At 75.1% G+C, this 57,671-nt stretch carries 55 protein-coding genes (2 of these 55 cut by a window edge); 26 read left to right on the top strand and 29 right to left on the bottom strand.

From position 1 onward, the window contains the following. Together FMM08_RS18725 and FMM08_RS18720 are read right to left on the bottom strand one after the other, a co-directional pair. Positions 1-1,043, bottom strand: partial view of an ABC-F family ATP-binding cassette domain-containing protein gene (locus tag FMM08_RS18725; protein WP_147927900.1) — the 5' portion only. Its footprint begins 622 nt before the window's first position; the window shows 1,043 of its 1,665 coding nt (coding positions 1-1,043); its start codon is at positions 1,041-1,043; its stop codon lies beyond the left edge, outside the window. A gap of 7 nt (positions 1,044-1,050) precedes the next feature. Next, on the bottom strand, positions 1,051-1,680 hold the full coding sequence (locus tag FMM08_RS18720; RefSeq protein WP_147927899.1) for a hypothetical protein: 630 nt from the start codon (positions 1,678-1,680) through the stop codon (positions 1,051-1,053). A gap of 36 nt (positions 1,681-1,716) precedes the next feature. Here FMM08_RS18720 and FMM08_RS18715 point away from each other — a divergent pair, with 36 nt between their 5' ends. Continuing rightward, on the top strand, positions 1,717-1,959 hold the full coding sequence (locus tag FMM08_RS18715; RefSeq protein ID WP_147927898.1) for a hypothetical protein: 243 nt from the start codon (positions 1,717-1,719) through the stop codon (positions 1,957-1,959). Positions 1,960-1,975: 16 nt separating this feature from the next. Here the strand turns inward: FMM08_RS18715 and FMM08_RS18710 are convergent, their stop codons facing one another. Both FMM08_RS18710 and FMM08_RS18705 read right to left on the bottom strand, forming a co-directional pair. Next, a complete protein-coding gene (locus FMM08_RS18710; protein WP_147927897.1) occupies positions 1,976-2,575 on the bottom strand; it encodes a DUF3043 domain-containing protein in 600 nt (199 codons plus the stop codon). Positions 2,576-2,589: 14 nt separating this feature from the next. Next, complete coding sequence (locus FMM08_RS18705; protein ID WP_255472595.1) at positions 2,590-3,618, bottom strand: cation diffusion facilitator family transporter; 1,029 nt, start codon at positions 3,616-3,618, stop codon at positions 2,590-2,592. A 67-nt stretch (positions 3,619-3,685) separates the two neighbouring features. Between FMM08_RS18705 and FMM08_RS18700 the strand changes: the two genes are divergently transcribed. The 7 genes from FMM08_RS18700 (at position 3,686) to FMM08_RS18670 (ending at position 10,752) form a co-directional block, all read left to right on the top strand. Then, positions 3,686-5,107, top strand: a complete 1,422-nt coding sequence (locus FMM08_RS18700) for a M20/M25/M40 family metallo-hydrolase (protein WP_147927895.1) — start codon at positions 3,686-3,688, stop codon at positions 5,105-5,107. Then, positions 5,104-6,273, top strand: coding sequence for a glycerate kinase (locus FMM08_RS18695; RefSeq protein ID WP_147927894.1), 1,170 nt, complete (start codon positions 5,104-5,106; stop codon positions 6,271-6,273). The genes FMM08_RS18700 and FMM08_RS18695 overlap by 4 nt, the downstream gene beginning before the upstream one ends. 102 nt (positions 6,274-6,375) lie before the next feature. Continuing rightward, a complete protein-coding gene (locus FMM08_RS18690; RefSeq protein ID WP_147927937.1) occupies positions 6,376-6,726 on the top strand; it encodes a HesB/IscA family protein in 351 nt (116 codons plus the stop codon). Next, positions 6,705-7,448 carry a leucyl/phenylalanyl-tRNA--protein transferase gene (gene aat, locus FMM08_RS18685; RefSeq protein ID WP_255472591.1) on the top strand — a complete coding sequence of 248 codons (744 nt, stop codon included), beginning with the start codon at positions 6,705-6,707 and terminating at the stop codon, positions 7,446-7,448. Before FMM08_RS18690 ends, aat begins: the two co-directional genes overlap by 22 nt. A 265-nt stretch (positions 7,449-7,713) precedes the next feature. Next, entirely contained in the window at positions 7,714-8,619 is a 906-nt protein-coding gene (gene ctaC, locus FMM08_RS18680) for an aa3-type cytochrome oxidase subunit II (RefSeq protein ID WP_147927893.1), read from the top strand. After that, the gene (gene ctaD, locus FMM08_RS18675) at positions 8,616-10,346 is read left to right on the top strand and encodes an aa3-type cytochrome oxidase subunit I (RefSeq protein ID WP_147927892.1); all 1,731 of its coding nucleotides are present in this window, start codon (positions 8,616-8,618) and stop codon (positions 10,344-10,346) included. The genes ctaC and ctaD overlap by 4 nt, the downstream gene beginning before the upstream one ends. A gap of 7 nt (positions 10,347-10,353) precedes the next feature. Beyond that, positions 10,354-10,752 (top strand): cytochrome c oxidase subunit 4, encoded by a 399-nt coding sequence (locus FMM08_RS18670; protein WP_147927891.1) that lies wholly within the window; start codon positions 10,354-10,356, stop codon positions 10,750-10,752. Between the two features lie 554 nt (positions 10,753-11,306). On the opposite strand, the gene qcrB is transcribed toward FMM08_RS18670, so the two are convergent. The 4 genes from qcrB to ctaE form a co-directional block, all read right to left on the bottom strand. Continuing rightward, the gene (gene qcrB, locus FMM08_RS18665) at positions 11,307-12,989 is read right to left on the bottom strand and encodes a cytochrome bc1 complex cytochrome b subunit (protein WP_147927890.1); all 1,683 of its coding nucleotides are present in this window, start codon (positions 12,987-12,989) and stop codon (positions 11,307-11,309) included. After that, entirely contained in the window at positions 12,986-14,068 is a 1,083-nt protein-coding gene (gene qcrA, locus FMM08_RS18660) for a cytochrome bc1 complex Rieske iron-sulfur subunit (RefSeq protein WP_147927889.1), read from the bottom strand. Before qcrA ends, qcrB begins: the two co-directional genes overlap by 4 nt. A 52-nt stretch (positions 14,069-14,120) precedes the next feature. Then, a complete protein-coding gene (gene qcrC / locus FMM08_RS18655) occupies positions 14,121-14,909 on the bottom strand; it encodes a cytochrome bc1 complex diheme cytochrome c subunit (RefSeq protein ID WP_147927888.1) in 789 nt (262 codons plus the stop codon). Between the two features lie 82 nt (positions 14,910-14,991). After that, the gene (ctaE, locus tag FMM08_RS18650; protein WP_147927887.1) at positions 14,992-15,624 is read right to left on the bottom strand and encodes an aa3-type cytochrome oxidase subunit III; all 633 of its coding nucleotides are present in this window, start codon (positions 15,622-15,624) and stop codon (positions 14,992-14,994) included. Between the two features lie 146 nt (positions 15,625-15,770). On the opposite strand from ctaE, the gene trpD reads away from it, so the two are divergent. Continuing rightward, positions 15,771-16,850: an anthranilate phosphoribosyltransferase gene (gene trpD / locus FMM08_RS18645; RefSeq protein ID WP_147927886.1), complete on the top strand. Its 1,080-nt coding sequence runs from the start codon at positions 15,771-15,773 to the stop codon at positions 16,848-16,850. Positions 16,851-16,876: 26 nt separating this feature from the next. Here the strand turns inward: trpD and FMM08_RS18640 are convergent, their stop codons facing one another. Both FMM08_RS18640 and FMM08_RS18635 read right to left on the bottom strand, forming a co-directional pair. Next, a complete protein-coding gene (locus FMM08_RS18640; RefSeq protein WP_147927885.1) occupies positions 16,877-17,158 on the bottom strand; it encodes an Lrp/AsnC family transcriptional regulator in 282 nt (93 codons plus the stop codon). 19 nt (positions 17,159-17,177) lie between these two features. Beyond that, on the bottom strand, positions 17,178-18,920 hold the full coding sequence (locus FMM08_RS18635) for a DEDD exonuclease domain-containing protein (protein ID WP_222710940.1): 1,743 nt from the start codon (positions 18,918-18,920) through the stop codon (positions 17,178-17,180). Positions 18,921-18,987: 67 nt separating this feature from the next. Between FMM08_RS18635 and FMM08_RS18630 the strand changes: the two genes are divergently transcribed. Together FMM08_RS18630 and FMM08_RS18625 are read left to right on the top strand one after the other, a co-directional pair. Further along, positions 18,988-20,463 carry a hypothetical protein gene (locus tag FMM08_RS18630; protein ID WP_147927883.1) on the top strand — a complete coding sequence of 492 codons (1,476 nt, stop codon included), beginning with the start codon at positions 18,988-18,990 and terminating at the stop codon, positions 20,461-20,463. Beyond that, a complete protein-coding gene (locus FMM08_RS18625) occupies positions 20,460-21,656 on the top strand; it encodes a glycosyltransferase family 4 protein (RefSeq protein ID WP_147927882.1) in 1,197 nt (398 codons plus the stop codon). The genes FMM08_RS18630 and FMM08_RS18625 overlap by 4 nt, the downstream gene beginning before the upstream one ends. On the opposite strand, the gene FMM08_RS18620 is transcribed toward FMM08_RS18625, so the two are convergent. Further along, entirely contained in the window at positions 21,638-23,467 is a 1,830-nt protein-coding gene (locus tag FMM08_RS18620) for an AMP-dependent synthetase/ligase (RefSeq protein ID WP_255472589.1), read from the bottom strand. The genes FMM08_RS18625 and FMM08_RS18620 overlap by 19 nt on opposite strands. A 64-nt stretch (positions 23,468-23,531) precedes the next feature. Between FMM08_RS18620 and FMM08_RS18615 the strand changes: the two genes are divergently transcribed. Continuing rightward, positions 23,532-24,512: an ROK family glucokinase gene (locus FMM08_RS18615; RefSeq protein ID WP_147927880.1), complete on the top strand. Its 981-nt coding sequence runs from the start codon at positions 23,532-23,534 to the stop codon at positions 24,510-24,512. Between the two features lie 8 nt (positions 24,513-24,520). On the opposite strand, the gene FMM08_RS18610 is transcribed toward FMM08_RS18615, so the two are convergent. Beyond that, on the bottom strand, positions 24,521-25,054 hold the full coding sequence (locus tag FMM08_RS18610; RefSeq protein WP_147927879.1) for a hypothetical protein: 534 nt from the start codon (positions 25,052-25,054) through the stop codon (positions 24,521-24,523). Next, on the bottom strand, positions 25,051-25,836 hold the full coding sequence (locus FMM08_RS18605) for an alpha/beta hydrolase (RefSeq protein ID WP_222710939.1): 786 nt from the start codon (positions 25,834-25,836) through the stop codon (positions 25,051-25,053). Before FMM08_RS18605 ends, FMM08_RS18610 begins: the two co-directional genes overlap by 4 nt. Positions 25,837-25,913: 77 nt before the next feature. On the opposite strand from FMM08_RS18605, the gene FMM08_RS18600 reads away from it, so the two are divergent. The 8 genes from FMM08_RS18600 to FMM08_RS18565 all read left to right on the top strand — a co-directional run bounded on the left by FMM08_RS18600 (position 25,914) and on the right by FMM08_RS18565 (position 35,350). Continuing rightward, positions 25,914-26,798: a lysophospholipid acyltransferase family protein gene (locus tag FMM08_RS18600; RefSeq protein WP_147927878.1), complete on the top strand. Its 885-nt coding sequence runs from the start codon at positions 25,914-25,916 to the stop codon at positions 26,796-26,798. A 9-nt stretch (positions 26,799-26,807) separates the two neighbouring features. Then, positions 26,808-27,728 (top strand): 4-hydroxy-tetrahydrodipicolinate synthase, encoded by a 921-nt coding sequence (dapA, locus tag FMM08_RS18595; protein WP_147927877.1) that lies wholly within the window; start codon positions 26,808-26,810, stop codon positions 27,726-27,728. Beyond that, positions 27,725-29,452 (top strand): ribonuclease J, encoded by a 1,728-nt coding sequence (locus FMM08_RS18590; RefSeq protein WP_255472588.1) that lies wholly within the window; start codon positions 27,725-27,727, stop codon positions 29,450-29,452. Before dapA ends, FMM08_RS18590 begins: the two co-directional genes overlap by 4 nt. Positions 29,453-29,507: 55 nt before the next feature. Further along, on the top strand, positions 29,508-32,267 hold the full coding sequence (locus FMM08_RS18585; RefSeq protein WP_147927876.1) for a DNA translocase FtsK: 2,760 nt from the start codon (positions 29,508-29,510) through the stop codon (positions 32,265-32,267). A 33-nt stretch (positions 32,268-32,300) separates the two neighbouring features. Next, on the top strand, positions 32,301-33,770 hold the full coding sequence (gene rimO / locus FMM08_RS18580) for a 30S ribosomal protein S12 methylthiotransferase RimO (RefSeq protein ID WP_147927875.1): 1,470 nt from the start codon (positions 32,301-32,303) through the stop codon (positions 33,768-33,770). Continuing rightward, positions 33,767-34,372 (top strand): CDP-diacylglycerol--glycerol-3-phosphate 3-phosphatidyltransferase, encoded by a 606-nt coding sequence (pgsA, locus tag FMM08_RS18575; RefSeq protein ID WP_147927874.1) that lies wholly within the window; start codon positions 33,767-33,769, stop codon positions 34,370-34,372. Before rimO ends, pgsA begins: the two co-directional genes overlap by 4 nt. Beyond that, a complete protein-coding gene (locus FMM08_RS18570; protein WP_147927873.1) occupies positions 34,365-34,877 on the top strand; it encodes a CinA family protein in 513 nt (170 codons plus the stop codon). The genes pgsA and FMM08_RS18570 overlap by 8 nt, the downstream gene beginning before the upstream one ends. A 122-nt stretch (positions 34,878-34,999) precedes the next feature. Then, complete coding sequence (locus FMM08_RS18565; RefSeq protein ID WP_255472585.1) at positions 35,000-35,350, top strand: helix-turn-helix domain-containing protein; 351 nt, start codon at positions 35,000-35,002, stop codon at positions 35,348-35,350. Here the strand turns inward: FMM08_RS18565 and FMM08_RS18560 are convergent. The 3 genes from FMM08_RS18560 to FMM08_RS18550 are packed head-to-tail and all read right to left on the bottom strand — an operon-like array spanning position 35,337 to position 38,147. Further along, on the bottom strand, positions 35,337-36,200 hold the full coding sequence (locus FMM08_RS18560; protein ID WP_147927871.1) for a DNA-formamidopyrimidine glycosylase family protein: 864 nt from the start codon (positions 36,198-36,200) through the stop codon (positions 35,337-35,339). The genes FMM08_RS18565 and FMM08_RS18560 overlap by 14 nt on opposite strands. Then, on the bottom strand, positions 36,193-37,242 hold the full coding sequence (locus tag FMM08_RS18555) for an alpha-hydroxy acid oxidase (protein WP_147927870.1): 1,050 nt from the start codon (positions 37,240-37,242) through the stop codon (positions 36,193-36,195). The genes FMM08_RS18560 and FMM08_RS18555 overlap by 8 nt, the downstream gene beginning before the upstream one ends. Next, on the bottom strand, positions 37,239-38,147 hold the full coding sequence (locus FMM08_RS18550) for a 3-methyladenine DNA glycosylase (RefSeq protein ID WP_147927869.1): 909 nt from the start codon (positions 38,145-38,147) through the stop codon (positions 37,239-37,241). Before FMM08_RS18550 ends, FMM08_RS18555 begins: the two co-directional genes overlap by 4 nt. Positions 38,148-38,188: 41 nt before the next feature. On the opposite strand from FMM08_RS18550, the gene FMM08_RS18545 reads away from it, so the two are divergent. After that, positions 38,189-38,824, top strand: a complete 636-nt coding sequence (locus FMM08_RS18545; RefSeq protein WP_222710938.1) for a cyclase family protein — start codon at positions 38,189-38,191, stop codon at positions 38,822-38,824. On the opposite strand, the gene FMM08_RS18540 is transcribed toward FMM08_RS18545, so the two are convergent. The 6 genes from FMM08_RS18540 to FMM08_RS18515 form a co-directional block, all read right to left on the bottom strand. Continuing rightward, positions 38,825-39,460: a GntR family transcriptional regulator gene (locus tag FMM08_RS18540; RefSeq protein ID WP_147927867.1), complete on the bottom strand. Its 636-nt coding sequence runs from the start codon at positions 39,458-39,460 to the stop codon at positions 38,825-38,827. Then, positions 39,457-40,353, bottom strand: a complete 897-nt coding sequence (locus FMM08_RS18535) for a DMT family transporter (RefSeq protein ID WP_187279855.1) — start codon at positions 40,351-40,353, stop codon at positions 39,457-39,459. Before FMM08_RS18535 ends, FMM08_RS18540 begins: the two co-directional genes overlap by 4 nt. Before the next feature lie 10 nt (positions 40,354-40,363). Next, positions 40,364-40,939, bottom strand: coding sequence for a DUF4126 domain-containing protein (locus FMM08_RS18530; RefSeq protein ID WP_147927866.1), 576 nt, complete (start codon positions 40,937-40,939; stop codon positions 40,364-40,366). A 78-nt stretch (positions 40,940-41,017) separates the two neighbouring features. Continuing rightward, positions 41,018-45,943: an ATP-dependent helicase gene (locus tag FMM08_RS18525; protein ID WP_147927865.1), complete on the bottom strand. Its 4,926-nt coding sequence runs from the start codon at positions 45,941-45,943 to the stop codon at positions 41,018-41,020. Positions 45,944-45,980: 37 nt separating this feature from the next. Next, the gene (locus FMM08_RS18520; protein WP_147927864.1) at positions 45,981-46,721 is read right to left on the bottom strand and encodes an IclR family transcriptional regulator; all 741 of its coding nucleotides are present in this window, start codon (positions 46,719-46,721) and stop codon (positions 45,981-45,983) included. A gap of 7 nt (positions 46,722-46,728) precedes the next feature. After that, a complete protein-coding gene (locus FMM08_RS18515) occupies positions 46,729-48,165 on the bottom strand; it encodes an APC family permease (protein ID WP_187279854.1) in 1,437 nt (478 codons plus the stop codon). A 137-nt stretch (positions 48,166-48,302) separates the two neighbouring features. Between FMM08_RS18515 and FMM08_RS18510 the strand changes: the two genes are divergently transcribed. From FMM08_RS18510 to FMM08_RS18495, 4 genes are read left to right on the top strand one after another with little or no spacing between them, the layout of a single operon-like run. Continuing rightward, the gene (locus tag FMM08_RS18510; protein ID WP_147927862.1) at positions 48,303-49,781 is read left to right on the top strand and encodes an APC family permease; all 1,479 of its coding nucleotides are present in this window, start codon (positions 48,303-48,305) and stop codon (positions 49,779-49,781) included. A 34-nt stretch (positions 49,782-49,815) separates the two neighbouring features. Then, positions 49,816-51,786: a primary-amine oxidase gene (locus FMM08_RS18505; RefSeq protein WP_147927861.1), complete on the top strand. Its 1,971-nt coding sequence runs from the start codon at positions 49,816-49,818 to the stop codon at positions 51,784-51,786. Positions 51,787-51,791: 5 nt separating this feature from the next. Next, positions 51,792-52,292: a hypothetical protein gene (locus FMM08_RS18500; protein ID WP_147927860.1), complete on the top strand. Its 501-nt coding sequence runs from the start codon at positions 51,792-51,794 to the stop codon at positions 52,290-52,292. A gap of 54 nt (positions 52,293-52,346) precedes the next feature. Continuing rightward, positions 52,347-52,886, top strand: coding sequence for a glyoxalase superfamily protein (locus FMM08_RS18495; RefSeq protein WP_147927859.1), 540 nt, complete (start codon positions 52,347-52,349; stop codon positions 52,884-52,886). Here the strand turns inward: FMM08_RS18495 and FMM08_RS18490 are convergent. The 6 genes from FMM08_RS18490 to FMM08_RS18465 form a co-directional block, all read right to left on the bottom strand. Continuing rightward, entirely contained in the window at positions 52,883-53,536 is a 654-nt protein-coding gene (locus FMM08_RS18490) for a response regulator transcription factor (protein ID WP_147927858.1), read from the bottom strand. The genes FMM08_RS18495 and FMM08_RS18490 overlap by 4 nt on opposite strands. After that, a complete protein-coding gene (locus FMM08_RS18485) occupies positions 53,533-54,714 on the bottom strand; it encodes a sensor histidine kinase (protein WP_147927857.1) in 1,182 nt (393 codons plus the stop codon). The genes FMM08_RS18490 and FMM08_RS18485 overlap by 4 nt, the downstream gene beginning before the upstream one ends. Continuing rightward, entirely contained in the window at positions 54,715-55,581 is an 867-nt protein-coding gene (locus FMM08_RS18480; RefSeq protein WP_147927856.1) for an ABC transporter permease, read from the bottom strand. Then, positions 55,578-56,447 carry an ABC transporter ATP-binding protein gene (locus FMM08_RS18475; RefSeq protein WP_147927855.1) on the bottom strand — a complete coding sequence of 290 codons (870 nt, stop codon included), beginning with the start codon at positions 56,445-56,447 and terminating at the stop codon, positions 55,578-55,580. The genes FMM08_RS18480 and FMM08_RS18475 overlap by 4 nt, the downstream gene beginning before the upstream one ends. A gap of 83 nt (positions 56,448-56,530) precedes the next feature. Next, a complete protein-coding gene (locus tag FMM08_RS18470; RefSeq protein ID WP_147927854.1) occupies positions 56,531-56,755 on the bottom strand; it encodes a DUF167 domain-containing protein in 225 nt (74 codons plus the stop codon). 10 nt (positions 56,756-56,765) lie between these two features. Next, positions 56,766-57,125: a DUF3817 domain-containing protein gene (locus FMM08_RS18465; protein ID WP_147927853.1), complete on the bottom strand. Its 360-nt coding sequence runs from the start codon at positions 57,123-57,125 to the stop codon at positions 56,766-56,768. Positions 57,126-57,216: 91 nt separating this feature from the next. Between FMM08_RS18465 and FMM08_RS18460 the strand changes: the two genes are divergently transcribed. Next, positions 57,217-57,447: a DUF3046 domain-containing protein gene (locus tag FMM08_RS18460; protein WP_147927852.1), complete on the top strand. Its 231-nt coding sequence runs from the start codon at positions 57,217-57,219 to the stop codon at positions 57,445-57,447. Here FMM08_RS18460 and FMM08_RS18455 read toward each other — a convergent pair. After that, a protein-coding gene (locus FMM08_RS18455; protein WP_187279860.1) for a class I SAM-dependent methyltransferase crosses the window boundary here: on the bottom strand, positions 57,444-57,671 show its 3' end. The gene runs 612 nt beyond the window's last position; only the last 228 of its 840 coding nucleotides appear in the window; its start codon lies beyond the right edge, outside the window — the gene reads right to left on this strand; its stop codon occupies positions 57,444-57,446. The genes FMM08_RS18460 and FMM08_RS18455 overlap by 4 nt on opposite strands.

The following is a 57,671-nucleotide window of genomic DNA, read 5'->3' as shown; positions in this document are numbered from 1 at the left end:
GACGACCCGCGGGGCGCGGCGGCGATGGAGTAGCGCAGCTCCCACTCCTTGCGGGGCTCCTCCACCACCTCCAGGCGCTCGATGCGGCGCTCGGTCTGGCGGGCCTTGGCGGCCTGCTTCTCGGTGGACTCGCGCTTGAACGCCTTGGAGACCTTGTCCGGGTCCTTCGCCTTGCGGACGGCGTTCTTGACCCCCTTGTCCATCCAGGCGCGCTGCGTGCGGGCGCGCTCCTCCAGACCGGCCCTGGTGTCGGCGAACTGGTCGTACGCCTCGCGCGCGTGACGTCGCGCCACGGCCCGCTCCTCGAGGTAGGCCTCGTAGCCGCCGCCGTAGACGCCGACCTGCTGCTGGGCGAGGTCGAGCTCCACCACGGTCGTCACGGTGCGGGTGAGGAACTCGCGGTCGTGGCTGACGACGACGACGCCGGCGCGCTGCTCGGCCACGAACCGCTCCAGGCGCGCGAGGCCGGCGAGGTCGAGGTCGTTGGTGGGCTCGTCGAGCAGGAGCAGGTCGAAGCGCGACAGCAGCAGTGCCGCCAGCCCCGCCCGCGCCGCCTGCCCGCCCGACAGGGACGTCATCAGGGCATCGGTGGGCACGTCCAGGCCCAGGTCGGCCAGCACCGCCGGGACGCGGTCCTCCAGGTCGGCGGAGCCGAGGGCCATCCACCGCTCGAACGCCGCGGCGTAGGCGTCGTCGGAGCCGGCGTCGCCGCGCTCCAGCGCCGCCAGGCTCGCGTCGAGCTGCTCCTGCGCACGGGCCACTCCGGTGCGGCGCGCCAGGTGCTCGGCCACGGTCTCCCCGGGGCGCCGGTCGACCTCCTGGGGCAGGTGGCCCACGGCGGCGCCCGGCGGGGACAGTGCGACGGAGCCGGACGCGGGGTCGTCCTCGCCGGCGAGCAGCCGCAGCAGCGTCGACTTGCCGGCGCCGTTCGCGCCGACGAGCCCGACGACGTCGCCGGGGGCCACCACGAGGTCCAGCCCGGTGAAGAGGGTGCGGTCGGCGTGCCCGGCCGACAGGCCCCGGGCGACGAGGGTCGCGCTCACCGGCGCATCACGCCGGCAGCTCCGCGGCGACGTCGGACATCACGTCGGCCTCGAGGCCGGACAGGTCCAGCACGTCGGTGGCGGCGTCGTCGAGGCGGTCGGACAGGGCGTCGACCCCGGGGGAGAGCACGAGCAGCGGACCGGTCTCGGCGAGCGCGGCGAAGATGCCGTCGTTGCTCACGACGAGCACCTGCGGCCCGTCCTCCCCGGCGTCCAGGGCGGTGCGGGCGTCGGCGGCGGCGGCCTCGAGCAGGACGTGGTCGGCCACGTCGGATCCGTCCGCCACGGGCACGGCGCGGCTGGCGAACTCGGCCAGGTGGGGGCGGGCCCGCTCCACGGCCCCCGCCTGCCCGGCCAGGTGCGCGCTGTCGGCCTGGCGGGCCAGGGTCACGACGGCGGCCATGCGCGCCCGCCACCGCGCCGGGCCGGCGCGCAGGTTGTCGAGGTCCACCAGGAGGACCCGCCGCACGGGCAGCGACAGCCACAGCGGCCGGTCGGTGAGGAGGGCGCACAGCGCGTCAGCCAGGGGGTCAGCGGGCTCCGCCGCCACGGGCCGCCGGGGCCTGCGGGCGCGCAGCGCCGCGAGGTCGACCCACTCGTAGTCGTCGGCCTCGCTCGGCCCGCCTCCCAGCCCCACGGACGACATCCTCGCAGGGCGATCTAGCGTGACCGCATGAGCGCCGCACCGACGCCGGTCCTGAGCCGGTGGACCTGGGCCTTCGAGGACGCCGACGGCTCTGCCGTGAGCCCCTCCGAGCCCGCCCAGCCCGATGCCGGCTTCACCGCGCAGGCGGACGCCGAGCAGTGGGTGGGCCTGCAGTGGCGGGACCTGCTCGCCGCGGGCGCGGAGGGTGCGGTGCTGCTGCGCGACGGCGTGCGGGTCTACGGCCCGATGCCCCTGCGCCCGGCCGAGTAGCCCGGGCGCCAGCGGCTCAGGCGACCTTCTGGCCCCGGGTCACCTGCGGCTTGGGGATGCGGCTGCGGCGCAGCTGCAGCGCGCGCATCACGGCGTAGCCGACGACGCCGGTGCGGAAGAGCGCCTCGTCACCGAACTTCGCGGCCACCAGGCGGCGCACCTTCCGGCGCAGGAGCAGGGAGTCGACGACGACGGCGATGAGGCCGACGTAGAGCAGCGCGTACGACGCGAGGAACAGCACGTTGTTGCCCGAGCTGCTCACGGCCAGCTGCACGAGCAGCAGGACGAGCACGAACGGCAGGAAGTACTCACCGAGGTTGCGGCGCGAGTCCACGACGTCGCGGACGAACCGCTTCACGGGGCCGCGGTCGCGCAGGGCGAGGTACTTCTCCTCGCCGTTGATGCGCCCCTGCTGCACGCGGCGGCGCTCTGCGCGCAGCGCCTCCTTGGAGCTGGCGCTGGCCGCCCTGCGGTCGGTCGGGACGAGGGGACGGCGGTTGGCCGCCTCGCGCTCGGCGCGCGTCGGGGTGGGCCGGCCCTTGCCCTGGCCCGGCTGAGCAGCGCTGGGCTCCGCGGGCTGGGCAGCGGCGGGGGGTTCCTTCGTCCGTCCGAACACGGGTCAAGAGTAGGTCAAGAGCGGCTGGCCTCGTGGACCATGAACTCGGCCAGCCGATCGCCGTAGCGAGACCTCACCCGGTCGCGCACGCCCTGGTCGTGGCGGGGGACCGGCTCGAGGAAGACCTCGGCGACGTCGGGGAAGGCCTCCTGGACGCCGTCGCCGATGCGCACCATCGCCCGCTCGACCTCTGCGGCGGACAGCGAGTTCTCGAGGTCGAGGCGGGCGCACACGAGCACGGAGTCCGTCCCGAGGGTCAACGTCAGCAGGTCCACCACGGCCTCGACCTCCGGCTCGTCGCCGAGGTGCACGAGCACGGCCCGCACGAGGCGCGGGTCGGCCTGGACGTCGGTGAGCAGCCGCTTGTTGGACAGGCCGAGGCGCAGCGCCACCCCGGCGAGCACCGCGGCGATGGCCAGCGAGGCGATGCCGTCCCAGAACGCGTGCCCCGTCACCTGGTGCAGCGCGTTGCCGGCCGCGGCGAGCACCAGGCCGATGAGGGCGGCGGAGTCCTCGAAGACCACGGTGGTGGCGGTGGGGTCGTCGCTGGTGCGCAGGAAGTCCCGGAACCCCAGCCGGTGCTGGCGGGCCTCGTCGCGGGTCTGCTGCAGGCCGCGCAGCAGCGAGGCCCCCTCCAGCACGAAGGCGACGCCGAGCACCACGTAGTTGATGAGCGGCGACTCGATGTCGTGCTCGCCCGACGTCAGCGCGTGGACGCCCTCGAAGGCGGAGTACAGCGCGCCGGTCACGAAGATCGACCCGGCGGCCAGCAGGGCCCAGAAGTAGCGGACCCGGCCGTAGCCGAACGGGTGGGCGCGGTCGGCCGGCTTGGCGCTGCCCTTCAGCGCGATGAGCAGGAAGACCTGGTTCAGCGTGTCCGCGAAGGAGTGCGCGGTCTCCGCGGCCATCGAGGCCGAGCCCGTCAGCACCGCCGCCACGCCCTTGGCCACCGCCACCGCGAGGTTGGCCCCCAGGGCCACGAGGACGGTGACCTTGCTCTCGCCGCCGGGGCGGGCTCCGGTCTTCTCGGTGTCCTCAGGCACGCGCTGAGGATGGCCCGCCTCGGCCCGGTCCGCGCGCCGAGCCGCAGCGGTCGTACGGTCGGGACCCATGACGAGCCCCCTGTCGAGCTCCGCGTCGAGCCGTGTGGAAGACGCCGTCCGCGAGGTGCTGCCGGGGGTCCGCGCCGACCTCGAGGCACTGGTGAGGATCCCCAGCGTCTCGGCGACCTCCCCGGACGAGGTGCGCCGCAGCGCCGACGCGGTCGTGGAGCTGCTGCGCTCCGCGGGCCTGCCCGACGTCGTCGTCCTGTCCTCCGCCCGCCCCGACGGCAGCCCGGGGATGCCCGCCGTGGTCGGCCGCCGGCCCGCCCCCGCCGGCGCGCCCACCGTGCTGCTCTACGCCCACCACGACGTCCAGCCGCCCGGCACCCCCGAGGGGTGGGCCAGCCCCGCCTTCGAGCCGACCGAGCGCGACGGCCGCCTCTTCGCCCGCGGCGCCGCCGACGACAAGGCCGGCGTGCTCGTGCACGTCGGCGCGCTCCGCGCGCTGCTGCCGGCGTGGGGGCCCCAGGACGGCGTCGGCGTCGTCGTCTTCGTCGAGGGGGAGGAGGAGGTCGGCTCGCCGTCCTTCTCCGCCTTCCTCGCCGAGCACCGCGAGGCGCTCGCGGGCGGGGCGGGCTCGGCGGGGCCCGACGTCGTCGTCGTCGCCGACTCCGACAACTGGTCGGTCGACACCCCCTCGCTCACCACGAGCCTGCGGGGCCTGGTGGACGCCACGGTCACCGTCCGCACGCTCGACCACGCCGTGCACTCCGGCATGTACGGCGGTCCCGCTCTCGACGCCACCACCGCGCTCGTCCGGCTGCTGGACCGCCTGCGCGACGCCGACGGCGCGATCGCCGTGCCCGGTCTGCGCCCCACCGACGGCCCCGAGCCGACCGGGCTGCCCGAGGTCACCGAGGAGCGGTTCCGCGCCGACGCGGGGGTGCTCGACGGCGTGCAGCTGCTGGGCTCCGGTCCGCTGGCGCAGCGCCTGTGGCACCGGGCGGCGCTGACCGTCATCGGCGTGGACGTCACGCCCATCGAGCGGGCCTCGAACACGCTCGCCGCCTCCGCCCGCGCCCGCCTGTCCCTGCGGGTGCCGCCGGGCCTGGCGCCCGAGGCGGCCTTCGGGCTGCTGCGGGACCACCTGCTCGCCACCGCGCCGCACGGCGCGCACGTGGAGGTGGAGCTCGACGAGTCCGGCCAGCCCTTCGCCGGGGACGTCGACGGGCCCGTCTACGACGCCGCCCGCGCCGCCCTGGCCCGCGCCTGGGGCCTGGCCTCCGCCGACGACGTCGTCCACGCCGGCGTGGGCGGGTCCATCCCCTTCATCGCCGAGCTGGTCGAGGCCTTCCCCGCCGCCACGGTCCTCGTCACCGGTGTGGAGGACCCCGACACCCGCGCCCACGGCCACGACGAGTCGCTCTCGCTGGCCGTCTTCGAGCGGGCCCTGCTGGCCGAGGCCCTGCTGCTCGACTCGCTCGCATGAGGGTCCTGGTCGCCCCGGACGGCTTCACCGGCACCCTCACCGCCCCCGAGGCGGCGCGGGCGCTGGCGGACGGGTGGCTGTCCGCCCGCCCGGGCGACGAGGTGGACCTGTGCCCGCTGTCCGACGGCGGCCCCGGCTTCCTCGACGTCCTCGAGGCAGCTGCGCCCGCGTCGCGCCGGGTGCTCGTCGAGACGACGGGCCCGCTGGGGGAGCCCGTCAGCGCGCCCGTCCTGCTTTTGGAGGGCGCGACGACGACGGCCGCCGTCGAGTCCGCGCTGGCCTGCGGCACCGCGCTGCTCCCGCCGGGGCCGCCGGCCGAGCGCGACGCGCTGGCCGCCACCACCGCGGGCGTCGGTGCGCTCCTCGCCGCCGCGCGCGCCGCGCTGCCGGCCTCGGGGTCGGGGCGCGTGCTGGTGGGGCTCGGCGGCAGCGCCACCACCGACGGGGGAGCGGGGGCGCTCGCAGCGCTCGCCGGCGGCGCCGGGGCGTCGCGCCACCTGCTGGCCCGCGGCGGCGGCGCCCTGCGCGGCGTCCGGGCCGGGCACCTGCCGTGGCTGCCCGCCCTGCGCGCCTCCTGGTCCGGCGTGGACCTGGTCGCTGCCACCGACGTCGACGTGCCCCTCCTCGGCCCGCACGGGGCCGCGCACGGCTTCGGGCCGCAGAAGGGCGCCTCGCCCGCCGACGAGCACGTGCTCGAGGAGGCGCTGGCCGCCTGGCGCGAGGCCGTCGAGGGGGCGGACCCCACCTCCCGCGGACTGGCCGAGGAGCCGGGGGCCGGGGCGGCCGGCGGCCTGGGGTACGGGCTGCTCGTGCTGGGCGGCCGCCGCCAGGCGGGGGCGCGGGCCGTGGCGGAGGCCGTCGACCTGGCGCAGCGGGCGGCCGCCGCCGACGTCCTCCTCACGGGGGAGGGGTGCCTGGACTGGCAGTCGCTGCGGGGCAAGGTCGTCGCGCAGGTCGCCGAGGTCGGCACGGCGGCCGGCACGCCCGTCGTCGTCGTGGCCGGGCAGGTGCGCCTGGACGCCGCGCTGGTGGCCGCCGGGGGCCTCGCCCTGGCCCAGGCGGTGGTGGAGCACCCCCGCGAGCTCGAGGCGTCCCTGGCGGCGCCGGCGTCGGCGCTGGCCGCCCGGACGGCCCAGGTGGCCCTGACCTGGCCCCGGCGGGCGTAGCCTCGTCCCCGGACCCGCTGGGAAGAGCACCGCCCCACCCGGCGTTGCACCCGCAGACACGCTCGTGACGAGCACCCGTGCCGAGGAGGACCCGTGACCGAACTGGCTGACACGCCCACCACCAAGGAGCACGGCGTCGAGCTGACCGACGTCGCCGCGGAGAAGGTGCGCAGCCTGCTCGAGCAGGAGGGCCGTGACGACCTGCGCCTGCGCGTGGCCGTCCAGCCCGGTGGCTGCTCGGGCCTGATCTACCAGCTCTACTTCGACGAGCGCTTCCTCGACGGGGACGCGGCCCGCGACTTCGGCGGCGTCGAGGTCATCGTCGACAAGATGAGCCGCCCCTACCTCGAGGGCGCGGTCATCGACTTCGCCGACTCGATCGAGAAGCAGGGCTTCACCATCGACAACCCCAACGCGCAGAGCAGCTGCGCGTGCGGCGACTCGTTCCACTGAGCCCCTCGCCGCTCCCGCTGGAGCCGCCGCCGTCCCCGTTCGCCGCGGGGCTGGTGGCGGCTCTCGCGCGTCTGGAGGCCGCCGCGGAGGCCGGTGACGACGTCGGCGAGGTGGCCGGCACCGGTGGCGACCTCGAGCCGGCCACGCTGCTGGCGGGCTACCGCACGGGGCTCTTCCCGATGGGTCTGGGCGGGGGAGGGGCCGGCCCCCTCGGCTGGTGGACGCCCGACCCCCGCGGGGTGCTGCCGCTGGACGGGCTGCGGGTCTCCCGGTCGCTGCGGCGGTCGGCGGCGCGCCTGCCCACGACCGTGGACCTCGCCTTCGGCGACGTCGTCGACGGCTGCGCCGACCCGGACCGTCCCCACCGCTGGATCACCCCGGAGGTGGCGAGCGCCTACGGGCGGCTCCACCGCCTCGGCTGGGCGCACTCGGTGGAGGTCTGGGACGGGGAACCGGGGGAGCGGCTGGTCGGCGGGTTGTACGGCGTGGCCGTCGGAGGGCTCTTCGCCGGTGAGTCGATGTTCTCCCGGGTCAGCGACGCCTCCAAGGTCGCGCTGGTCCGGCTGGTCCGGGTGCTCTCGCGCGACGGCGACCCGCGCCGCCTCCTCGACGTGCAGTGGCGCACCGACCACCTGGCGTCGCTGGGAGTGGTGGAGGTCAGCCGACGGGAGTACGGAGCGCGCCTGCGCGCTGCGCTGGAGGCCCCACCTCCGGTGTGGTGAGCCCCTCGTGACCGGTTGGTGACCCTGCGTCTGATCGTCTGCCGAGTGGGGCAGGTCACAGGTGCGTCGCGGCGCCGCCCCAGTCGGGGCTGCCAGGGTGCCCGCGCGGTACTGTGCCGTCGATCCGGGTCCTCGCCGCGGCGCCCTCGCGGCGGGTGGCACCAGGGCCTCCAGACGAGCAGGAGCGCACGTGTCGCAGCAGCACCGCACGCGGACATCGAGGAGCAGGTCGGGAACGGCCAGGGCGGCCGTCGCCTGGGCCGTCGTGGCCGCATCGGCCACCTTCGTGACCACCGGCTGCACCGCCGCCGTCAACGAGGACGTCAAGCGCGGATGGCTCCCGCCGGACTCGGCCGGCGCCACCACCACCACAGACCTCTCCCAGAACCTCTGGGTCGGCTCCTGGATCGCCGCCCTCGTGGTGGGCGTGATCACGTGGGGCCTGATCCTCTACGCCATCGTGAAGTTCCGGCGGCGCAAGGGCGAGGCGGGCCTCCCGCCCCAGCTGCGCTACAACGTGCCGGTCGAGATGCTCTTCACGATCATGCCGCTGTTCATGGTCGGCGTGCTCTTCTACTTCACCGCCCGTGACCAGCACATCCTCGAGAACCGCTACCAGGAGCCCGCGGTCAACATCGAGGTGGTCGGCAAGCGCTGGGCGTGGGACTTCAACTACACGGACGCCGGGGTCTTCGACTCGGGCATCCAGGCGCAGGAGACCCCTGACGGGCTCGACTTCGACGCCCCGGGGACCATCCCCACGCTCTACCTGCCGGTGGACCAGAAGGTCGAGCTCACCCTCACCGCGCGGGACGTCATCCACGACTTCTACGTGCCGGCCTTCTCCTACAAGAAGGACGTCATCCCCGGCCGCACCAACTACATGAGCATCACCCCCACCAAGGAGGGGACGTTCATCGGCCGCTGCGCCGAGCTCTGCGGCGAGGGCCACAGCCGGATGATCTTCAAGGTGAGGGTCGTCTCGCAGGCCGACTACGAGGCGCACCTGGCGCAGCTGCGGAGTGCCGGCAACGTGGGCCGGCTCGGCCCGGACATCGGCCCGGCGCACAGCCTGGGCGAGGACAGCAACGTCCCCGGCGGGGGCCAGCAGGTCGAGGACCAGCAGGGCGAGAACGCCGGCGGTCAGAACGCTGAGGGGAGCAACGGATGACCACCTACTACGAAGCCGGCGGTGTCGCCGCCGGCTCGCGCTCACGCGCCGTCAGCGACCGCGAGTCCATGGGCCGCATCGTCGTCAAGTGGGTCACGAGCACCGACCACAAGGTCATCGGTGCGATGTACATGATCTCCAGCTTCATCTTCTTCCTCATGGGCGGCGTCATGGCGCTGCTCATCCGGGCGGAGCTGTTCGAGCCCGGCCTCCAGGTCGTCCAGACCGCGGAGCAGTACAACCAGCTGTTCACCATGCACGGCACGGTGATGCTGCTGCTCTTCGCGACGCCGCTGTTCGCCGGCTTCGCGAACGCGATCATGCCGCTGCAGATCGGTTCGCCAGACGTGGCGTTCCCGCGCCTGAACATGCTGTCGTTCTGGCTGTTCCTCTTCGGCTCGCTCATCGTCATGGCCGGCTTCCTCGCGCCGTCAGGTGCGGCGAGCTTCGGCTGGTTCGCGTACAGCCCGCTCTCGGACGACTCCTTCACCCCGGGCATCGGCGGTGACCTGTGGGTGCTCGGCCTGGCGATGAGCGGCTTCGGCACCATCCTCGGCGCCGTCAACTTCATCACCACGATCATCTGCATGCGCGCCCCCGGCATGACCATGTGGCGCATGTCGCTGTTCACCTGGACGGTGCTCATCACGAGCGTCCTGGTGATCATGGCCTTCCCGGCCCTCGCCGCCGCGCTGTTCGCGCTGGCCGCGGACCGCATCTTCCAGGCGCAGGTGTTCAACCCCGAGAACGGCGGCGCCATCCTGTGGCAGCACCTGTTCTGGTTCTTCGGCCACCCCGAGGTCTACATCATCGCGCTGCCGTTCTTCGGCATCATCAGCGAGGTCCTGCCGGTCTTCAGCCGCAAGCCGCTCTTCGGCTACAAGTCACTGGTCTACGCGACGATCGCCATCGCCGGTCTGTCGGTCGCGGTGTGGGCGCACCACATGTACGTGACGGGCGCCGTGCTGCTGCCGTTCTTCGCCTTCACCACGATGCTCATCGCGGTGCCCACGGGCGTGAAGTTCGTGAACTGGATCGGCACCATGTGGGGCGGCTCGATCACCTTCGAGACGCCGATGCTGTGGTCGATCGGCTTCCTCATCACGTTCCTCTTCGGTGGTCTGACCGGCATCATCCTGTCCAGCCCGCCGCTGGACTTCATCGTCTCGGACAGCTACTTCGTGGTGGCCCACTTCCACTACGTGGTGTTCGGCACCGTGGTCTTCGCGATGTTCGCGGGCTTCTACTTCTGGTGGCCGAAGTGGACCGGCCGCATGCTCGACGAGAAGCTCGGCAAGTGGCACTTCTGGCTGCTGTTCGTGGGCTTCCACGGCACGTTCCTGATCCAGCACTGGCTGGGCGTGCGCGGCTTCCCGCGCCGCTACGCGGACTACTCGCCGACCGACCAGTTCACGTGGATGAACCAGTTCTCGACGATCGCCTCGTTCATCCTGGCGGCCTCGTTCATCCCGTTCATGTGGGCGGTCTACAAGGCGGTCCGCTCGCCCAAGGTCGAGGTCGACGACCCGTGGGGCTTCGGCCGCTCGCTGGAGTGGGCGACCGCCTGCCCCGTGCCGCGCCACAACTTCACGTCGCTGCCGCGCATCCGCAGCGAGTCGCCGGCGTTCGACCTGCACCACCCCGAGGTGGCTGCGGCGGACCGCGCGACGCCGGACCAGAACCTGCTCGACAAGCTGGTCGGGGAGCCCGACCTCCGCGGGAAGTGAGACGAGCGTGAAGACCGAGTTCTGGACCTTCGGGGGCGGGGCGTTCTTCTTCCTCCCGCTGGCCGTCGTGTACGGCGTGCTCTCCAGCTGGGAGCCGGTCGGCACGGTGTGCCTCTTCCTCACGGGCGGCCTCGCGAGCCTCATGGGCGCCTACCTGTGGCTGACGGCCCGGCGCATCGACCCGCGCCCCGAGGACGACGCTTTCGGCGAGATCGCCGACGGCGCTGGCGAGCAGGGCGTGTTCCCCCCGCACTCGTGGTGGCCCCTGGCGATCGGCCTCTGCATCGCGCTGGTCGTCTGCGGCCTCGCGGTCGGCTGGTGGATGTCGTTGCTCGGAGGCATCCTCGCGCTGGTCAGCCTGGTCGGCTGGCTGTTCGAGTTCTACCGCGGGGCGCACGCCCACTGACGGCGGTCACGGCCTGACGACGAGGGGCCCCGGAGCACACGCTCCGGGGCCCCTCGTCGTTCCTCGCCCCGCGGGCTTCGCCGCGGAAGACCGGTGAGCGGCTGAGGCCGTCACGCGCCATGGCGCACTTTCCGCGGCACGTGCGCTCGGTGGGTTCCGAGAGGCGCACCCTCCGTGGCGAGTGCGGCAAGGCGGAGGTGAGCAGGCCGTGGGACGGCAGCCGAGCGACCTCCTCAGACCGAGAGCGGGCTCGCGGGCGCATCTGACGCCCCCGTCAGCTGCGGCTGCCGCGCACTCACGCACTCTCCGCCGCACGTGCGCTTCCGGGATGCCTGCGGCGCGCTTTCCGCGGCACGTGCGGTAGATCCTGGGGGCGGGGGAGACCAGGGACGAGAGCGGTGAGGGAAGGAGCAGGCAAGGGCGGTTGCGCACCGGCAGGACTCTGGAGCCGACCGTCTGAGAACGCTGGAGGGGACCCTCAACGCAGTGAGGGGCGGGTCCCGGAATTCCGGGACCCGCCCCTCACGGGAGGGCGTCAGTGACGCTCGTGGACCTCAGTGGCCGTGGCTCGTCTCCGAGCCTCGTCCGACGGCGCCGACGGCGTGAGCGTCGGTGTCGCCCTCGATCGCCTGGCCGTGACCCTCGTCGTGGCCGTGGGCGGCCTCGAGCTCGGCGGGGGTGACGGCGGCGATGTGGTCCTCGAAGAAGAACGCCGACATCCGGGCGCGGAGCTTCTCGAGGCCGGACGCCTTGCCCTGGGGGAGCGGCACCAGGAGGTCGTCCTCGTGCTGGACCAGGTTCCACCGCTCGTAGACGTCGAGGGGCTCGTGCACCTCGAAGTACTCGCCGTCGGCGGTGCGGACGATGCGACCGGTCTCGCGGCCGTGGAGCGCGAGCTCACGGTCGCGGCGCTGCAGGCCCAGGCAGATGCGCTTGGTCACCCAGAAGGCGATCGGCGGCCCCACGAAGAACAGCGCACGGAGCACGTACGTCATGTCGTTGATGGAGATGTGGAAGTGCGTGGCGACGAGGTCGTTGGTGGCCGCCAGGGCCATCACGACGTAGAAGACCAGCGCCGCCACACCGAGGCCCGTGCGCGTGGGCTTGTTGCGGGGGCGGTCGAGCAGGTGGTGCTCGCGGGTGTCACCGCTCAGCCACTGCTCGACCCACGGGTAGGCGATCAGAGCGAGGATCATCAGACCCGGCACCACGGCGCCCGGGAGGAGGATGTTCAGCGACCAGACGTACCCGAACGTGGAGAACTCCGTCGGGATGGGTCCCAGCCACCCCGGCATGAGACGCAGAGCGCCGTCCACGAAGAGGATGTACCAGTCGGGCTGCGTGCCGGCGCTGATGGGTGACGGGTCGTAGGGCCCGTAGTTCCAGATCGGGTTGATCGTCACCGTCGCCGCCATGAGGACCACGACGCCGAACACGATGAAGAAGAACCCGCCGGCCTTCGCCGCGTACACCGGCAGCACGGGGTAGCCGACGACGTTGGTGTTGGTGCGCCCCGGGCCGGGGAACTGCATGTGCTTGTGCAGCACCAGCAGCCCGAGGTGGATGCCGATCAGCGCCAGGAGTGCCGCCGGGATGAGCATCACGTGCATGATGAACAGCCTCGGGATGATCATCTCACCGGGGAACTCCCCGCCGAAGATGAAGAACGCCATGTACGTGCCCACCACCGGGATGGCCTGGATGACGCCCGAGATGATCCGCAGGCCGTTGCCGGAGAGCAGGTCGTCGGGGAGCGAGTACCCGGTGAAGCCGGCGGCCAGCGCGAGGATGGCGAGCGCGACACCGACGAGCCAGTTCAGCTCGCGCGGCTTCCTGAAGGCGCCGGTCACGAAGATGCGGGCCATGTGGGCGAGGATCGCCGCCACGAACAGCAGCGCCGCCCAGTGGTGGATCTGCCGCATGAGCAGCCCGCCGCGGACGTCGAAGCTCAGGTTCAAGGTCGACTCGTAGGCCTTGGACACGGTCTGGCCGACGATGGGGGCGTAACTGCCCTCGTACCGGGTCAGTGCCATGCTCGGGTCGTACCAGAACGTCAGGAACGTCCCGGAGATGAGCAGGACGACGAACGTGTAGAGGCAGACCTCGCCCAGCATGAACGACCAGTGGTCGGGGAAGATCTTGCGGGCGAACGTCTTGACGATCTTCGACGCGCCGACGCGGTCGTCGACGTAGCCGGCGAGGGTCGCCGTCCTCTTGTCGGTGAGGATCGAGCTCATTCAGACACACCTCGCTCCCAGTAGCTCGGACCCGGCGGGACCGGGAAGCCAGCACTGGCCACCAGGTACCCCTCGCTGTCCACCGTGATCGGAAGTTGCGGCAGCGGCCGCTTGGCCGGGCCGAAGATCACCTTGCAGTGCTGCGTCAGGTCGAACGTCGACTGGTGGCACGGACAGAGAAGGTGGTGCGTCTGCTGCTCGTACAGGGCGACGGGGCAGCCGACGTGGGTGCAGATCTTGGAGTAGGCGTAGATGCCGCCGTAGCTCCAGTCAGCCTGGTTGATCATGCCGCTCTCGATCGGCTTGACGTCCTCGGGCTGGATCCTGATGAGGAGGACGGCCGCCTTGGCCTTCTCCTCGATGGGGTGGGAGGACTCGGCGAGCCCCTCCGGGATGACGTGGAAGACCGACCCGAAGGTCACGTCGGCCGCGCGGATCGGCGTGCCGTCGGGGTCGCGGGTGAGGCGGACGCCCTCCTCCCACAGCGACTCGCGCAGCACCGTGCCGGGCAGCGGGCCGAGGTCGCGGAAGAGCACGACGGCCGGGATCGGCAGGATGCCCAGCGCGGCGATGAGGGAGTTGCGGATCACGGTGCGGCGCATCACGCCGCTCTCCTCGACGCCGTCGAGGATGATGTTCGTCGCGTCGCGGCGGTCCTCGTCGGTGCCGCGGATGTCGTGGCGGAGCTCGACCTGCTCGTGGTCGGGCATGAGCGTCTTGGCCCAGTGGACCAGGCCGATGCCGATGCAGAAGATCGCGAAACCCAGGCCCAGCCCCAGGACGAGGGTGGACAGCTGCAACCGGCCGAGGCTCTTGTCGTCCTCGATGGGCAGGGCGAAGTAGCCCACCAGGAACACGACCGTGCCGATGAAGGACAGCAGGAAGATCGTGGAGACCTGGCGCTCAGCGTTGCGAGCCGCCTTCGGGTCGGTGTCGGTGGTGCGGAACCGGTGGGCCGGCAGGCCCGGGTTCGCGAACCGGTTCTCGAGCGCGGTGCCCTCGGGCGCCGCGAGGTCGGTGCCGGTCCCGCCGTGGCTGGGACCGGCGTCGTTGTGCCCCGTGGTGGGGGAGTCCTTCACGGCCGGTCCTCCCGGTTGTCGGTACTGGTGGTGGGGAACCGCGTCACGTGGCTCACGAGGACCGCGCCCCGAGCCAGACGGCGCAGCCGACGAGGGCGAGGATGCCGCCGGCCCACGCGAACAGCCCCTCGGAGACCGGCCCGAGCGAGCCCAGCGACAGGCCGCCCGGCGAGGGCTCGGTACCGACGAAGTGCAGGTAGCTGGCGATGTCCTGCTTCTCCTCGGGCGTGATGTTGGCGTCGTTGAAGACGGGCATGGACTGCGGACCGGTCAGCATCGCCTCGTACACGTGCTTGGCCGACACGTCCTGCAGGTTGGGGGCCCACTTGCCGCGCGTCAGCGCGCCGCCGACGCCGACCGCGTTGTGGCACATGGCGCAGTTGGTGCGGAAGAGCTCGTTGCCCTTGGAGATGCGCTCCGGGTCGTCCGAGAAGCTCTGGAACTCCTCGGCGGGGATGGCCGGGCCGGGAGCCAGCGAGGCGACGTAGGCGGCCATCTGCGCGATCTGCTGGTCGTTGAACTGGACCGGCTTCTCCATGGCCTGGGGCAGGTTCGCCGACAGCGGCATGCGGCCGGTGCCCACCTGGAAGTCGACGGAGGCCGCGCCGACGCCGATGAGCGTGGGGCCCTCGCCCGTGCCCTGGGCCTGCAGGCCGTGGCAGTTGGAGCAGTTGGCCAGGAAGAGCTCGCGCCCCTTCTGGACGTCCTCGGTGCTGGCCCCGGCCGCGGACGCCGTCGACGGCGTCAGCACCGAGTAGGCGCCGCCGACGACGAGCAGCGCCAGCAGCATCACGACCACACCACCCAGCGGGTGGCGGCGGCGGGCGGCGAGAGCCTTCACGAGGACATCCTCAACGTTGCGGGGGGAAGCGCGACAGGGCGCGCCGGGGACGTGACGAGGTTCACGCGGGGAGCCACGGCGCTCACCGGAGGATGTAGATGATGAAGAAGAGACCGATCCACACCACGTCGACGAAGTGCCAGTAGTAGCTGGTCACGACGGCGCTGGTGGCCTCCTGGTGCCCGAACCGGCGGGCGGCGAAGCTGCGCCCGATGACCAGCAGGAACGCCAGCAGGCCGGCGGTCACGTGGAGGCCGTGGAAGCCGGTGGCCATGTAGAAGACCGACCCGTACGGCGTGGAGGAGATGGTCAGGCCCTCGTGGACCAGCTCGGCGTACTCGAAGACCTGGCCGGAGACGAAGAAGGCGCCCATGAGGTACGTCAGCACGTACCACTCGCGCATGCCCCAGCGGTTGACCTGCAGCAGCGACCCGGTGCGGGCCTTCTGGTAGCGCTCGGCGGCGAAGACGCCGAACTGGCAGGTCAGCGAGCTCAGCACGAGGATCGTCGTGTTGGTGATCGCGAAGGGCATGTTGAAGAGCTGGGGCTCCGTCTGCCAGAGCTCCGGGACGACCGCCCGCACAGTGAAGTACATGGCGAACAGCCCGGCGAAGAACATGAGCTCGCTGGAGAGCCAGACGATGGTCCCGACCGACACGGGGTCGGGCCTGTTGACGGCCGCCGGAGCGTGCGGCAGGGCTGCTGTGCTCGACACGGCGCCATTATGGCGTCAGCCACCCGGCGTAGTGGCGCCGGGACCCGCCGTGCGGACACGATGCGGTCACGATCACACCACCCGCGGCTGGGCGCAGGCTGGGCCCGGGCTCTCGGATCGCCGTCCCCACCTGGCAGGGTGTCGCCGTGGCAGCCCTCGGAGCACCCGGTGCGCGCACCTGGCCGTCCTTGATCTCAGCACTGGTCGCCGGCCGTGACCTCTCCTCGGAGGACTGCGCGTGGGCCATGGCGCGGGTGATGTCGGGGGAGGCGGCGGCCGTGCCGCTGGCCGGCTTCCTCGTGGCGCTGCGCGCCAAGGGCGAGACGGTGGCGGAGCTGGGCGGCCTGGCCGACGAGATGCTCGCCCGGGCGGTCCCGCTGCGCCTGCCCGCCTCCGCCGGCCCGCTCGACGCCGCTGTCGACGTCGTCGGCACCGGTGGTGACCGGTCGGTCACCGGGACGAGCACCGTCAACATCTCCACCATGGCCGCGCTGGTGGTGGCGGGAGCGGGCCGCACCGTGGTCAAGCACGGCAACCGCGCCGCCTCGTCGCAGTGCGGCTCGGCCGACCTGCTCGAGGAGCTCGGCGTCCGCCTCGACCTGCCCGCCGACCGGGTCGGCGAGGTGGCGGGCGAGGTGGGCATCACGTTCGCCTTCGCGCGCGTGTTCCACCCGGCCTTCCGGCACGCAGCCGAGGCGCGCACCGGCCTGGGCGTGCCGACGGCCTTCAACATCCTCGGCCCCATGACGAACCCGGGCCGGCCCGGCGCCGCGGCGATCGGGGTGGCGGACGCGCGCCTGGCGCCGCTGGTGGCGGGGGTGCTGGCGCGGCGCGGCACGCGGGCGCTGGTCTTCCGCGGCGACGACGGGCTCGACGAGCTGACGACCTCCGGCCCCTCGGCGGCCTGGCGCGTGGGCGCCGGCGCGGTGGAGCCGCTGTCGGTGGACCCCCGCGCCCTCGACCTGGCGCCGTCGACCCTCGCGGACCTCGCCGGTGGTGACGCGCGCCACAACGCCGCCGTGGCCCGCGACGTCCTCGCCGGGAGGACCGGACCGGTGCGAGACGCGGTGCTGCTCAACGCCGCCGCTGCTCTCGTCGCGGCGGACGGCCTGGCCGGTGACCTCCACGAGGACCTGCGCCGCCAGCTGGCCGTGGCCGCCGCCTCGGTGGACAGCGGAGCTGCCGCGGCCGTGCTCGAGCGCTGGGTGGCGGCGACCGCCAGCTGACGGCCGGCTGACGGCCGGCCGGAGGGCTACTCGTCCGCGCCGATGGCGAACGCCGCCTCCAGGTCGTGCCGGGAGTAGGCGCGGAACGCGAGGTAGGTGCGGGTGGCGCGCACGCCGTGCACCTTGCCGATCCGGTCGGCGATGACGTCGGCCAGCGCCTCCTGCTGGGCGACGCGGACCATGACGACGAGGTCGGTGTCTCCGGTGACGGAGTAGACCTCGCTGACGCCGTCGACGTCGGCGATGGCCGCCGCCGCCTCAGGGACCAGGGAGACCTCGACGTCGACGTGGACGATGGCGGTGATCACGGTCACATCCCAGCACGCCTCACCCAGCGGCGCCCAGGGACGTCCCGATCGCCGACCTCACCGGGCACGCCCAGGTGCCCTCGACGCTGACCAGCCGGACGCCGTCGCCCTCGAGCCAGCCCAGGACCTTCTCGGCCTCCTCGGCGCTGCACGCCGGCTCCGGGGGCACCGGGGCGCTGACGACCTCCGCCGTGGCCCGCAGGGCGTCCACCGCGGGGCGCGGGTCGGCTCCCGGGGGCGTGGTGGTGGTGCCGGCGAGGCGGCCGTGCCGGACCACCACCAGCTCCCAGCCGCCGCCGGGCCTGCGCCGCGCGGCCACCACCTCGGCGGCCGCGGCCAGCGGGGCCAGGCGCTGCGCGCGGGCGGCGCCGCGCAGGAAGGCGAGCGACCTGTCCCGCACCAGCCCCGCCTCCTCGTAGCGCTCCGCCGCGGCCAGCTCGGCCAGGCGGGCGCGCGCGGAGGCCAGCACCGGCGCCGGGTCTGCTACGAGCGCGGTGCGGGCGCGGTCGGCGACGAGGCCGTACTCGTCGGGCGACTGCGCACCGGTGCAGGGGGCACCGCACCTGCCGATCTCGTGCAGCGCGCACGCGGAGGCGCCGGCCGCGGGCCGCAGCGGCAGGCGACCCGAGCACCGGCGCAGGGGCAGGGCGTCCTGCACGGCCTCGACGGCGGCCAGCGCCGAGCGCGAGGAGGAGAACGGGCCCAGGTAGGCGGCTCCCGCCGCAGCGTCGTCGCGGACCTCGCGCACCACGGAGAGCCGCGGGTAGGGCTCGGCGGTGAGCTTGACCCACGGCAGCCGCTCCGGGCGCCGGGACCTGCGGTTGTAGTGGGGGTCGTGCTCGGCGATGAGGCGCAGCTCGCGGACCTGGGCCTCGAGCGGCGTCGAGCACACCACGGGCACGACGGAGGCCGCCAGCTGCACCATCTCCGCCATGCGGGTGCGCCGCTCGGCGGCGGTGAAGTAGCTGCGCACCCGGGCCCGCAGGTTCCCGCTCGTGCCCACGTAGAGCACGCGGCCCTGGGCGTCCTTGAAGAGGTACACGCCGGGTGCGGAGGGCAGCCCGTCCGCCAGGGTGCGCTTGCGCCGCACCTGCTCGGGCACCGCCGGCGCCACCTGCGCCAGGTCCCCCAGGGTGGTCACGCCGAGGGAGCCGACCCGGGCGAGCAGGGCGTGGAGCACGTCCACGGTGGCGCGCGCGTCGTCCAGGGCGCGGTGGGTGGGGGTGGTGCGCGCGGAGAGGTGCCGGGCGAGCGTGCCGAGCTTGTGGTCGCGCACCTCGCCGCGCGCCAGGACGGCCCGGGCCAGCCGCAGCGTGTCGATGACGGCGGGCGCCGGCCAGTCGCGGTCCGTGGCGGCGCAGGCCGCTCGCAGGAAGGAGACGTCGAACGGCGCGTTGTGGGCCACGAGCACGGCGCCCCGCAGCAGCTCGAGCAGCGGCGCGAGCACCTGCCCGATGCTGGGCGCCCCCGCGACCATGGCGTCGGAGATGCCGGTGAGGGCGGTGATCTCCTGCGGGATCGGTCCCGGCGGGCGCACCAGCGAGCCGAGCTCGGCCACCACCTCCCCGCCCCGCACCCGCACGGCGCCCACCTCCGTGATGGCGCAGGTGGCGGCGGACGCCCCGGTGGTCTCGAAGTCGAGCACGAGGAAGTCCACCTCGTGCAGCGGCGTGGCCGGGTCGAGGCCGCCCAGCCCTGCGGAGGACGACGGCGCTGCGTCGTCCTCCCACAGCGGGAGCGTGGAGGGGGAGGGGAGCACCACCCGCCGGACGCTAGGTGCCGCCACCGACACCCCGCCACGGTCAGCGCCGGCACGTAGCATCGCTGCCGTGGCGGGACGGCACAGCGCGGCCGGGGGCCGCCCCGAGCCGTCCGAGGACCTGCCCCGCCGGCGCGACCTCCACCGCCCGGCCCGGCGGGCCCGTCGCCGCAGCAGCGCGCGCTCCGGGGCGACCCGCCTGCTCAGCGGCCTGCTCGTGCTCGCGGCGGCCGCCGTGCTGGGCACCGCGGCCGTGCGCCTGCTCGTCGAGCCCTCCCCGGCCTCCACGACGACCTCCGCGGCCAGCGCGCCGCCCTCGGCCTCGGCCACCACCGGTGACTCCACCTCGGGAGCGCCGTCGGCGCAGCGCGCCGTGCAGGCGCTGCTGGACGCCCGCGCCGCCGCGCTGGTGGCCCGCGACGAGCAGGCGTGGAACGCCGCCGTGGCCGGCGACGCCTCCGTGTCCCCGGCGGCCCGGCCGGCCCTGGACGCCTACCGGACCCGCACGCGGGCGGTCTTCGACAGGCTCGCGCCGGTGCCGCTGGGCAGCTGGTCGTGGCAGGTGACCGGCAGCGGGCCCGCCCTGCCCGCCCAGCGCGCCGAGCAGCTCCCGGCGCGCAGCTGGGTGGCGCGGACCACCCTGGTGTGGTCGGTGTCGGGCGCCGGGGACGACCCGGTCCGCCGCCAGCAGGACCTCACCGTCGTGCCCAGCGGCGACGGCTGGGCGGTGGCCGACGACGCCGACGGCGAGACCGTGCCGGACCTGTGGGACCTCGCGCCGGTGTCGGTGGTGACCTCGCCGCGGGCGGTGGTGATCGGCACGGCGGAGCGCTCCGAGCTGGACCGCGTCGCGCAGCTCACCACCACGGGCGCGCGCGCCGTGGACGCCGTCTGGGGCCAGGGGTGGCCCCGCAGCACCGTGGTGGAGGTGCCCGCCGACCAGGCGCAGATGGCCCGGCTGCTGGGCCGCGACGACGACGCCGGCCTCGACCAGATCGCGGCCGTGACCACCGGGGAGCTGGTGGGCGGTGCGGGGGCGACCCGCGGCGACCACGTGGTGGTGAACCCGAACGGGTTCGGGAAGCTCGCCCCGCTGGGCCAGCAGGTGGTCCTCACCCACGAGCTCACGCACGTGGCGACCCGCTCCGGGGCCACCCGGGCGGTGCCGCTGTGGCTCTCGGAGGGGTTCGCGGACTGGGTGGGCTACCGCGGGACGGGCCTGTCCGAGCAGTCCGTGGCCGCGGACCTCGCGACCCAGGTGCGGGCCGGCCGGGCGCCGCAGGCCCTGCCGACCCCCGACGACTTCGACCCGACCAGGACCTCGGACGTGGGCCCGGCCTACTCCAGCGCGTGGCTGGCGGTCACCGCCCTCGCGCGGCGCTACGGCGACGACCGCGTCGTCCAGCTGTACCGCGCCGCGTCCACCGAGCCGGGCGACGGCGACGCCGACGCCGCCCTCGACGCGGCCCTGGCCTCGACGCTCGGCACCGACCGCGCCGAGGTGGTCCGGCTCTGGCGCGCAGAGCTGCAGGAGCTGGCCGCGTGAGCGGAGCCGGAGGGAGCGGGGCGACGCTCGTCGTCACCAACGACTTCCCGCCGCGCGCGGGGGGCATCGAGGCCTTCGTCGAGAACGTCGTGCGGCGGCTGCACCACCACGGGGCGAGCCGCGTGGTCGTGCACACGCGCCGCCACCCCGCCCTGGCCGACGCGCAGCGCGCCCTCGACGCCGAGCTGGGCGCAGCCGGCGTCGTCGTCGTCCGTGATCCCCGGACCCTGCTGCTGCCGACCCCGGCCCTCGCGCGCCGCGTCGCCGCGACCGCCCGAGCCCACGGGTGCGACCGGGCCTGGTTCGGCGCGGCGGCGCCCCTGGGCCTGCTCGCCCCGGCCCTGAGGCGCGCCGGGGTCCGCCGCACGGTCGCCACCACCCACGGCCACGAGGTGTGGTGGGCCAGGCTGCCGGGCTCCCGGGCGGCGCTGCGGGCCGTCGCCGCGCGCAACGACGTGCTCACGGTGCTCGGTCCCGCCACGGGCGCCCCCATCGCGCACGCCCTGCCGACCGCCCTGCGCGAGCGCGTCACCACGCTGTCTCCGGGGGTGGACCCGGCGGCCTTCGGCCGCCCCGAGGACGACGACGCCGCGCGGGAGCTGCGCGAGCAGTGGGGCGTGACCGGGCGACCCGTGCTCCTGTGCGTCTCGCGGCTGGTGGCCCGCAAGGGCCAGGACGTGCTGCTGCGCGCCCTGCCCGCGGTCCAGCGCGCCGTGCCCGGGGCGGTGCTCGTGCTGGTGGGGGAGGGGCCGCGCCGCGCCCACCTCGAGCGCCTGGCGGACTCCCTGGGACTGCGCCGCGGCCCGGGGGGCGACGTGCTCCTCACCGGTCGCCTGCCCGGGGGACAGCTCGCGGCCGCGCACGCCGCCGCCGACGTCTTCGCCATGCCGTGCCGCGACAGGCTCGGCGGGCTGGAGACCGAGGGGCTCGGCATCTGCTTCCTTGAGGCCGCCGCGAGCGGCCGTCCCGTGGTGGTGGGCCGCTCCGGCGGAGCTCCCGACGCCGTGCGCGACGGTGAGACCGGGCTGCTCGTGGACGGCACCGACCCCGGCGCCGTCGCCGTCGCCGTCGCGTCCCTGCTCGCCGACCCGGCCCGCGCCCGCGCCATGGGCGCGGCGGGCCGGGCCTGGGTGCGCGAGGCGTGGGGCTGGGACGAGCGCGCCGCGGCGCTGGCTCAGCTCCTGGAGCTGTAGAGCTCCTCCACGGCGTCGGCGTGGGCCGCCACGACCTGCCGGCGCCGCAGCTTCAGCGACGGGGTCAGCAGGCCGTTGGCCTCGGTGAAGTCGTCCTCGAGCACCGCGAAGCGCTTGATGCCCTCGGCGCGCGACACCGCCGCGTTGGCCTGGTCGACGGCCTCCTGGAGCACGGCGCGCACGCCGGCGTCCTTCGCGGCCGCGGCCACGTCGAGCACCGGCATGCCACGGGCGCGCAGCCAGCCGGGCAGCACGTCGGCGTCGAGGGTGATCAGGCAGGCCACGTAGGGGCGGGCGTCGCCGACCACCAGGGCCTGGCTGACCAGGGGGTGGGCGCGCAGCCGGTCCTCGAGCACCGCGGGGGCGACGTTCTTGCCACCGGCCGTGACGATGATCTCCTTCTTGCGGCCGGTGATGGACAGGAACCCGTCCTCGTCCAGGGAGCCGAGGTCTCCGGTGCGGAACCACCCGTCGGCGTCGAACGCCTCGGCGTCGGCGGCGGGGTTGTGCCAGTACCCCGTGCAGACGTGCGGTCCCTTGACGAGCACCTCGCCGTCGGTGTCGATGCGGATGGAGCAGCCCGGCAGCGGGCGCCCCACCGAGGCCACCTTGACCCGGCCGGGCCGGTTCACCGTGGTGGGGGCGGTGGTCTCGGTGAGGCCGTAGCCCTGCAGCACCGTCAGCCCGACGCCCTTGAAGAAGTGGCCGAGCCGCTCGCCCAGCGGGCCGCCGCCGGAGACGGCGTAGGTGGCGCGCCCGCCGAGGGCGGCGCGCAGCTTGGCGTAGACGAGCCTGTCGAAGAGCGCGTGCTGGACCCGCAGCGCCAGGCCGGGCCCCCTGCCGCCCACCACCGCGTCGTCCTGGGCGCGGCTGTAGGCCTCGGCGACGGCGGCCGCTTTCGCGAAGACCTTCCCCTTGCCGCCCTCGATGGCCTTCTGCTCGGCGCTGGCGTAGACCTTCTCGAAGACGCGCGGCACCGCGAGCACGTACGTGGGCCGGAAGCTCGCGAGGTCGCGCGTGAGGTCCTTGGAGTCCGGCGTGTGGGCCAGCGTGGTGCGGCCCGCCAGGCACAGCACCTGGATGAACCGGGCGAACACGTGGGCGAGCGGCAGGAAGAGCAGCGTCGAGCCACCGGCGGCGAAGACCTCGGGGATGGCGGAGACGGCGTTGCGGGACAGCACCACGAAGTTGGCGTGCGTGAGCTGGCAGCCCTTGGGGCGCCCCGTCGTGCCCGAGGTGTAGATGATCGTGGCGAGGTCGGCCCCCGTCACGGCCGAGCGCCGACGCTCCAGCTCCGCCTCGCCCACGGCGAGCGACGCGTCGGCGCCGAGCGCCTCCAGCGCGCCGAAGCCGCCGTCGTCGATGACCCACACCCGCTGCGGGTCGAGCTCCGGGGTCTCGGAGGCCACCGACGCGAGCAGGTCGCGGTGGCGGGGCTGCTCGACGATCGCGGCCGTGCAGCCGGAGTCGGAGACGATCCACGCGGCCTGCTCCGCCGAGGACGTCTCGTACACCGGCACGGTGACGGCACCGGCCCACCAGATGGCGTAGTCGGCGAGGGTCCACTCCAGGCGGGTCCGGCTCAGCAGCGCCACCCGGTCCCCGGGTGCCACCCCGCTGGCGGCGAGCCCGGCGGCCAGCGCCCTGACGCGCCGCACGACCTCCGCGGCGCCCAGCTCCTCCCACCCGTCGCCGACCGGGCGGGCCAGCAGCGGCAGCCCGGGGGACTCGGTGGCCACCTGCACCAGCAGGTCGGTCACCGACTGGGCGGGGTCGACCTGGACGTCCAGGGGTTCGGCTCGCTCGATCACTGCACTCCTTCGGGCGGGTCGGCGGGTCCTGCCGACTCTAGCGAGGCGGGTAGCGTCCAGCGCCGTGAGCACCCCTTCCGGCGCACTGACCGTCGGCGTGGACATCGGCGGCACCAAGATCGCAGCTGGCGCGGTGGACGCCGCCGGGCGCATCGTGGCCCGGACCCGGCGCGAGACGCCGGCCCGCGACGTGGGCGCGATCGCCGCCGCCGTGGTGGACGCCGTGGGCGAGCTGCGCCGCGAGCACGACGTCGCGGCCGTGGGCGTCGCCGCCGCCGGCTTCGTGGACGCCAGCCGCTCCGTCGTCACCTTCGCGCCCAACCTCGCCTGGCGCGACGAGCCGGTCCGCGCCGACCTGGAGCGCGCCCTCGGGCTGCCCGTGGTGGTGGAGAACGACGCCAACGCCGCCGCGTGGGGCGAGTTCGCGCACGGCACCGGTCGCAGCGCCAGCAGCGCCGGTCACGAGGTGCACGACATGGTGCTGCTGACCATCGGCACGGGGCTGGGCGGCGGCATCGTCATCGGCGACCGCCTCCTGCGCGGCGCCAGCGGCTTCGCCGGGGAGCTCGGCCACGTGCGGGTGGTCCCCGACGGCCACCCCTGCGGCTGCGGCAACCGCGGCTGCTGGGAGCAGTACGCCTCGGGCCGGGCGCTCGTGCGCGAGGCCCGTGCGATGGCGCGCACCGGCTCACCGCTCGCGGCGCACCTCCTGGAGCTGGCCGGCGACGACCCCGAGGCCATCCAGGGCCCCACCGTCACCAAGGCCGCTCTGGAGGGCGACACCGCCGCCGTCGAGCTGCTGGCCGACCTCGGCCGCTGGATCGGTGAGGGCGCCGCCAGCGTCGTCGCCGCGCTCGACCCGGCGCTCGTCGTCGTCGGCGGCGGCGTCTCCGAGGCCGGTGACCTCCTGCTCGCCCCGGCGCGCACCGCCTTCGCCCGCCAGCTCACCGCGCGCGGGCACCGCCCCGCGATCCCCGTGGAGCTGGCCTCCCTCGGGAACGACGCCGGGATGATCGGCGTGGCCGACCTCGCCCGGACCGTCTGACCGGACCCCTAGAGCCGGGCGCCGTCGTCGCCGTCGTCCTCGCGGTGGCTGGGCAGCCGCAGGACGAGGGTGACGAACCCCGCCACGAAGCCCAGCACCGCCACGAGGACGACGAGCGGCGGCAGCGGCGGCTTCACGATCACGACGACGACGAAGAAGAACGGCACGCCGAGCACGCCCAGCCACGGCAGCCAGGTCCGCCAGCTGCCGCGCGGCAGCGGCGGTGGCTCGGGCGGGGTCCAGTGCTCCTCGGCCAGCGGGTCGGCCTCGGTGCCGCCGCGCCCGTCGGGCAGCCGCGGCCCCTGCGGTGGGGCGGGCGTCTCGGCCGGCGGGTCGGTGCGGCGCCGCCGCAGCTCCGTCGGGGCGGCCGGGGGAGCCGGCGGCGAGGCCGGTGGGACCGCCGGTGGCGCGGTCGGCGGGGCCGCCGGGCGGTCGGGCTCGGCCGCGGGGTCGTCCCAGTGGGCGAGGATCTGCGCCCACGCGGCGTCGACGTCGACGCCCTCGGGGTCGCCGCCGCCGGGGGGCGGGGGTGCGGCGGTCACAGCCGGCCCACCAGGTCGAGGGTGGCCGCGCTGACGCGCGCGGCGTCGTGGTCGAGCGTGGCCACGTGGTAGCTGCGCTCGAGCACCTCCTCGCGCACGTCGGCCGAGCCGACGCGCTCCAGCACGAGCGCGCTGGAGGAGGCGGGCACCACGTGGTCGGCCGCGGACCGGAGGAGCACCAGCGGCTGGTGCACGAGGGGCAGGTCGCGGGCCACCCCGCGCAGCCCCTCGACCATCGACGCCGCGGCGCGCAGCGGCACCCTGTCGTAGGCGAGCTCCACCGCCCCGGGCTTCGCGACGTCACCGCCGACGGCGGGCGCGGTGCGCTCGCGGCCGGGACGGCCGAGCAGCCCCAGGCGGCGCAGCAGCGGCAGGGCTGCCAGGCGCGGGTCCTCCAGGCGCACCGCCGGGTTGACGAGCACCAGGCCGGCCACGTCCGCGGGGTGGTCGGCCGCGAGCCGCAGGGCCAGGCCACCGCCCATCGACAGGCCGCCGACGACGACGCGGTGCCCGCGCGAGCGCAGCTGCTCCAGCTCCGCCTCGAGCGCGCCCAGCCAGTCGGCCCAGCCCGTGCGGGCCATCTCCTGCCAGCTCGTCCCGTGCCCGGGCAGCCGGGGCAGGCAGACGGACAGGCCGGCGGCGGCGAGGTCCTGCGCCCAGCCGCGCAGCCCCTGGGGGCTCCCGGTGAAGCCGTGGCAGAGCAGGACGGCGGGCGCGCCAGCGGTCCCCGCGCCGGCCGCAGCGCCGGACGAGAAGGCCTCCGCGCCGGCCAGCACACCCACGCCACCATCGTCGCACGCTGCAGGCAGGACGAGGGCGCCCCTATGGTTGAGCCAGGACCGCTTGAGGAGGAGGACGGGTGCTCTACTGGCTGTTCAAGGCGGTGCTCTACCCCGTCCTGACGTCGCTGTTCCGGCCGGAGGTCAAGGGGCTGGAGCACGTGCCGCTGACGGGGCCCGCGGTGCTCGCGAGCAACCACCTGTCCGTGTCGGACTCCTTCTTCCTCCCGCTCATGGTCCCGCGGCGGGTGAGCTTCATGGCGAAGGCCGAGTACTTCACCGGCCGCGGCGTGAAGGGGCGGCTCACGGCGGGCTTCTTCAAGGGCATCGGCCAGCTGCCCGTGGACCGGTCGGGCGGCAAGGCGAGCCAGGCGGCGATCGACCTGGCCCTGGCGGTGCTCGACCGCGGTGAGCTCTTCGGCATCTACCCCGAGGGCACCCGCAGCCCTGACGGACGCCTGTACCGCGGGAAGACCGGCGTGGCGCGCGTGGCGCTGACCAGCGGCGTCCCCGTCCTGCCGGTGGCGATGCACGGCACCGCCGAGGTGCAGCCCATCGGGCGTCGGATCCCCCGCATCCGCCGGGTGGGCATCACCATCGGGGCCCCGCTGGACTTCTCCCGGTACCAGGGCATGGAGAACGACAGGTTCGTCCTGCGCTCGGTGACCGACGAGATCACCTACGAGATCATGCGGCTGTCCGGGCAGGAGTACGTCGACGTCTACGCGGCCTCCATGAAGGACAAGCTGGCCTCGGCGGCCAAGGAGCGCCGCGGGGCGACCAAGGCGCCCCGGCCGGAGGCCGCCGGCCCCGAGGTGCTCGCCGCCGGTCCCTCCGCCGACTCGACCACGCGCCGCGCCCACGAGCCCGAGCTGGGCCCCGAGGAGCTGGGGGACGTCGGGACCGCGCTGCCGCCGGTCGACCCCCCGGAAGCCCCGGAGCCCGGGCCGCACCCGTCCCGGTAGCCTTCCCCGGTGCCCGACGCGACCGCCCCCGCTGTCCACCGGCCGTTCGGGGCGGTGCTCACCGCGATGGCGACCCCGTTCACCGCTGACGGCGCTCTGGACGTCGCCGCCGCCCAGGCGCTGGCGCAGCGCCTGGTGGACGAGGGGAACGACGGCCTCGTCGTCGCCGGCACCACGGGGGAGTCCCCGACGCTGGCCGAGCACGAGCACGACGCGCTGCTCGCCGCCGTCGTCGAGGCGGTGGGCTCGCGGGCCCACGTCATCGCGGGCTGCGGCAACAACGACACCGACCACACCCTGCGGCGCGCCCGCGCCGCCGAGAGGACCGGCGTCGACGGCCTGCTCGTGGTCACCCCGTACTACAACAAGCCCCCGCAGGAGGGCCTGTTCCGCCACTTCTCGGCCGTGGCCGACTCCACGGGCCTGCCGGTGATGCTCTACGACATCCCCGGCCGCACCGGCACCGCGATCTCCAACGAGGTCCTCCTGCGCCTCGCGGAGCACCCCCGCGTGGTGGCCGTCAAGGACGCCAAGGACGACCTGTTCGCGTCGTCACAGGTCATGGCCGCCGCCGGAGGCGAGGGCGGCCTGGCCTACTACTCCGGCAGCGACCAGCTGAACCTCGCGCACCTCGCGCAGGGCGCCGCCGGCGTCGTCTCCGTGGTCGGGCACGTGGCGGCTGGTCCCTACGCGGCCATGGTCGCCGCCGTCGACGCGGGCGACCTGCCCGCAGCCCGAGCGATCCACACCCGGCTGCTCCCCGCCGTCACCGCGATCATGACCCGCACCCAGGGCGCGATCATGGTGAAGGCGGCGCTGGAGCTCACCGGGGCCATCCCCAACCGCCACGTGCGCCTGCCCCTCGTGGAGGCCACCGACGAGCAGGTCGAGCAGCTCAGCTCCGACCTGCGAGGAGCAGACCTTCTGTGACAGCCCCCACCGCCGCAGCGACCACCCAGACCCTCGGCCAGACCCTGGGCCTGCCCCCGAAGCTCGCCCGCGGCACGCTGCGCGTGGTGCCGCTGGGCGGCCTCGGCGAGGTCGGCCGCAACATGGCCGTGCTCGAGATCGACGGCAAGCTGCTGATCATCGACTGCGGCGTCCTGTTCCCCGAGGACCACCAGCCCGGCGTCGACCTCATCCTCCCGGACTTCAGCTACATCGCCGACCGCCTGGACGACGTCGTCGCCGTGGTCCTCACGCACGGCCACGAGGACCACATCGGCGCCGTGCCGTTCCTCCTGCGCCTGCGCCCCGACATCCCGCTGGTGGGCTCCACGCTGACGCTGGCCTTCGTCGAGGCGAAGCTCAAGGAGCACCGCATCCAGCCGTACACGCTCGCGGTGAGCGAGGGGCAGGTCGAGCAGCTCGGTCCGTTCGAGTGCGAGTTCGTCGCGGTCAACCACTCGATCCCCGACGCCCTCGCGGTCGCCGTGCGCACGAGCGCCGGAACGGTGCTCCACACCGGCGACTTCAAGATGGACCAGCTGCCGCTGGACGGCCGCATCACCGACCTGCGCGCCTTCGCGCGGCTCGGCGAGCGCGGCGTCGACCTGTTCATGGTCGACTCCACCAACGCCGAGGTGCCGGGCTTCACCACCGCGGAGCGCGAGATCACCCCCGTGCTCGACAGGGTCTTCGCCAGCGCCCAGCGCCGGCTCATCGTGGCGAGCTTCGCCTCGCACGTGCACCGCGTGCAGCAGGTGCTCGACACCGCGCACAAGCACGGCCGCAAGGTGGCCTTCGTGGGCCGCTCGATGGTGCGGAACATGGGCGTGGCCGCCGACCTGGGCTACCTCGACGTGCCCAAGGGCGTCCTCGTGGACCTCAAGCAGGTCGACGACCTCCCGGACGCCAAGGTCGTGCTCATGTGCACCGGCTCCCAGGGCGAGCCGATGGCCGCCCTGAGCAGGATGGCCAACCACGACCACCGGATCCAGGTGGGTCCGGGCGACACCGTCGTCCTGGCCTCCTCGCTCATCCCCGGCAACGAGAACGCCGTCTACCGCGTGATCAACGGGCTCATGCGCCTGGGCGCCGCGGTCGTGCACTCCGGCAACGCCCGCGTGCACGTCTCCGGCCACGCGAGCGCCGGTGAGCTCCTGTACTGCTACAACATCGTCAAGCCGAAGAACGCCATGCCGGTGCACGGCGAGGTGCGGCACCTCCACGCGAACGCCGACCTCGCGGTCAAGACGGGTGTGCCGCGCGAGCGGGTGCTCATCACCGACTGCGGTTCCGTGGTCGACCTGCGCGACGGCCGCGCGAAGATCACCGGTCAGGTGCCCTGCGGGTACGTCTACGTCGACGGCTCCTCGGTGGGTTCCATCACCGACGCCGACCTCAAGGACCGTCGCATCCTGGGTGACGAGGGCTTCATCTCGGTGTTCGCCGTCATCGACTCCACCACCGGCAAGGTGGTGGCGGGCCCCGAGGTGCACGCCCGGGGCGTCGCCGAGGACACGAGCACCCTGCAGTCCATCGTCCCGAGGGTGGCTGACGCGCTGGCCCAGGCCGTCGCGCAGGCGTCCCAGGGCGGCGGCGGTGTCGACACCCACCAGCTGCAGCAGGTGGTGCGCCGCGTGGTCGGCCGCTGGGCGGGGACGTCGCTGCGCCGCAGGCCCATGATCATCCCGGTGGTCGTGGAGGCGTAGTTCCTCCCGGCGTGGGGCGTGTGTGAGGGATGTGACGAGCGGATAGCGTGGCCGCATGGCCACCCGCTCGACCTCGCGCGCTCCCGCGAAGCCTCGCGCCGGGGCGAAGGCCGCCCCCAAGGGCGGCGCGCGCGGCGCCGCCCACGCGCGGACCCGCGCGCCGCTGCCCGTGCGGGCCGTCCGCGGCACCTGGATGGGGCTCGCCCACGCCGTGGGTGGCAGCGCCCGCAAGGGGCGCCCCGACAGCTCCGACCTGGACCCCGACGTCCGCCGGGACGGGATCGGCCTCGCGCTCGTGGCGGCCGCCATCGTGGTGGCCGCCCGTGAGTGGTGGGGCATGCCCGGGACCTTCGGCGACGTGGTCCACGCCGTGGTCGCCGGGACCGTCGGCAAGGTGAGCCTCGCGCTGCCGCTGGCGCTGGGCGTGCTGGCGCTGCGCCTGCTGCTGCGCCCTGACGCGGGCAGCGAGAACAGCCGCGTCGTCGTCGGGCTCGGGGCCATCACGGTGGCCGTGGCGGGCATGCTCCACCTGGGCGGGGCGCTCGGCGCGAGCCCGGTCAGCTCCCTGGAGAGGATCCGCGAGGCGGGCGGCGTGCTCGGCTACCTCGTGGCGACCCCCGTGGACGCGGCGGTGGGCGGGGCGCTCACCTACACGCTGCTCGGGATCCTCGCCGTCTTCGGCGTCCTGGTGACCACCGCGACGCCCGTGCACCTCGTGCCGCACCGCCTGGGTCTGCTCTACCGCACCCTCACCGGCGGCGACGACGTGCACGGCCGCTACGGCGAGGACGACCCCGACGGCGAGCTCGAGCGCCGCCAGCTGGGCCGCGCCCGCGGCAGCCGCCACGGCGACGAGGCCTACGAGCAGGCGATGGAGCGCGAGGCGGAGGTCAAGCCGAAGCGCCGCAAGCGGGGCGCCGGCGAGGACGACCGGCCCGCCTTCGAGGAGCAGGCGTCCGCCGCCACCCCTGCGCCGGGCGAGGAGGTCTTCGACCCCTTCAAGGACTTCGGCGCCGCCCCGACCACCGCGGTCGCCGTCGAGCCCGGCGAGGAGCCCGACGCCGCTCCGGGGCCGCGCCGCTCGTCGGCCGCCGGCGTCACCGCCCACGCCCGCGGTGCCGCGCCGGCTCCCGCCCCGCCGGCTCCCGCCCCGCCGCTGCAGGCACCGCCCACCACGCAGCTGCCGCACCGCGTGGAGCAGATGGCGCTGGCGTTCACCGGCACCTACGAGATGCCGCCGGACGACGTCCTGAAGCACGGCGAGGGCCACGCGACCCGCACCGAGGCGAACGACCGCGTGGTGGACGCCCTCACCGCCGTCCTGGACAACTTCTCCATCGACGCGCGCGTCGCCGACTTCACCCGCGGCCCGACGGTCACCCGCTACGAGGTGGAGCTGGGCACCGGCGTCAAGGTGGAGAAGGTCACGGCGCTGTCGAAGAACATCGCCTACGCCGTGGCCAGCGCTGACGTGCGCATCCTGAGCCCGATCCCCGGCAAGTCGGCGATCGGCGTGGAGATCCCCAACACCGACCGCGAGATCGTCGTCCTCGGCGACGTCCTCCGCAGCGACGTCGCGCAGCGCAACACGCACCCGATGGTCATGGGCATCGGCAAGGACGTCGAGGGCGGGTACGTCATCACCAACCTCGCCAAGACGCCCCACCTGCTCGTCGCCGGGGCCACGGGCGCCGGCAAGTCGAGCTTCATCAACTCGATGATCACGTCGATCCTCATGCGGGCGACGCCCGACCAGGTGCGCATGATCCTCGTGGACCCGAAGCGCGTGGAGCTCACGGCCTACGAGGGCATCCCGCACCTGCTGAGCCCGATCATCACCAACGCCAAGAAGGCCGCCGAGGCGCTCGACTGGGTCACCCAGGAGATGGACCGCCGCTACGACGACCTCGCGATGTACGGCTTCAAGCACGTGGACGACTTCAACGCCGCCATCGACGAGGGCCGCGTGGAGCCGATCGAGGGCAGCGAGCGCCAGCTGCGGCGGTACCCGTACCTGCTCGTGGTGGTCGACGAGCTGGCCGACCTCATGATGGTCGCGCCGCGCGACGTGGAGTCGTCCATCGTCAGGATCACCCAGCTCGCGCGCGCCGCCGGCATCCACCTGGTCCTCGCGACGCAGCGCCCGTCGGTCGACGTGGTCACCGGCCTCATCAAGGCCAACGTGCCCTCGCGCCTGGCGTTCGCGACGTCGTCCCTGGCCGACTCCCGGGTGGTCCTGGACCAGCCGGGCGCCGAGAAGCTCATCGGCCAGGGCGACGCGCTGTTCCTGCCGATGGGCTCCTCCAAGCCGGCCCGCGTGCAGGGCGCCTGGGTCAGCGAGTCCGAGGTGGAGAAGGTCGTCGCGCACGTCAAGGCGCAGGCCGCGCCCGAGTACGTGCAGGACGTCGTGGCGCCGAGCAACGCGCAGAAGATCGCCGAGGACGTCGGCGACGACCTCGAGCTCATGCTGGCGGCCGCCGAGCACATCATCACCACCCAGTTCGGCTCCACCTCGATGCTGCAGCGCAAGCTGCGCGTGGGGTTCGCGAAGGCGGGCCGCCTCATGGACCTGCTCGAGCAGCGCGGCGTGGTGGGGCCCTCGGAGGGCTCCAAGGCCCGTGACGTCTACGTCAAGCCCGACGACATGGACGAGGCCCTGGCCCGCCTGCGCGGTGACGCCGCCCGCGAGCCGGTCCGCATCCCCGACGACGCCACCCAGGTGGTCGACCTGGCTGAGGGCGAGGGCTGGGACGACGGCGTGGACGAGCCCTCGGAGGGCTCCGAGGACGCCTGGGAGCTCACCGACAGGTACTGAGCCCGCGGGGCCACCAGCGATGACCCCGTACCCTTGCCAGCCGTGAGGTCGGTAGCTCTGGTCACCCTCGGGTGCGTCCGCAACGAGGTCGACTCCGAGGAGCTCGCCGGTCGCCTGGCGGCCGCCGGCTGGCGCCTCGAGGACGACCCGGCCGCCGCGGACGTCGCCGTCGTCAACACCTGCGGGTTCGTGGAGCAGGCGAAGAAGGACTCCGTGGACGTCCTCCTCGACGTCGCCGAGCTCCGCGACGACGACGCCTCGCGCACGCAGGCCGTGGTGGCCGTGGGCTGCATGTCCGAGCGGTACGGCAAGGACCTGGCCGAGGAGCTGCCCGAGGTCGACGCGGTGCTCGGGTTCGACTCCTACGCGGACCTGTCCACCCACCTCGACGGCATCCTCCACGGGGCGCGGCCGGAGTCGCACGTCCCGCGCGACCGCCGCACGCTGCTGCCCGTCAGCCCCGCGAAGCGGCAGGCCGCCGCCCGCAGCGGCGCCGTCGCCCTCCCCGGGCTCGGGGAGCTGAGCGACGCCAGCCTCGCCAAGGTGCCCGAGTCCGGCCCGCCCGTGGTCCGCGCCCGCCTCGGCAGCGCTCCCTGGGCGCCGCTGAAGCTGGCGTCCGGCTGCGACCGCCGCTGCTCGTTCTGCGCCATCCCCGCCTTCCGCGGCAGCTTCGTCTCCCGGCCCCCGGCCGACGTGCTCGCCGAGGCGCGCTGGCTCGCCGAGCAGGGCGTCAAGGAGGTGTTCCTCGTCAGCGAGAACTCGACCTCCTACGGCAAGGACCTGGGCGACCTGCGCGCGCTGGAGTCCCTGCTGCCGCAGCTGGCGGCCGTGGACGGGCTCGAGCGGGTGCGCGTCAGCTACCTGCAGCCGGCCGAGGTGCGTCCGGGGCTGCTCGAGGCGATCGCGGGCACGCCCGGCGTCACCCCCTACTTCGACCTCTCCTTCCAGCACTCCGCGCCGGCGCTGCTGCGCCGGATGCGCCGCTTCGGCAGCACGGACGAGTTCCTCGCGCTGCTCGACCGGGTCCGCACCCTGGCGCCCGAGGCGGGCGTGCGCTCCAACGTCATCGTCGGCTTCCCGGGGGAGACCGAGGACGACGTCGCCGAGCTCGAGCGCTTCCTCGAGGGTGCGCGCCTCGACGTGGTGGGGGTCTTCGGGTACTCCGACGAGGACGGCACGGAGGCCGCCTCCCTCACCGACAAGGTCGACGAGGCCGTCGTCGCCGAGCGCGTGGACCGGATCTCCCGGCTCGTCGAGGCCCTCGTCGACGAGCGCGCCGCGCAGCGCGTCGGCACTCGTGACGCCGTCCTGGTCGAGGAGCACGACGACGACGGCGACGGTCTCGTGAGCGCTGTCGGGCGCACCGGCTTCCAGGGCCCCGACGTCGACGGCACGACGCGCATCGAGCTCGCCCCCGGTGCCGAGCTGCCCCCGGTGGGGGCGCTGGTCCCCGTGCAGGTCACGGCCAGCGAAGGCGTCGACCTGGTGGCCCGACCGCTGTGAGCACGCCAGCCCAGCCGGCGAAGGTGTCGGCCTGGAACATCGCCAACTACCTCACGGTCCTGCGGATCGTGCTGGTGCCGCTGGTGGTGTGGCTGCTGCTGGCCCGCGACGGCGACGACGCGTGGTTCCGGCTGGGGGCGTTCGCAGCGTTCGCGGCTGCGAGCATCACCGACAAGATCGACGGTGACATCGCGCGGGCCCGGGGACTGGTCACCGACTTCGGCAAGATCGCCGACCCCATCGCCGACAAGCTGCTGCTGGGCGCGGTGTTCGTCTGCCTGTCGCTGCTCGGCGAGGTGTGGTGGTGGGTGACGGTGGTCATCCTCGTCCGCGAGGTCGGCATCACGCTGCTGCGCTTCGTGGTGATCCGCTACGGCGTCATCGCCGCCTCCCCGGGCGGCAAGCTCAAGACGGTGCTGCAGGTGGCGGCGGCGGGCCTGCTGCTGCTGCCGTGGTCGTCGTGGCTGTCCGGCACCCCGCTCGCCGTCGTCGAGGGCGCCCTGCTGGTGCTCGTGCTGGCCGCGGCCGCGGTGACGCTGGTCACGGGCGTCGACTACCTCGTCCGCGCCTACCGGCTCGTGCAGGGCGGACGACGTGCCTGACGCACTGCCCGAGCGCGTCGTCGAGGCGCTGCGCGAGGCGCACCTCACCGTCGCCACCGCCGAGTCCCTCACCGCAGGGCTGCTGAGCGCGCGCCTCGCCGACGTGCCAGGAGCTTCGGACGTCCTGCGCGGGGGGGTGGTCTCCTACGCCACCGACGTGAAGTCCTCCGTCCTCGGCGTGAGCAGCGACCAGCTCGAGCGCACGGGGCCCGTCCACCGGGCCGTCGCCGAGGCCATGGCCAGCGGCGTCACCCGTCTGCTCGGGGCTGACGTGGGCGTGGCCACCACGGGCGTCGCTGGTCCCGGGCCGCACGACGGGCACCCCGCCGGCACCGTCGTCGTCGCCGTGTCCACCGCCGCCGGCGTCTCCGCCGAGGTGCTCCGCCTCCCCGGTGACCGCGCCGCCGTCCGCGAGGGCGCCGTGCGCGGCGCGCTCGACCTCCTCGCGCGCGTGCTCACCGACCGTGAGGAACGAGAAGAGCCCTCCCAGCGTTGGAAGAACTGATGACCAGCACCTCGGTCCGCCGCCCTCCGACCCGCCGTCCCTCCTCCAGCCGCCCGCCTGCCGCCCCGACGGGGTACCGTGGTCTCTCGGCGTCACCGCCGACGACGGACGGGAGGCGCCAGGTGCCACTGCTGCGACGCGAGATCGGCGACGTGCTGCGCTCCGCCCGTCAGCAGCAGGGCCGCACCCTGCGCGAGGTCTCCGGTGCCGCCCGCGTCTCCCTGGGCTACCTCTCCGAGGTGGAGCGGGGCCAGAAGGAGGCGTCCAGCGAGCTGCTGTCGTCGATCTGCGATGCGCTGGCCGTGCCGATGTCGACGGTGCTGCGCGCCGTGAGCGACCGCGTCGCCGCCGCCGAGGGCCTCCCCGTCCCCGTCCCGGCGACGGTCGCCGCCACCGTCCCCGCCGCTGGTGTGGGCGACCTCGGCATCCCGCCGGTGGTCATCACCCGCGACGGTCTCGTCAGCGCCGCCTGACCTCCCTACGGGCCCCCAGCGGAGCCTGCGGGGCCCCGCCGTCCGTGGGGGTCGGCCCGGGCTGGCAGCGCGGGCAGTAGAACGCCGACCTCTCCTGGGGTGCGACCCCGATGGGGGCCACGCGCACCGTCGTCCCGCACCGCCGGCAGGGCTGCCCCGACCGGGCGTGGACGTACCCCAGCGAGCCGTGCGCGACGTCGCGCGTCCCGGCCTCCAGCAGCCGCCGCTCCAGCACGACGAGCGCGCGCAGCCCGTCCTCTCCGAGCTCCCCGGCAGGCGTCCACGGTGAGACCCCCCGCAGGAACAGCGCCTCGGCCATGAAGTACGTGCCCACTCCGGCCAGGACGCGCTGGTCGAGCAGCGCCTCTCCGACGTGGCGCCCCGGGTGGGCGAGCAGCGCGTCCACCACCCGGGTCACGGCTCCCGGCCCCCAGCCGGGCCCGAGGACGTCGGGGCCGAGGTGGCCGACCAGCCGCGCCTCCTCGGCGGTGGGCACGAGGTCGAGCATCCCCAGCCGGTGGCCCACGGCGGTCCACTCGGCGTTCGCCAGCACCGCCCGCACGCCGTGCGCCGCCCTCGCCGTGCGCCACGGCTGACCGGTGGCGTGCACGTGCCAGGAGCCCTCCATCCGCAGGTGGCTGTGCAGGGTCAGCGGCTGGTCAGTCCCGTCCCCGTCGCCCACGCGCAGGAGCAGGTGCTTGCCGCGGCTGACCACCTCGTCCACCACGCGGCCCCGCAGGTCGACGGTTGCCAGCGACGGCCAGCGGAGGTCGCTCCGCTCCAGCGCCCGCCCGGCGAGCGCCGCGTGCAGCCGTTGTGCGGAGCGCCAGACGACGTCCCCCTCAGGCACGCACGTCGCCGCACTGGCGCAGCGCGGTGACGACGTCCGCGGTCAACGCCTCCAGCACAGCGGCGACCCCGTCGGCGCCGCGCGCCGCCAGGCCCCACCAGACGGGCCGACCCACGAACACGGCGCGGGCTCCCTGCGCCAGCGCCCAGGCGACGGCGGCGCCGCTGCGGACGCCCGAGTCGGCGTAGACCTCCACCCCAGCGTCCACCGAGCGCACCGCCGCCACGACACCGGGCAGCGCAGCGGCGGACGTCACCGACTCCCCGAGGCGCCGTCCGCCGTGGGTGCTCACGACGACGCCCGCGGCCCCGGCCTGCGCGCACGCACGGGCGTCGTCGGGGTGGAGCACGCCCTTCACCACCACCGGCAGCCCGGTCCGCTCGGCGAGCCAGCCGATGGTCTCCAGCCCCACGTCGAGCGCGGGCGTCGCGGCGCCGGCCTCCCGGTCGGCGAGGTCGGCCTGGGTGAGCGCGGTGAGGCGCTCCCGTCCGGGCCCCGCCGGCCACTCGGTGGGCTCGATGCTCTGCCCGCCCGGCGCTGAGGGCGTGAGCGCCGTCGTGTCGACGGTGAGCACCAGCGCGGTGGCGCCGGCTGCGGCGGCCCGCTCCACCAGGGCGGCGGTGAGCGACCTGTCGCGCAGCACGTAGACCTGGTACCACCACGGGGCGCCGGCCACTGCCACCTCGTCGAAGGGGACGGCGGTGTTCGTCGAGACGCCCAGCAGCGACCCCGCCGCGGCCACCGCGCGGGCGGTCTCCGCCTCGCCGCGGGGGTGGGCGGCCACCTGCTGCGCCATCGGTGCCACGAGCACCGGGGTGCGCAGAGGCGTGCCCAGCACCGTCGTCGCCGCCAGCTCGGCGTCCGTGCGGGAGACGCCCTGGAGCACGCGGGGCACCAGCCGCGCCGCGGCCCAGTCCCGCAGGCCCTCCGCGTGGCACTGGCCCGCGCCAGCGGTCGCGGCGACGTACCCCGCGACGTGCGCCGGCAGCTCGGCCCTCGCCTCCGCCTCGAGCCGGTCGAAGAGCGCCGTCGTCGTGGTCATCCCAGGACCTCCTCGCACGTGCGGAGCAGTCGCTCCCGGAGCGGCGCCGCAGCCGCGGCGAGCTCGCGCTGCGCCGCGGCGTAGGCGACCTTGCCGTCCCGGGTCTCCACGGCGATCGGTGACAGGCCCGACCCGGACACGTCGTAGGGGGAGGCGCGCATGTCGACCTCCCGGGCCGCCCGGGCCGCCTCGAAGCAGTCCAGCAGCAGCTCACCGGGGCAGGCCGGGCCCAGGGCGACCGCGTGCCGGAGCACGTCCATGGTGACGTGGACGCACCCGGGCTGGTCGGTCTCCGCCTGCGTCTCGCGCGTGAGCGCCGCCGCGTTGCGGGGCACGGCCTCGGGGGTGAAGAACCGGAACGCGTCGATGTGGCTGCAGCGCAGGGGGTGGGCCTCCACCACGGCGTCGGCGCCGGCCTGTCCCAGGCGCAGGGGCAGGGCGTGGCGGCGACCCCCGGCAGAGGCCCCGCCGGTGCTGGGGCCGCCCACCGCGTCACCGGAGCGGTAGACCATGGCCCACTCGTGCATCCCGAAGCACCCCAGGTGCGGTGGTCGACCGCGGAGCGCCTCGAGCAGCCGGCGGCTGGTCGCCACGGTGCGGCCCCGGTCCGCGGCGAAGGCGGCGGCGTCGAGGGCCACCCCGCCGTCCTGCTCGCGCTGCGCGTACCAGCGCCAGGCGCGGTGCGGTGCGTCCGCCGCGTCGACCAGCACCGCGCCGGCGCCGGGGTGCCACCGCCGCAGCTGGCCGGGACGCAGGGAGTAGTAGTCGTAGAGGAAGTCGTCAACGGGGTCCACGGCGTCCTGACCGCCGCCCGCTCTCGAGCGGCGCTCGCGACGGGCGGCGGTGAGGGCGTCGGCGCGCTGCTCGTGCGCGGCAGTCCGCTCACGCCAGTCCGCCACCTGCACGGCACGAGCATCACACGCGCGGAGCGACGACGATGCAGCGCGTGCGCGTCGTCGACCTGAGCCACCCCGTCACCACCGGCATGCCGGTGTACCCGGGGGACCCGGCCGTCTCCCTCGCGCCCGCACTCGACCTCGGCACCCACGGGTGCGCCGTGACGGCTCTGCACCTGGGCTCGCACAGCGGCACCCACGTCGACGCGCCCTCGCACGTCGTGCCCGGCGGGGCCACCCTCGACGAGCTGGACCTCACCCTCTTCACCGGGCCCGCGCTCGTGGTGGACGCCCGTGGCCACGGCCCCGGCGCAGGCGTCGGCTGGGAGCCCTTCGCCCCTCACGCCGAGGCCCTGGCGGTCGGCGTCGTCGTCCTGGTCCGCACCGGCTGGGACGCGCACTGGGGCAGCGCCGCCTACGAGCGGCACCCGCACCTCGCGCCGTCGGTCGCCGAGCGGCTGCTCGCCGCTGGCGTGCGCACCCTCGGGGTGGACACCCTGAGCCCCGACCCGCTCGACGACCTCCCCTTCCACCGGGCCTGGCTCGGTGCCGGCGGGGTCCTCGCGGAGAACCTCACCCGGCTCGGCGACGTCTCCGCCCTGACCGACCCGCGCGTGCACCTGTTCCCACTCGCCCTCGCGGGAGGAGACGGGGCGCCCGTGCGCGCTGTGGCCACCGGAGGCTGATCACCGGCCTCCGAGCAGCGCGGTCTGCGACGCCGCGAGGTGCTCGTGCACCGCGGCCGCGCCGCGCTCGCGGACGTCGCGCAGGTAGGCGCGGTGCTGCTTGGCCAGCCCAGCGGGCGTGCGGTGCAGCTGCAGGTGGGCGGTGAAGAGCCGCACCTCCGCTCCGAGCGCGGCAGCGGCCTCGGTCAACCGCGGCGACCCCGCGGCCGCCACGAGCGCCTCGTGGAGCGCGGCGTGCTCGCGCAGCACCGCCAGCGGCTCACCCCCGGCCCCCGCCACGGCGCGCTCGAGCGCGTCGGCGCGCTCGTCGAGCACCGCGACCACGTCGGCGGGCCACGCGCTGCCGTGCCGGGCGCCCAGCAGCCTGACCGCCTCGCTCTCGACGGCGCGGCGCAGGTCCTGCAGGGAGCGCACGTCGTCGTCGTCGAGCGAGGCCACCCGCACCCCGGCGAACGGCGCGGAGCTGGCCAGCCGCTCGGCCACGAGCTGCGCCAGGGACGTGCGCACCGTGTGGCGGCTGGCCGCGTGCTCGGTGGCCAGCGCCTCCTCGCGCAGCGGAGTGCCGGGGGGCAGCTCCCCGGAGAGCACGCGGTCCCTGAGCAGGGCGTGGAGGTCGTCGGCGCGGCGCGAGCTCACGCGGCGACCCTGCCACGCCCGCGGGCGGGGACGGCGAGCACGGCCAGGCCGACCGCCAGGAGCAGCAGGGCCACCGCCTGGAGGGCGCTGAGGTGCTCGCCGAGGAGGAGCAGCCCCAGCAGGGTCGCGGTGAGCGGCTCCGCCAGCGTGAGCGTGGCGACGGTGGGTGCGGTGAGCTCGCGCAGGCCGGTGGAGAACAGCACGTAGGCCAGTGCCGTGGTGACCAGGCCGAGCCAGAGCACCGCGGCGAGGTCACCGGCGCCAGTGGGCACACCGGTGATCATCAGCAGGACCGCGCTGAGCGCCGCTGCCCCGCCGAAGACGGCGCCGACGGAGCCGGTGGGGGTCCAGCCGGCATCGAGGAGGTGCTTGGTGACCAGGGCGAACACCGAGTAGCTGGCGCCGGCACCCACCGACGCCACCAGGCCGAGCGGCGAGGCGCCCCCCGCCTCGCCGGAGCTGGCCGCCAGCACCACCAGGCCGACGACGGCGACGGCGGTCGCCGCCACCCACCGCCGGCTGGGCCGCACGCCGCCGAGCAGCCAGGCGAGCAGGCCGGTCACCAGCGGCGCGGAGCCCAGCGCCACGACCGCCCCGACCGCGACGCCGTTCGAGGCCGTGCCCGCGAAGAACAGCGGCTGGTAGGCCACGACCCCGAGCGCACCCACCGCCACCACTCCGACGAGCCGGTGCGGGGGAGCGGTGGGGCGGCCCCGGCGCAGGAGGGGCCGCGCCGCCACGGCCGCGAGCAGCGCGCCGCCGAGGGCGATGCGTGCCGCGCCGACGGCCAGGGGCGAGGCGTCGGGGGCGCCGAGCTCCACCGCGGTGCCCGTGGAGCCGAAGCAGACGGCTGAGAGCAGCACGAGCACGACGGAGCGTGCGGACGACGTCACGACAAGATTGTTACACAATCCATCCCGAAGGTGGGGGTGCTGCCCGGCGTCGACGCACGCGCAGCGCCGCCAGGAGGACCACGGCGGCGACGCCCACGAGCGCGACGAGCACGAGGACCGGCGCGAGCAGCGCGGACAGGGACAGCGCGAGGCTGGCGCCGTCCTCCAGCGTCGAGGCGACCGGCGCACCGGTGCCGACGGTGGTCGCGTTGACGGCGGCGCGTCCCGCCGACTTCGCGACGGTGACGACGAGGGCGAGGACGGCGCCGAGGACGACGGTCCACCACTGGCCGTCACCGCTGGTGCTCGCGGTGCCAGCGCCGACGGCGATGCCCCCCGCGGCGGGGCGCACGACGGCGCCGAGCACGTCGTTGAGGTGGTCGACGCCGGGGATCTTGTCCGCCACCACCTCGACCAGCAGGAGCACTGCGAGCACGGCGAGGCAGACCGGGTCGGACAGCCAGGACCACTCCGGCGGCAGCGGGACCAGGTCGGTGAACCGGGCGAGGGCGCCGAGCAGCAGGAGCGGCAGGTAGGCGTTCAGTCCCGCTGCCGAGGCGAGACCCAGGCCGACGAGCACCTCCACCTCTCCATCATCCGCCTCAGAACGGTGGTGTCTCGGCGAAGCGCGAGGCGGCGCTGACTGAGCCGCCGCTCAGCGTCCTCACGCCCGCACGCGCAGGCCTCGCGGGGTGGCGGTGAACCCTGCTGCCTCCAGGGCCGCCGCGAGCGGTGAGGAGCCCGGTGTGAGGACCCCGGCGCCGTCGGCCTTCTCCACGGTGAGCCGCCCCAGGGCGCCGTCGCGGACGGCGAGCGCGAGCGCGTCGGCTCCCGCCTGCAGAGCGTCCACCTCCTCGGTGAAGGACAGCAGCGTGCGACCTCCGCGCTCCACGTAGAGCACCAGCTCGCCGTCGAGGAGCACCACCAGCGCGCCCGCCTTCCGGCCCGGCCGGTGACCAGCGGCCCCGCCCTCGCCGCGCTCACCGCGCTCCGGCCACGGCAGCGCCGCGCCGTACGGGTTGGCGGGGTCGGCCGCCGCCAGGACGACGGTGCGGGGGCGGTCCGCCTCGGAGGCCCCCGGAGCGCCGGGGGCGACCGAACGGCCCTGCCAGTCACCGCGACCGATGGTCGAGAGCGGCCGCGACGCCGCGCGGAGCCTGTCGACGGCGCCCGTGGAGGCGAACTGCGATGCGCCGAGCCCCTCCACGAAGTAGCCGCGGCGCACGCGGCCCGCCTCCTCCATGGCGGCGAGCACCCGGTACACCGCGGCGAACCCGCCGGGCAGCCGCTCGGAGGCGACGGCTCCGCGGGTCAGCACCCCGTGCCGGTCCAGCAGCACCTCCGCGGTCACCGAGGCGCGCACGGTCGGGTCGGGCTCGAGCTCCGGCAGCAGCGACCAGCGGCCGACCGTGCTGGGAGGCCCGGTCCGCGGCGCCCCGCCGAACCCGCCGCCGGCGCTGCCGGGACGCCCCAACCCGCCACCGGCCCGGCCCAGCCCGCCGTACCGCGAGCCCGTCCGCCCGTAGCGCGAGCGCGGTGCCGCCCGCGGGCCCTTGTGGGCTCCTCTGCCGCCGGCCAGCCGGGCGCGCAGCGGCGCGAGGGTGTCGTTGGTGGCGTACCCGCCCCAGGCGAGGTCCCACAGGACCCGCTCCAGGGTGGCGTCGTCGACACCGCCCTCCTCGGTGGCCTCCAGCGCTGAGGCCACCGAGCGGAAGAAGTGCGCACCGCCGTTGCCCAGCACGTCGAGCACGGCGCGGTGCACGTCGGTGAGCTCGAGGGACTCGTCGGGCAGCGCCAGGGTCACGGGCGCCGCGTCGGCGGTGTGCAGCGAGACCCACCCGTCGTCCCCGGGCAGCGACCCGTGGCCCTGCCACACCACCTCGCCGGCGGCGGTGAGCTCGTCGAGCAGGGAGCGCGAGTACCGCTCCACGCGCACCGGCAGCACGAGGGACTCCAGGGCGCTGGCCGGGACCACGGCGCCCGCCAGCTGCTCCACGGCGCGCAGGACGCCGTCGGCGCCCCGCAGCCGCGAGCCGACCTGCTGCCACCCGGGCAGGAACCGCGCCAGGTCGCGCGGGGGCACCGGCTCCACCTCGGAGCGCAGTGCAGCCAGCGAGCGGCGGCGCAGCAGCCGCAGCACCTCCGCGTCGCACCAGTCCGGCGTCCCGCCGGGGTCGGTGGTGAGGGCGCCGTCGAGCGCGAGCCGCACCTCGCCGGGGAGGAGGTCGCCCGAGACCACCCTGCCCGAGGCGGCGAGCCGACGGAGGGCGTCGACGACGACGGCCACGCCCGTCCCCAGACGGGCGGCCACCGTGGCGGCGGTGAAGGGCACGTGCGAGCGCGCCCAGCGCGAGACGAGGTCGGCCACCGGGTCGGGCACCGGCGCGGTGAACGCCTCCGGCACCCCCACGGGCAGGGCCGCGCCGAGCGCGTCGCGCAGGCGCCCGGCGTCCTCCACGGCCGCCCACCGCTCCTCACCGGCGATGCGGACCCGGATGACGCGGCGGGACCCCTCGAGGTCGACCAGCCACGCGCCGGCCTCCTCGGGCGCGGCGGAGCGGGCGGCCACCTCGGCAGCGGTCAGCGGCCCGAGCACCCGCAGCAGGTCGGCGACGTCCTCGGCGTCCCGGCTGCGGCGGTCCTCGGCGAGGCGCTGCAGCTCGGCCTGGGTGCGGGTGAGCTGCTCGGGGTCGAGCAGGTCGGCCAGGGACGCGCCGTCGCCGCGGCCCAGCAGCTCCGCGAGCAGGGTCGGGTCGAGCGAGAGCGCCGCCGCGCGCTTCTCCGCCAGGGGCGTGTCGCCCTCGTAGAGGAACTGCGCGACGTACCCGAACAGCAGCGACCGCGCGAACGGCGACGGCTGCTCCGTGGTCACCTGCACCACGCGCACCGCCCCGGAGCGCAGGTCGCGCAGGAGCGCCTCCAGGCCCGGCACGTCGAAGACGTCGGAGAGCACCTCGCGCGCGGTCTCCAGCACCACCGGGAACGACGGGTACCGGCTCGCGACCTCCAGCAGCTGCGCGGCCCGCTGCCGCTGCTGCCACAGCGGCGTGCGCCGGTCAGGACGACGACGGGGCAGCAGCAGCGAGCGCGCCGCGCACTCGCGGAACCGGCTCGCGAACAGCGCGGAGCCGCCCAGCTCGGCGGTCACCAGCGCCTCGACGTCCTCCGGTTCGACGAGGACGGCCTCCAGCACGTCCGGCGGCTCGCTGCGCGCGGGCAAGGGGTCGTCCCAGGCTCCGTCAGGGCTGGAGAGGAGGTCGAGGTCGGGCAGGCGCAGCACGATGCCGTCGTCGGACGACATGGCCTGCGCGTCGAGCCCGAAGCGCTCCCGCAGCCGGGCCGCCAGGGCCAGCGCCCACGGCGCGTGCAGCTGGGCGCCGAAGGGGGAGTGGAGCACCACCCGCCAGTCGCCCAGCTCGTCGCGGAAGCGCTCGACGACGACCGTGCGGTCGTCGGGGAGGTGACCCGTGGTCTCGCGCTGCTCGGTCAGGTAGGCGTGGAGGTTGTCGGCGGCCCACTCGTCCAGGCCCGCGGCCAGCGCCCGCTGGCGGCCGGCGTCGTCGTCGCCCCCGTCACCCAGCAGGGAGCCCATCTCGCGGGTGAAGGCGCCGATGGCGCGCCCCAGCTCGTAGGGGCGGCCCACGGCCTCGCCGTGCCAGAACGGCAGCTTGCCGGGCACGCCGGGGGCGGGGGTGACCAGCACGCGGTCGTGGGTGATGTCCTCGATGCGCCACGTGGAGGTGCCGAGCGTGAAGACGTCGCCCACGCGCGACTCGTAGACCATCTCCTCGTCGAGCTCGCCGACGCGCCGGCCGGGGCCCTCGCCGGAGGCGAGGAAGACGCCGTACAGGCCGCGGTCGGGGATGGTGCCGCCGCTGGTGACCGCCAGGCGCTGGGCGCCGGGGCGGCCGGTCAGGACGCCGGTGGTGCGGTCCCACACGATGCGCGGTCGCAGCTCGGCGAACTCCTCGCTGGGGTAGCGACCAGCGAGCATGTCGAGCACGGCCTCCAGCACCCCCCGGGTCAGCCCCGAGAAGGGAGCGGCGCGGCGGACGAGGCGCTCGAGGTCGTCGATGGTGACCTCGTCGAGGGCGGTGATCGCCACCACCTGCTGGGCGAGGACGTCGAGCGGGCTCGCCGGGACCTTGAGCGCCTCGATGCCGCCGGTGCGCATGCGCTCGGTGACGACGGCGGTCTGGACGAGGTCGCTGCGGTGCTGGGGGAACAGGACCCCGCGGCTCGTGGCGCCCACCTGGTGGCCGGCGCGGCCCACGCGCTGCAGCCCGGAGGCCACCGACGGCGGGGAGCCGACCTGGACGACGAGGTCGACCGCGCCCATGTCGATGCCCAGCTCGAGGCTCGAGGTGGCGACGACGGCGGGCAGGCGGCCTGCCTTGAGGTCCTCCTCGATGAGGGTCCGCTGCTCGCGGCTGACCGACCCGTGGTGCGCCCGGGCGAGCACGGGCGCGTCGACAGGCAGCCCCTTGGACTGACCGGCCTGGGCCATCACCTCGGCGGGCGTCCTTCGACCGGCGAGCCGGTGACCAGCGTCGTCGTCCGGAGTCTCACCCTCACCCTCTGCTTCAGGGTCAGGGGCGTTCCGCTCCGCCCACACCTCGTTGAGGCGGGTGGTGAGGCGCTCCGCCACCCGACGGGAGTTGGCGAAGACGATGGTGGAGCGGTGGGCCGAGACGAGGTCGACGACGCGCTCCTCGACCGCCGGCCAGATGGACCGGCGCTGCGGCTCGCCGGCGGCCAGGCCCGTGAGGTCCTCCTCCGACCTCTGGCCCAGCTCGCCCATGTCCGGGACGGCGACCACCACCGACAGGTCCCAGGACTTGGTCGAGGCCGGCTGGACGATCGTGACCGGGCGGCCCCCCTCCGACGGCCCGGCCCCGATCGCCCGTGCGCCCGACAGGAAGCGCGCCACCTCCTCCACCGGTCGGACGGTGGCCGACAGGCCGATCCGCTGGGCGGGCTGGCCGCCGCCGGCCTCGAGGAGGGCGTCGAGCCGTTCGAGCGTGAGGGCGAGGTGCGCGCCGCGCTTGGTGCCGGCCACCGCGTGCACCTCGTCGAGGATCACCGTCTCGACACCGCCCAGCACCTCGCGGGCCTTGGACGTCAGCAGGAGGAAGAGGGACTCGGGGGTGGTGATGAGCACGTCCGGGGGCCGGCGCGTGAAGGCGCGGCGCTCGTCGGCGGGGGTGTCACCGGAGCGGATGGCGACGCTCACCTCGGGCACGGGGGCGCCCAGGCGCTGCGCGGCGTAGCCGATGCCCAGCAGGGGCGAGCGCAGGTTCCGCTCGACGTCCGTGGCGAGCGCCTTCAGCGGCGAGACGTAGATGACCCTGGTGCGCCGCAGCGGGTCCTCCGGGGGGCCCTGCACCGCCAGCCGGTCGAGCGCCCACAGGAACGCCGACAGCGTCTTGCCCGAGCCGGTCGGGGCGACGACGAGCGCGTGGTCACCGCTGGAGACCGCGCGCCAGGCACCCTCCTGCGCGGTGGTCGGGCGCTCGAACGCACCGCGGAACCAGTCCCGGGTGGGCGCGGAGAAGCGCTCCAGCACGTCGTCCACCGGCTCCTGACCCATGTCCGGGATCGTCGCACCGACCACCGACAACGGCGCCTCAGGCGAGCAGCGGCTCCAGGGCGGCCGCGCACCCCCGGGCGGCGTCGAGGTGGTCGACCGGCGGCCGCGGCCGCGGCGCGCTGAGCACGACCGCCGCCACGAGGGCGCCGTCGGCGCCGCGCACGGGCGCGGCGAGGCAGGAGACGTCGTCGTGGACCTCACCCGTCTGCGCGGCCCAGCCGCGCTCGGCGGTCTCGTCCAGCCGCGCCTGAAGCTGGTGCGGACGCACCGCGGTGGACGCCGTGAGGCGGACCAGCCGCGACGGCGGGTGCACCTCCCGCCAGTCGGGCTGGTCGGCCAGCAGCAGCCGGCCCGCCGCCCCCGCGTGCAGGTGCCGCTCCAGCAGGGCGGGGTCGCGCAGGGGCAGCTCGGGGTCGACGTCGGCGCAGCGCAGCGCCGTCGGGCCGAACACCACGAGGTGGACGCCCACGCGCAGCGAGCCCCGCAGCCGCCGCAGCTCGTCGCGGGCGGCCCGCGACAGGCGCGGCTCGGGCGCGGCCCCGGTCAGGGCGGCTGCCCTGCGGCCCAGCGCGAACCCCCGCAGGTCCGGCATGCGGATGAGGTACTCCTCGCCCACCAGCAGGTTCAGCAGGCGGTAGGTGGTGGCCGGGGGGAGGTGCGCGAGCTCGCCCACCTCCTTCGCCGTGACACCGGCGCCGGCGTGGGCCACCACCTCCAGCACCGCCAGCGCGTTCTGGACCGCGCCCGGCTGGCGGCCCGTCAGACCCCTGTCGCTCACGTGCCGCTCACAGCACGCTGCGCCGGGTCGGCTCGTCGTAGACGCCGGCCCGCGCCAGCCGCTCGGGGTGGCGCCGGCGCAGCCAGACCACGCGGGCCACCCCCGGCACCACGAGCGCGGCGAAGACCAGCGCCAGGGACTGGCCGCCCGTCCAGGGACCGGCGACGGCGGCCACCAGCAGCAGGGCCGCGCACGAGGTGGACGCGAGCACCCCGACCACGAGCGGCGCCGGAGTCAGCTCGCCGATGCGCCGCAGCAGGGCCGGCGCAGCGGCGCTGACCAGGGCGTACGCCAGGAGCGAGCCGAAGGCGGCCACGGTCACCGCACCGCTGAGCACCGCGCGCGGAGCGGCGCCGGCGAGCAGCGCCACCACGGGCACGAGGGCCACGAGCGGCAGCGCCGTCAGCAGCGCTCGCACCGGTGTCCCGGTGACGGGGTGCACGTCGCCCAGCGCGGCGGGCAGCACCCCCTCGCGACCCATCGAGAACAGCACTCGCACCAGCGCGGTCACGGCACCGCTCGTGCAGGCCACGAAGGCGGCAGCGGCCGCGGCGTCGAGCAGGGACGGCAGCGGGCCGCCCGCCTCCGCCCGCACCAGCCCGTCCAGCGGAGCCCCCGAGAGCAGGACGGCGACCGGTGCCTCGCGCAGCAGCGCCATCTGCGCGGCCGCGCCCACCAGCAGGACGACGCCGCCCACCGCGGGCGTCCACAGCACGGCCCGCGGGACGAACAGCAGCGGACGGCGCGACTCGACGCCCAGCACCGAGGAGCTCTCGAAGCCCATGAACGCCGTCACCGCCAGCACGAGCGCCAGGGCGGCGCCCCCGGGCGTCGGGAGGGCGTCGACGACGACGGCGCCCGCCGGCTCGGTGGCGCCCGCCTGCGGCCCGCCGCGGACCACGAGCACGCCGAGCAGCACCAGCACGAGCGTCAGGGACACCGCCTCCAGCGCCAGGACCAGCCGCGCCGACAGCTGGACCCCCCGCGCGGCGACCAGGCCCACGCCGCAGGCCACGACGACGACGCCGACCGCCACGACACAGGGGTGCTGCGCCCACCCGACCAGCGCGGACGCGTAGAGGGCAGCGCCCACGCAGGAGGACACCGCGAGCGCGGCGTAGGCGACGACGAGCGACCACCCGCACACGACGCCCGCCACCGGGCCGAGGCCCCGCGCGCAGTAGCTGTAGACGCCGCCGACGGCGGCCATCCGGCGCGCCGCGTGCCGCACGCTCCACGCCACCAGCACCATGAGCGACCCCGCCGCCGCGAAGGCGGGCACCGTGAGGGAGCCGCCGGCGGTGGCGACGAGCGCCGGCACCGTGACCAGCGCGGCGGTCGGGGCGAGCACCGCCACGGACTGCGCCAGCACCTCGAGGAACCCGAGCCGCCGTCGTCGCAGTCCCTCCACGGGGGAGGTCGTCGCGAGAGCGGGCGCTGGCACCGGGTGAGGGTGGCCCAGGTGTGTTGCGCCGGTGTTTCCTCAGACGAGAAGACCTCGCGGGCCTTCTCGATCACGGTCTCGGCCTGGACCCGTGCGCGGAACAGCCGCGCAACGCCGGCGTCGCAGGGTTGGCGCCCATGGCCACCACGTCAGCTCCCTCCGGAGCCCCCGCGCTCGTGCCGGACGGCCGAGCCGAGCGCCTCACCGGGCGCCTCGGCGTCGGCTCGATCGTCTTCATGGTCGTCGCGGCCGCGGCGCCCCTCACCGTCGTCGCCGGGTCCGTGCCGATCGGCATCGCCAACGGCAACGGCGCCGCCTACCCGGCGATGTACGCCGTCGCCGCCGTGGTGCTGGCGCTGTTCGCGGTCGGCTTCACCGCGATGACCCGCCACGTCCCCAACGCCGGCGCGTTCTACTCCTACGTCGGCGTCGGCCTCGGCCGCAGCGCCGGTCTCGGCAGCGCGTTCGTGGCGCTCACCAGCTACGTCACCGTGCAGGGCGCCGTGTACGCCTACCTCGGCTACGCCACGGGCGAGCTGGTCTCGTCGTGGGTGGGTCTCGCGCTGCCCTGGTGGGCGTGGGCGCTCGCGGGTGTCGCGGTCTGCGGCTGGCTCGGCTACCGCCACATCGAGCTGTCCGGACGGGTGCTGGGTGTGCTGCTGCTCGCCGAGATCGCCATCGTCCTCGTGCTCGACGCCGCCGTCGTGCTGCGCGGCGGGGCGGACGGGGCCGGCCTGTCCACGGCGCTCGTGGAGCCGTCGCAGCTGCTCTCGGGTGCTCCCGCGTTCGGCCTCATGTTCGCCGTGGCCGGGTTCATCGGGTTCGAGGCCACCGCGGTGTTCCGCGACGAGGCCCGCACCCCGGAGCGGACCATCCCCCTGGCCACGTACGTGGCGCTCGCCGCGATCGGCGTCTTCTACACGCTGTCGGCGTGGGCCGTGGTCTCGGCCTACGGGGACGAGGAGGCCGTCGCCGTGGCGGCCTCCGACCCCGGCGCCATGGTGGCGAACGCCGCGCAGCGCTACCTGGGCACCGCCGCTTCCGACGTCCTCCAGGTGCTGCTCCTCACCAGCCTCCTGGCCGCGGTGCTGTCCTTCCACAACGTGCTCGCCCGGTACGTCTTCTCCCTGGCGAGGGCTCAGGTCCTGCCCGCCGTCGCCGGTGCCAGCCACGCCCACCACGGCTCCCCGCACGTGGCCTCGCTGGCGACGTCGCTCGTCGGCGCCGCCCTGCTCGTGATCTGCGCGGCCGCCGGGCTCGACCCCGTGGTGCAGGTGTTCACCTGGCTGTCGGGCCTCGCGACCGTCGGGATCATCGCGCTGATGCTCCTGACCTGCATCGCCGTCATCGTCTTCTTCCGCCGCACCCGCGCCGACCGCCGCGCCTGGCACACCCTCGTGGCCCCGGCGCTCGGGCTGGTGGGCCTCGGTGGGGCGCTGGCCCTCGTCGTCGTCAACCTGCCCCTGCTCATGGGCGGCTCGGTGGTGCTGGGCGTCGGCGCCGGCGTGCTCCTGCTCGCCGCGCTGGCAGCGGGCTGGGTGCTCGCCGCGGCCCGGCCGGCGGCCGCCGCCGAGCTGCTCCTCACCCCGCGCGCCGAGGGCGCGCCCCAGATCTGACCCGCCGACCTGAGCCTCGACAGAGAAGGACCCCATGACCCTCATCGACGAGCCCACCACGACCTCCACCGCATCCACGGCGACCCACCCGCTCTCCCGGTTGTCCCCGGCCGAGATCACCGCCGCGGCCGACGCCGTGCGCGCCGCCGGGCTGGCGGGCGAGAGCACCGCCTTCGTCTTCATCGGCCCCGACGAGCCCCACAAGGACGTCGTCCGGAGCTGGCGGGAGGGCGATCCCGTGCCCCGGTCGGTGCGGGTCATGCTGCTCGACAGGGCCACCGGCACCGGCACCGACGCCCACGTCGACCTCGCGGCCGCCGGCGGACCGGCCGTGACGGCCAGCACCGTCGTGGACGGCCTCGATGGCCACATGCCCATCCTCGACGGCGAGTTCGAGGTCATCGAGGGCCTGCTCGCCGGCGACGAGCGCTGGGCCGCGGCGTTGGCGAAGCGCGGCGTGGCGGTGGCCGACGTGCGGGCCGTGCCGCTCTCGGCCGGCTCGTACTTCCCCGAGGAGCACGGCCACCGCATCGTGCGCGTGCTCGGGTTCCACCAGGCCGACCCCGACGACCTGCCCTGGGCGCACCCGGTGGACGGCGTGGTCGCCTACGTCGACATCACCACCGGCGCGGTGAACGCCGTCCACGACCTCCTGGACCTGCCGGTGCCCACCGAGCGCGGCGACCTGCTCTCCGGCGTCCACACCGCTCCCGCCCGGGAGCTGCGACCCTTGGAGATCACCCAGCCGCAGGGACCGTCGTTCACGGTGGAGGACGACGTCGTCCGGTGGGCCGGGTGGGAGGCCCGCATCGGCTTCGACGCCCGCGAGGGGCTCGTGCTGCACCAGGTGGGGCTCGACGGGCGCTCGATCCTGCACCGCGCGTCGATCTCGGAGATGGTCGTGCCCTACGCCGACCCCTCACCGGTGAGGTTCTGGCAGAACTACTTCGACACCGGCGAGTACCTGTTCGCCCGGTACTCCAACAGCCTCGAGCTGGGCTGCGACTGCCTGGGCGACATCACCTACCTCGACGCCGTCATCGCCGCCGAGGACGGCACCCCGCGCACCATCCGCAACGCGATCTGCCTCCACGAGGAGGACTACGGCGTCGGGTGGAAGCACTCCGACATGTTCACCGGCGCCTCCGACACCCGCCGCGCCCGCCGGATGGTCATCAGCTTCTTCACCACCATCGGCAACTACGACTACGGCTTCTACTGGTACCTCTACACCGACGGCCGCATCGAGCTGGAGGCCAAGGCCACCGGCATCGTCTTCACCTCCGCCTACCGCGGCGAGGAGCACCCCTACGCCACGCAGATGGCCCCCGGCCTGGGCGCGCCCTTCCACCAGCACCTGTTCTCCGCGAGGCTCGACATGGCGGTGGACCAGCGGCCCGACGACGACGGCGGGTGGACCGGCAACACCGTGGTCGAGGTCGACGCGGCACGCGTGCCGGTGGGGCCGGGCAACCCCTACGGCAACGCCTTCACCCGCGTGATGACCCCGCTGACCTCCGAGGGGGAGGCGCAGCGGATGTCGGACGCCACCGTCGGGCGGACCTGGGTGGTGACCAACCCGTCGGTGCCCAACCGGCTCGGCGAGCCCGTCGGCTACGCCCTGTGCCCGCAGCCCAGCCCCGCGCTGCTGGCCGACCCGAGCTCGGTGGTCGCCTCGCGCGCGGCGTTCTCCACGAAGCACCTGTGGGTGACCCCCCACGACCCGGCGCAGCGGTACGCCGCCGGTGACCTCGTCAACCAGCACCCCGGTGGCGCGGGCCTGCCCGCGTACACGGCGTCGGACCGGTCCGTGGAGGACACCGACGTCGTGCTCTGGCACACCTTCGGCCTCACGCACTTCCCGCGCCCGGAGGACTGGCCCGTCATGCCCACCGACTACACCGGGTTCCAGCTCAAGCCCCACGGGTTCTTCGACAGGAACCCCGCCCTCGGCGTTCCCGCCGTGCTGACCAGCAGCAACGGGCACTGCTCCTCCGGGCGCTGAGCCAGGTGAGCGTGCGCGCCGTGGGCCAGGTCCTCGCGGTGACCGCCGCGCTGGTCCACGGCGCGCTCGCGGTGGCGGGACCGAGCGCGGTGGCGCTGGCGATGCTGCCGCTGGCGCTCGGGTGCGTGCTCTGCGCACGCCACCTCGAGCGAGCCCGCGCGTGGGTGGGCTGCGCCGTGCTCGACGCGGCGATGCTCGCGCTCATGGTGCTCGACCACGCCGCGGCGGCCGCCGGGCCCGTGGCTGCCGCGGCGGTCGTGGGCCACCACGGCGAGCACGCCGCGTCGCTGCTGCCCGGCGCCGCGCGGTCGGACGGCGCGGCGCACGGGCTGATGGCCGTGGCCGAAGGGCTGGTGGGCGCCCAGCTGGCCCTCGCCGTCGTCGTCCTCGTCCTCCTTGCGGTGAGGCACCGCGGCGGAGCACAGTGGAGGCACGGCCCGGCGCGGCCGGCCGCCCGCACCCCGGTGGACGCGCCAGCCCTCGAGCGACCGACCGTCGTCCGCTGAGCTCAGCGCCACCTGCGGCAGTGCGGGCACCCGGAGCACGGCGCGGAGCGAGGGATGACTGTGATCGTCGACGTCGAGACCGCCAAGGCCGCAGCCCGGGCCCTGCGGAAGGACCTGTCCGCCCGCGGGGTGGACCTGACGCACTCCGCTGCGCTGGAGCTGGTGGCGCACCAGCTGGGCCACCGCGACTGGAACACCGCCTCCGCGCTCCTGGCTCCCGGGGAGGAGCCGCCGCAGCTGAGAGCACCGGTGCCCGTGCTGCGGGTGCTCGACGGGGAGGTCGGGCGCGAGTTCTACTCCCAGCTCGGTTTCGAGCTGCTGTGGGAGCACCGCTTCGAGCCCGACCTCCCCCTCTACCAGCGCCTGCGCCGCGACGAGGTGGTCCTGGACCTGTCGGAGCACTACGGGGACGGCGTCCCCGGCACCGTGGTCTGGGTCCCCGTGCGCGACGTCCGCGCCCTCCACGCCGAGCTGCGCCCGAGGCTGTGGGCGCACCAGCGGCCCGGCCTGGACCAGGACGCGCCGGGTGGTCCGACCTTCACGGTGGGCGACCCGTACGGCAACCACCTGCGCTTCTGCCAGCCGGCGGGCTAGCGGGGCGGCGGCAGCAGGCCGCGCGACATCGCCACCGTCACCGCGGCCGTCCGGTCGTCCACGCCGAGCTTGGCGAAGACGCGCAGGAGGTGGCTCTTGACCGTCGCCTCGCCGATGAAGAGCTCGTTCGCGATGGCCGGGTTGCTCAAGCCCCGCCCCACGCACGCCAGCACCTCGGTCTCGCGGGCGGTGAGGCGCTCGGCGGCGGGCTCGCGCATCCGCGTGAGCAGCTTCGCCGCCACGGGCGGCGCCAGCACCGTCTCACCGCGGGCCGCGCGGCGGACGGCGTCGGTGAGGGCCGCGCGGGGTGCGTCCTTGAGGAGGTAGCCGGTGGCGCCGGCCTCGACGGCGCGCAGGACGTCGGCGTCGGTGTCGTAGGTGGTGAGCACGAGGACGTGGGCACCGGGGTGGGCGGCCTTCAGCCGGCTGGTCGCGGTGACGCCGTCCACCCCGGGCATCCTCAGGTCCATGAGCACCACGTCGGGGCGGTGCTGCTCGTAGGCGGCGAGCACGCCGTCGCCGTCGTCGACCTCCGCCACCACGGCGAGGTCGGCCTCCGCGGAGAGCAGCGCCACGATGCCCGCGCGGACCACCGGGTGGTCGTCGACGACGACGAGGCGCAGCGGGGTCGACCCAGCGGCAGAGGTCATGCCGGCACCCTGACGCGCAGGACGCACCCGGCGCCACCTCCGCCCGCCTCGAGCACGGCGGAGCCGCCCACCTGGGTGGCGCGGGCCGCCATCGCGGCCAGCCCGTAGCCGGTGCCGGTGGGGGCCGCCGCGAGCCCGGTCCCGTCGTCGGTGACGGTGAGCTCGACGCCCTCGGCGTCCACGGCCAGCGCCAGGGCGACCCGGGTGGCGGCGCCGTGCCGGCGGGCGTTGCCCAGGCCCTCCTGGGCGGCCCGCAGCAGCACCACCTCCACCTCGGGGGGCAGCGGCGGCAGCGCGGTCGGCAGGTCGAGGTCGACGGTGGTCCCGTCGGTGGCGGTCGTGCGCGCGGCGAGGCGCTCCAGCGCGCTGAGCAGCCGCGCTCCCGGCTGGGAGGCGGCGAGGTCCGGCGGGGAGTGCGCGGCGACGATGGCCCGCGCCTCGGCGAGGTTGGCGCGGGCCGTGGCCTCGATGAGGCCGAGGCGCTCGTGGGTCTGACCGTCTCGGGCGGCCTGGGACAGGGCCACGATGCTGAGGAAGCCCTGCGCGAGGGTGTCGTGGATCTCCGCTGCGAGGCGCTCCCGCTCGGCGAGCACGCCGCGGGCGTGCTCAGCGGTGGCCAGCTCCGCCCGGGTGGCGGTGAGCTCGGCGAGCAGGTCGGCGCGCTGCTCGCTCTCACGCACCAGCCCGGTGATCCACAGCCCCAGGACGATCGCCGCCGCCGACTGCAGGAACGCCGTCACGACCGCGTCGGTGAGCGCCCCGGGCCGCCAGCTGCCCTGCGCGGCCTGCACCACGGCGAGGGCGGCGGGGGTGAGGACGACGACGGCCACCGCCGGCCCGCGGCGCTCGACCATGGCCCAGGCCTGCGGGAAGAGCACGAACAGCGGAGCCAGCGCCACTCCCGGGCTGAGCGCCAGGGAGAGGACGACCAGGCAGGCGCCGACGCCGCCGGTGTAGACGGCGTACGTCGCCACCGCCCTCGGCCCCGTCACGGACTGCGCCAGCAGCCGGGTGCCGACGGCCGCGTACAGCCCCGCGGCACCGGCGAGCGCCGCGACCCCGGTGAGCCGGTCGGCGAGCGGCGCGCCGGACAGCGTCAGCACCGCCACGGCCGTGACGGCCAGCACGCCGTACCAGGCGGCGTGCCAGCCGACCCGGCTGCGCTCCCAGAAGTCCACTCAGCCGTCCCCGCGGCGGCGCCAGCGGAACGTCGTCCGGCACAGCACCAGCCCCAGCGCCGTCCAGCCGAGCAGCACCAGCGCGACGACGCCCAGCTGCCAGGAGCCCGACGGCTCGGCCGCCGCCATCGAGTCCGGGAGCAGCGCGGCGCGGAACCCCTCCGCCATCCACTTCAGCGGGAACACCGCCGCGACGTCCTGCATCCACCCCGGCAGCTGGCTGTAGACGAAGAACACCCCCGAGATGAACTGGAGGACCAGGACGACGGGCGCGGTGACGGCGCTCGCGGAGCGCCCGGTGCGGGGGACGCTGGAGTAGGCGATGCCCAGCAGCGTGCCCGCCGCCGCGCCCAGCACCGTCACCCACGCCAGGGTCCACCACTGCTGCGGCCCGGCCGGCAGGTCGACGTCGAAGAGCAGGTGCGCGGCGGTCAGCAGCACCGCCATCTGCACGGCACCGGTGACGACGACGAGCCCCACCTTGCCGAGGAAGTACGCCGCCGGCGGCATGGGCGTGCCCTCCAGGCGCTTGAGCAGGCCGTCGTCCCGCTCCACCGCGATGGAGATGGCGAGGGACTGGAAGCTCACGAGCAGCACGCCGGAGGCGGCCATCCCGGCGGTGAAGTACTGCGTGAAGCTCACGCCGGGCGCCACGTCCCCGGAGAAGACCGACCCGAAGATGAACAGGAAGATGATCGGGAAGAACACGTTGAAGACCAGCGCGTCCCAGGACCGGGTGAGCTCCTTGAGCTCCACCACCGTCCGCGCCAGCGAGGTGCGCAGCAGGAACGCGGGGGAGCGGAAGGCCGAGGCGTCGGCGGCGGCGCGGGTGCGCGGGCCGGCCGGCGTGGTCGGGGTCGTCGTCACCGGGACACCTCGGCGGGGGTGAGCAGGGACAGGTAGGCGTCCTCGAGGGTGGGCCTGTGGACGCTGAGACCGTCGGGCTCGCCGCCCGCGGCGTGCAGGCGCGCGACCAGCGCCGCCGGCTCGCCCGTCAGCTCGGTGCGCCAGGTGCCCCCGGCGTCGCGCCAGCGGACGGTGGCCGCGGCCCGGTCGCGCCCGCCGAGCGTGGCGGGGGTGCCGGTGGCCACGATCCGCCCGCCGTCGATGACGGCCAGGGCGTCGGCGAGCACCTCCACCTCGTCGAGGTAGTGGGTGGTGAGCAGGATCGTCGTGCCGTCGGCCGCGAGCAGCTGCACGAGCGCCCAGAACTCCCGGCGCGCCTCGGGGTCGAACCCGGTGGTCGGCTCGTCGAGGAACAGCAGCTCCGGGTCTCCGACGATCCCCAGCGCGACGTCGAGGCGCCGGCGACGGCCGCCGGACAGCGCGCTGGCGCGGGTGCGGGCGTCGTCGGCGAGCCCGACCTGCTCGATGACGGCCTCGGGGCGGCGCGGGCGGGGGTAGAAGGTGGCGAACTGCCTGACGACCTCGGTGACGGTGAGGTCTGACAGGTCCCTCGTCGACTGCGCGACGATCCCGATCCGGCTGCGCCAGGCGGGCGTCGGGCGGCCCGGGTCGGCGCCCAGCACGCGGACCTCGCCGGACGTGCGGGCGCGGTAGCCCTCGAGCACCTCCACCGTGGTCGACTTGCCCGCCCCGTTGGGGCCGAGCAGCGCGAACACCTGACCGGCGGGCACCTCGAAGGAGACGCCGTCGACGGCGCGCTTGGTCCCGTAGTGCTTGTGCAGGTCAGCCACGCTGACCGCCGGCTCGCCCTCTGGCTCTCGGCTCATGGCACGAGCCTGCCGCTGCGGGGCCGCGCGCGGCAGCACCGGCCGGCGGGACGCACCCTCCACCGACCGGTGGAGGGGCGGCGCTACAGGTCGACGTCGACGCGCTTGGTGCGCGAGGCGTGGCCGCGGACCACGCGGACGCGGCTGGGCGCGACACCGAAGTGCTCGGCCAGCGCGCGCTCCAGCCCGGCGTTCGCCACGCCGTCGACGGCGCGCTCGCGGACGTGCACGACGAGGGTGCCGTCGTCGTCGGTCTCGACCAGGGGACCGCGCCTGCTGCCCGGCTTGGCCCGGACGGTCACCTGCACGCCGGTCGGGTCAGGCGAGGACGCGCGTGCGGGAGGCCGCCGGGGTGAGGCGGCCGGTGCGGGCGGCCCACACCTCGAAGACCACGGTGAACAGCGGCGGGACGCTGCAGACCAGCGCCGTGAGCAGCGTGCCCCAGCTCCAGCGCAGCACGCGCCACGCGAGCACGGACAGGACGAGGTAGGCGACGAAGGCAGCACCGTGGAGGGGGCCGAAGACCTTGACGCCCACCTCCGTGGTGTCCGCCGCCAGGTACTTGAAGTACATGCCCGTCAGCAGCCCGACCCACGTGCAGGCCTCGATGACGGCGACGGTGGTGAAGGCCCGCAGGACCAGGCGCTGGCGGCTCGTCAGGGCATCACTCGCAGGCACACGCTGATCACACCACGCCGCAGCGGGCGAGCGGTGCGTGCGACAGGGCCCGCGTGGCGAGCCTCACCACGGCGAGGGGAGGATGGGCGGGATGCGCCACAGCGAGTTCTGGCAGCTGGCCGACGCCGTGTTCGGCCAGGGGTACGCGCGGTCCCTGGCCTCCGACATCGTGCTGAGCGCCCTGGGCGGTCGCTCGCCGGTGCAGGCCCTCGACGAGGGCGTCCCTCCGCGCGACGTCTGGGTGGCGCTGTGCGACGCGCAGGACGTCCCCGAGGCGCGCCGCTGGCTCGACACCCGCGAGGCCAACCGCCGCCGACGCTAGGCGGGCTTCGTGGCCTGCAGGGTGAAGCTGAGCGGCACGCGGTCGGCAGCGTCTTCGGGCAGTGCCCACTCGCCGCCCGGTGCCCCGACCATGTGCGCCATCGCCTTCCACGGGATGCTCCGGTGCTCCTCGAGCCCGGTGACCCGCAGCCCCGCGCCCAGCACCGCGGTGACCAGCTCGCCGAGGCCGTGGTTCCACTCGGCGCTGCGGGTGTGGGTGAAGAC

It is taken from the genome of Quadrisphaera setariae (genome assembly GCF_008041935.1).
GTDB lineage: Bacteria > Actinomycetota > Actinomycetes > Actinomycetales > Quadrisphaeraceae > Quadrisphaera > Quadrisphaera setariae.
The sequence above is the reverse complement of the archived record's forward strand: the minus strand, read 5'-3'. Positions and strand labels throughout refer to the sequence as shown.

Coding starts and splice junctions, on each gene's coding strand:
- FMM08_RS18475 (WP_147927855.1), bottom strand. CDS start 56,447: ATGAGCCGAGAGCCAGAGGGCGAGCCGGCGGTCAGCGTGGCTGACCTG.
- FMM08_RS18695 (WP_147927894.1), top strand. CDS start 5,104: ATGAGGGTCCTGGTCGCCCCGGACGGCTTCACCGGCACCCTCACCGCC.
- FMM08_RS18700 (WP_147927895.1), top strand. CDS start 3,686: ATGACGAGCCCCCTGTCGAGCTCCGCGTCGAGCCGTGTGGAAGACGCC.
- qcrB (WP_147927890.1), bottom strand. CDS start 12,989: ATGAGCTCGATCCTCACCGACAAGAGGACGGCGACCCTCGCCGGCTAC.
- ctaD (WP_147927892.1), top strand. CDS start 8,616: ATGACCACCTACTACGAAGCCGGCGGTGTCGCCGCCGGCTCGCGCTCA.
- FMM08_RS18490 (WP_147927858.1), bottom strand. CDS start 53,536: ATGACCTCTGCCGCTGGGTCGACCCCGCTGCGCCTCGTCGTCGTCGAC.
- FMM08_RS18510 (WP_147927862.1), top strand. CDS start 48,303: ATGGCCACCACGTCAGCTCCCTCCGGAGCCCCCGCGCTCGTGCCGGAC.
- FMM08_RS18460 (WP_147927852.1), top strand. CDS start 57,217: ATGCGCCACAGCGAGTTCTGGCAGCTGGCCGACGCCGTGTTCGGCCAG.
- FMM08_RS18495 (WP_147927859.1), top strand. CDS start 52,347: ATGACTGTGATCGTCGACGTCGAGACCGCCAAGGCCGCAGCCCGGGCC.
- FMM08_RS18585 (WP_147927876.1), top strand. CDS start 29,508: ATGGCCACCCGCTCGACCTCGCGCGCTCCCGCGAAGCCTCGCGCCGGG.
- FMM08_RS18505 (WP_147927861.1), top strand. CDS start 49,816: ATGACCCTCATCGACGAGCCCACCACGACCTCCACCGCATCCACGGCG.
- FMM08_RS18525 (WP_147927865.1), bottom strand. CDS start 45,943: ATGGGTCAGGAGCCGGTGGACGACGTGCTGGAGCGCTTCTCCGCGCCC.
- FMM08_RS18715 (WP_147927898.1), top strand. CDS start 1,717: ATGAGCGCCGCACCGACGCCGGTCCTGAGCCGGTGGACCTGGGCCTTC.
- FMM08_RS18555 (WP_147927870.1), bottom strand. CDS start 37,242: ATGACCACGACGACGGCGCTCTTCGACCGGCTCGAGGCGGAGGCGAGG.